The sequence below is a fragment of the Pseudonocardia sp. EV170527-09 genome (assembly GCF_008369905.1).
Classification (GTDB): Bacteria; Actinomycetota; Actinomycetes; order Mycobacteriales; family Pseudonocardiaceae; genus Pseudonocardia.
Genome location: NZ_VRMC01000022.1, coordinates 1 through 56,801, shown reverse-complemented (window position 1 = coordinate 56,801; position 56,801 = coordinate 1). Strand labels below are relative to the sequence as shown.

Genomic DNA, 56,801 nt, shown 5'->3' with positions numbered 1-56,801 from the left:
CAAGCGCATGCGCCGGCTGTCCGGGCACGTGCAGGAGCTCGTCGACGGCTACGTCGACGCGATGGTCGCCGACCACGACGCGTCCGCCGACGGCGTGGTCGACCTGCACGCCCATCTCGCCTTCCCGCTGCCGGTCGCGGTGATCTGCTCGCTGCTCGGCGTCCCCGAGTCCGACGGCGAGTACTTCCGCGGGCTGTCCGACCGGATGGCGACCTACTCCGGCGACGACGCCCACGCCGCCCGCGAAGAGTTCGGCCGCTACATGGCCGGGCTCGCCGAGGGCAAGCGCGCCGAACCCGGCGAGGACGTCATCAGCGACCTCGTCGCGGCCCAGGCCGCCGACCCGACCTTCGGCTACGACCAGATGATCCGGCTCTGCGTCGGGCTGCTGTTCGCCGGGCACGAGACCACCGTGAACCGGATCGGGCTGGGCACGCTGTTCCTCATGGGCAACCGGCACGAGTGGGACAAGCTCGCCGCCGACCCCGAGGGCCGGGTCGACGCCGTCATCGAGGAGGTCATGCGCCTCGGCGCGCCCGGTGACCTGGGGCTGCTGCGCTACGCGCACGAGGACGTGGAGATCGCCGGGGTCACCATCGCGCGCGGCGACGCGGTGATCCTCTCGGTCAACGCCGCCAACCGCGACGTCGACGTCTTCGACCACGCCGAGACCTTCGACCCCGACCGCGCCGAGCGCGGGCACGTCGGTTTCGGGCACGGTCCGCACTTCTGCATCGGCGCGAGCCTGGCCCGCACCGAGCTGCGCGCGGTGTTCGCCACGCTCGCCCGCCGGCTGCCGGACCTGGACCTCGCCGTCGGCATGGACGAGCTCGACGTGCGCACCGACCACATCACCGGCGGGGTCCGCAGCCTGCCGGTCCGCTGGTGAGGGAGGAGCCCGCGATGAAGGTCGAGGTCGACCAGCACGCCTGCGTCGGGTCGGGGCAGTGCCTGCTCACCGCCCCGGACGTGTTCGACCAGCGCGACTCCGACGCCGTCGTCGAGCTGCTCACCGACACCCCGCCGGACGGTCAGGAGCAGGCCGTGCGCAACGCCGCGCACGGTTGCCCGGCGGCGGCGATCACCGTCGTCGAGGGCTGAGCCCCCGGCGACCGACGAGTTCGGGACACCTCCGCGGTCGACCCTGGTGTCACCCCACCGACGACCGTGGAGGCACCTCCCGTGCGCACCCTCGCGATCACCCAGAACGTCACCCTCGACGGCGCCGTGGAGTTCCTCGGCGACTGGTTCGACCCCACCGCCGACGGCCAGGACGAGGTTCTCGCCGAGCTGCACCGCCAGGACGCCGCCTCCGACGCGACGCTGCTCGGGCGCCGCACGTTCTGCGACTTCCGCGGTTTCTGGCCCGCCCGGACCGACGACGCCACCGGCATCACCGACTACCTGAACCAGGTCGACAAGTACGTGGTGTCCTCGACGCTGACCGATCCGGAGTGGGAGAACTCGACCGTTCTGTCCGGGGACCCGGTCACCGAGGTCGCGGCACTGAAGGAGCGGCCGGGCGCCGACATCGTCTGCACCGGCAGCATCACGCTGTGCCACACGCTGATCGCGGCCGGGCTCGTCGACGAGATCCGGCTGTTCCACCACCCCGTCGTCCAGGGTGCGGGCCGGCGGCTGTTCCCGGACGGCTGGTCCACCGAGCACCTGCCGCTGCTCGACTCGCGGACGTTCGGCGCGGTCACCTACACCGCGCACGCGCTGGGCTGAGCGATCCGTCCCGCCCACTGCTCCGTGGTCGTGCGATGGAAGGTCAGCGTGTCCGGCAGGCCGTGCACCGGCCCGGCCCGACGGCGGGGCTCACGACGTCGTCTCCTCCTGCGCGGCGGCCCGCTCGACCCGGTGCCGTACGTACCGCGAGACCAGCAGCCCGCCGACCACCGCGACGATCAGCCCGATCCAGGAGAACCGCTTCAGCCACGTCTCAGCGACGATCCCGAGCAGGTAGATCAGGGCGACCGTGCCGCCCGCCCACAGCACCGCGCCCGTCGCGTTCGCGGCGAGGAACTTCGGGTAGTGCATCTTCATCGTCCCGGCCAGCGGGCCCGCGAGGATGCGCAGGATCGCCACGAAGCGGCCGAACAACACCGCCCAGACCCCGTGCCGGTCGAAGATCCGCCGGGCCACGGTCATGTGCGCCGGACCCAGGTGCTTGGGGAACCGGCGGCCGAGCCGGTCGAGCAGACCGGTGCCGTAGCGACGGCCCACCGTGTAGCCGATCGAGTCGCCGACGATCGCCCCCGCCGTCGCCGACGCCGCGACGGCCACCGGGTCGATGGGCGAGCCGGGGCGGGCGGCCAGCAGGGCCGCGCCGACCAGCACGATCTCACCGGGCAGTGGCACCCCGATGCTCTCGACACCGACCACACCCGCGCACAGGAAGTAGATCGCGAGCGGGGGGATCGCCAGGAGGAACGTGTCGACGTGCACCACCCCATCATGCACACGTATCGGTGGTGCGGTGAGGGCCCGGTGCGGGCATCATGCGCGGACGTGAGCACACCGCTGGAGCAGGTCTTCCGGGCCGCCCACGAGGACCTGCCCCGCGAGGCACCGGGATCGGAGGAGACGACGGCGCTGCTGCTGCGCCTGGCCGGGGACCTGCCGGAGCGTCCGCGGATCGTCGACATCGGCTGCGGGACCGGTCCGGCGACGCTGCCGCTGGCGGCGGCGACCGGTGGCGAGGTCGTGGCCGTCGACCTGTACGAACCCTTCCTCCAGCGGCTGCGCGGCCGCGCCGCGACGTCCGGGCTGGGGGAGCGGGTGCGCCCGCTCGTCGCGGCGATGGACGACCTGCCGCTGCCCGACGGCGAGACCGACCTCGTCTGGTCCGAGGGTGCCGCCTACATCATGGGATTCGACGCGGCGCTCGCCGGCTGGCGGCGGCTGCTCGCCCCGGGCGGGGTGCTGGTCCTCACCGAAGCCGAGTGGACGACGGCCGAGCCCTCGCCGGGGCGGCGGGAGTTCTGGGACGCGGGCTACCCGGGGATGCGGACGACCGGGGAGAACGTCGCCGCCGCGCAGCGCGCCGGGTACACGGTCCAGGCGGTCTATCTGCTCCCCGACTCCGACTGGGACGCCTACTACCGCCCGCTGGCCCGCCGGATCGCCACCCTGCGGGAGGACGGCGTCGACCCGGCGGCGCTGGACGAGGTGGGCGGCGAGATCGCCGTACGGGAGCGGTTCGGCACCGAGTACGGCTACACCGGCTACGTCCTGCGGCCGCGCTGACCCGGTGTCCGCGCCCCCGCGAGCCCGCCGATCCGGTCGGCCCCCGCACGCAGCAGCGCGGTCAGGTCCGGGTCGGTGACCGGCAGCCGCCCGGTCGGGCCGAGCGCGGCGAGACAGGCGACGACGCCGCCCGCCGCGTCGCGCACCGCGACCGCGACCGACGAGCGGCCGGAGCGCAGTTCGTCGACCTCGGTGGCGACCCCCGTGCGTGCCACCGTCCGCAGCTCCGCGGCCAGCGCGACCCCGGCGGTCACGGTGTGCCGGGTCAGCGCCCGCGGCCGGTCGGGGACGAGCTCCGGCTGCGCGGCCAGCATGATCTTCCCCATGGCCGAGGCGTGCGGGTGGGCGAGCAGCGTCCGCTCCCCGGGCAGCTCGTGGTCCGGATCGCGGTCGACCAGCCGCAGCGTGCCCGCGGGCCAGTCGGCGACGAACAACCCGAACCGGACCCGGCCGCGGATCCCGGCGACGACCTCGGCCAGCTGCGGCGGTCCCTCGGCCGCGCCGGCCAGCTCCCGGGTGCGGCGCCCCAGCGCGAACCCGGACAGGTCGCTGATCCGGACCAGGTAGCCGTCGGCGACGAGCACGTTGAGCAGCCGGTACGCCGTCGCGGACGGGATGCCCGTCGTGCGCGACAGCTCCTGCGCCGTCGCGCCCGGCCCGATCCTCGCCACCGCCTCCAGCAGCTCCAGGGCCCGGCTCGCGGCGCCCGGCTCGCTCACGGCGGGTCCCCGGCGCGCGGGCTCCGCCGGACCAGCCGCGGCGTCCCCGAGGCGTCCGGGACGAAGTCACCGGCCCCGGGCAGGACGTCGTCGCTGCCGGGCTGGTCGAACACCCCGATCCTCGCGAGCCGGTCCGGGTGACGGCGCAGGAACCTCCACCACACCGGCCCCACCGCGCAGCAGACCGCGAGGGCCACCGCGGCGCCGGTCCCCTCGGAGGTGTCGAGCAGACCGGGCAGCCGCAGCACCAGCAGGGTCCCGCCGAGCACCGCGACCGTGCACCCCAGCACGAGCACCGGGCGGGTGTGTTCCCGGATGCGCAGCAGGAACGCGACGGCCGCGACCGCGACCAGCACGTACATGAGCGTCACGAGCGCCCGCACCAGGTGGCGCACCGCGTCCGTCCCGGCCGGGGCCAGGTCGGCGAGCAGCCCGCCGAGCAGGACCACGGCCACGATCCCGACGACGGCACGGTGCGGTGTGCGCCACCGCCGGTGCACCGTCGCGAGGGCACGCGGCAGCAGCCGCTCCACCCCGAGGGAGAACGCGACCCGTGACGCCGCGTGCGCCGAGGCCGCGGCCGAGGCCAGGTAGGAGCAGGCCAGACCGGCGTGCAACGCCACCACCAGCGCGGTCGGGGCGCCCGACGCCCCGGGGTCGGACAGGATCGCGACCAGGGTCGTGGCACGGCCGGTCCAGCTCGCCCAGGCCGCGAACGACAGCAGCGCCCCGCACAGCAGCGGGGTCCAGAGGACCACCCGGGTCACCGTGACCAGCGGACGTCGCGTCTCCGGGCCGAAGAAGGTCGCCGACTCGAAGCCGGCGAGCATGAACATCGCCATCAGCGCGACGGCGAGCAGGTCCGGCACCGGCCCGGCCGGGACCGGGGCGGCGAGGTGCGGAGCGGGGACCACCAGCACCGCGACGACGAGCAGCAGCGAGCCGATCTCCACCCCGAGCAGGGTGAGGGCGGCGACCCGCGGCCCCCGCACGAGCACCGTCGCGATCCCCACCGCGACCACGAGGTGCAGCAGCACCTGCGCGCCGGCCCCGCTCACGTCGACCCCGGCCGCCCCGGCGAGCGCGGTCAGGGCCCGGCCGCCGGCGTAGAGCGTGATCGCGGCGCTGCCCAGGTACTTCACCCCGATCACGACGGCGGTCACGAGCGCGGCCCGGGCACCGAGCCCCTGGTAGACGAAGCTGTAGACACCGCCCGCGGCGGCCTGGCGTCGGGTGAACTGCCCGAGGCAGAGCGCCACCATCGTCACCGCGACCGTGGCGCCGACGATGACGAGCAGCCCGGACAGCGGGTCGGCGAGCCGGCCCACGACCAGGGGCAGCATCGCCATCGACGCGGCGGGCGCGGTCGTCGCCACCGACTGCGCGACCAGCTCGGTCGCGCCCATCCGGCGCCGCCCGAGCGGTGCCATCGGCGACTCCGCCCGCAGCTGGGTGTGGCCGGGGGAGAAGGACCGCGCGATGGCCCTGTCGAGGTCGGACACGGACGGCGACGCTAGGACCGCGCTGTTGCCCGGGTGTTGCGCTCGCGCGTCGGACGTCGAACCCGCGATGGGAACCCGCCGCCGGTCTTCCCGGTCCGGTTGCCGTGAACGCAGCGCCGGCGACCCGCGACCGTCGCCGCCGGTTCCGAGTATCACCGCTGTGACCGTGACCCGCAGAACGTTCATCAGGGCGCTGGGGCTGGCCGGTGGGGCCGGCGCCGCGTACGAGGCCATGGCGACCATCGGGCTCGCCCCGCGCGCCGGCGACGACCCGGCCTGGACGCCACCGTCGCGCGACGCCGCCGCTGCCGGCCGCCGTGTCCTCGTCCTCGGCGCGGGGCCCGCCGGGCTGGCCGCGGCCCACGAGCTCGGCAAGGTCGGCTACGACGTGTCCGTCGTCGAGGCCCGCACCCGGCCCGGTGGGCGGGTCTGGTCGGTGCGCGCGGGCACCGAGGAGACCGATCTGAACGGCGAGACGCAACGCTGCACGTTCGCGCCCGGGCACTTCTTCAACCTGGGCGCGACCCGGATCCCGCAGGGCCACGTCACGCTGGACTACTGCCGCGAGCTCGGGGTGGAGATCCAGCCGTTCGGTAACCAGAACGCCAACACCGTCGTCAACTACACCGACGCGGGGGTGCTGGCCGGAACCTCGGTCACCTACCGCGCGGCGAAGGCCGACACCTTCGGCTACGTCTCCGAGCTGCTCCACAAGGCCACCGCGCGCGGCGCGCTCGACGACGTCCTGAGCGCCGCGGACAAGGAGGCGCTCTCGGAGTTCCTCGTCTCGCTGGGCGACCTGTCCTCCGACGGCCGCTACCTCGGCTCCCCGCGGCGCGGCTACGCCCGCGAGCCCGGCGCGGGGACCGACGCGGGCACCCCCACGGTTCCGTACCCGATGTCCTCGGTGATCCGCAGCGGACTCGGTCGGAACTTCGCCTTCGACTACGAGTACGACCAGGCCACGATGATGTTCACCCCGGTCGGCGGGATGGACCGGATCCATTACGCGCTCGCCGAACGGATCGGCGCGGATCGGATCCGCTACGGCACGGCCGTCACCGGGCTGCACAACACCCCGGACGGGGTGACCGTCGACGTCGTCCCGGTCGCGGGCGGCCCGGTCGAACGGCTGGTGGCCGACGAGGTCGTCTGCACCCTGCCGCCGCACCTGGTGACCCGGCTCGACACCAACCTGCCCGCCGCCGTGCTGGCCGCGCAGCGCGCGGCGAAGCCCAGCTCCTCGGGCAAGCTCGGCATCGAGTACACCCGCCGCTGGTGGGAGACCGACGAGCGGATCTACGGCGGCGCCAGCAACACCGACCGCGACATCGCCCAGATCATGTTCCCCTACGACCACTTCCACGCCGACCGGGGCGTCGTCGTCGGCTACTACAGCTCCGGCAAGCGGCAGCGGGCCTTCGAGTCCCTGACCCACCGCCAGCGGCTCGCGAAGGCCCTGGACGAGGGCGCCGCGATCCACGGCGAGAAGTACCGCTCCGACATCGCGTCGTCGTTCTCCGGCTCGTGGGCGGTGACCCGCTGGTCGGAGTCGGCCTGGGCGAGCTGGGAGGCCACGAGCCCGGAGTACCGGCTGCTCACCCAGCCCGCCGGCCGCATCTGGTTCGCCGGTGACCACCTCTCGCACGCCATCGCCTGGCAGCACGGCGCGTTCACCTCCGCCCGCTCGACGGTCTCGGCGCTGCACGCCCGGGTCGCCGGCGGCGCCTGACCCCACCCCCGTTCCCCCCGAGGAGACACGATGCGTCGTCCCGTTCCCGCCCTGATCGCCCTGGCCGTCACCGCCGCGCTGGCCACCGGCTGCGCCGGCGCCGCGCCCGACCCCGCCGAGCCCGGCCCGCCCGCCCTGCCCGTGCTGGAGGCAGGCGAGGCCAACCCGATGATCGCCGAGGGGGTGAGCCTGGTGAGCGGGGCGTCGCTGTACAAGTCCAGCGGCCTCGGCCCGGCCGCGGCGAACCCCGCGGCCGCGGACAGCACCCCGCAGGCCTACGTCGACGCCGGTCAGTTCCCCGGCGGCACCCTCCCCCCCCCCGGGGTCACGATCACCGAGGCCCAGGGCATGAACGTGCTGGCCAGGATCAAGGAGAACCTCGAGGCCCGGGGCCTGCGCCTCGACGACGTCACCTCGATGCGGGTGTTCCTCGACAACGCGCCCGGCACGACCCGCGCCGACTACGCCGGCTGGAACCGCGCCTACCGCCAGTACTTCGCCAACACCGACCTGACCACCGGGGAGACGGTGCTGGTCCCGACCGGGACGGCCGCGCCCGCCGCGCCGCTGGTGCGCAACCCCGCCCGGCCCAGCCGGTTCGCGCTGGAGGTGGCGAGCCTGCCGGTCCCCGGCTGGCTGGTGGAGGTCGAGGTCGACGCCGTCTACCCGGCCGGGGTGACCCCGCGCTGACCCGGCCGGGCCCGGCCGCGGCGGTACGGTCGCCGGTCGTGACCCCCGTCGTGCCATCTGCTCCGCGCCCCCGCACCGACGACGACCTGCCCGCCTGCGTCACCGTGCTGCGCGCCGTGCACGACACCGACCGGTACCCGTCGACCTGGCCGGCCGACCCGGTGGCGTTCCTGTCCCCGCCCGGGCTGGTCACCGCGCTGGTCGTCACGTCGGATGAGCGGGTCGCGGGGCACGCCGCCCTGCTGACCGACGACCACGAACCCCGCGCGCTGCGGCTGACCCGGGTGTTCGTCGACCCGGCCGTCCGCCGGGCCGGCCACGCCCGTGCCCTGCTGGACGGGATCACCGCCGAACTCGCGGCCCGCGGCCGCGACGGGGTGCTCGACGTCGTCGAGTCCGTCCCGGCCGAACGCCTCTACCGGTCCGTGGGCTGGCTCCGCACCGGTACGGCACCCGCCGGGTGGCGGTTCCCGGACGGCCGCGAACCGGTGGCCGCGCTCTACCGGTTGCCGGTCACGCAGCGCCGAAAGGGTGACGACGCAGCGCGATAGTCGGCCGTCGGTGACGCCGAGCTGCGCCGATCGGGCTACGGTGCCCCTCGTGATCGCTGTCCCCACCCCGACGGTGGCCGGTCTGCTGCTCCGCGCGGTGCCCCAGCCCGTGCGCCGGGACGCGCACGCCGCGATGCACGTCCTCGCCCCGTAGGGTGCGGTGTCCGCCCAGCTCGTCCAGGACTCCGGCGGCGGCGTCGCCGACCACGACGTGCACGTCGACGGCGATCCGGTCCACATCCCGTTCCGGGTGTCGTTCCCCTGGCCGCCGGCCGCGGTCCTCGGCCGGCTGAGCCCGCGCCGCCGCGCCGTCGTCGCCGCGTGGATGTCGCGCAGCGAGAACGCCGGGCACCGCCAGCGCGCCGTGCGCGAGCTGCTCGGCGTGCCCGAGGCGTGGGTGGTGCCGTTCGTGGTGGCGCCGTGCGGGGAGTACGTCCACGAGATCGGCACCGACGTCGACCGGTTCGTCCGCACCGAGCTGGACCGCGATCCCGGCCTCCGGGACGCCTACGCCCGGTTCGTGCGCGAGAACCCCCGTTTCTTCGGCACCACCCTGCACCGCGCGGTGACCTTCCGCCAGCTGGACCACCGGTGGCCGCACCGGGACGACCCGGAGCGCAGCTACCCGCAGCTGGCGGCGCTCGACGCGCTGTCCGCCCTGGCCCGTCGGGGCGGGCGGGACCACCCGGGGGACCCGGCGCCGCCGAGTGTGGCCGCGGCGTCGTCCTGAGCGCTCAGGCGGCCGGCGACGACGCGGTGACCTCCGCGCTGCCGCGGTCCAGCACCACCTCGCCGTCGACGGTGGTCCGGAACGCGACCGTGCCGCCGCCGGTGTCCCACACCGAGACGGTGAGCGACTGTCCGGGCACGACCGGCCGGGTGAACCGGGCGTCCATCGCGACGAGGCGGCGGGCGTCGCCGCCGCAGACGGTCGCGACCAGCGCGCGCGGGGTGAACCCGTAGGTGCACATGCCGTGCAGGATCGGCTGGTCGAACCCGCCCTTGGCGGCGAACGCCGGGTCGCTGTGCAGCGGGTTGCGGTCCCCGGTGAGCCGGTACAGCAGCGCCTGGCCCGGCGTGGTCCGGTAGGTCACCTCGTGGTCGGGCGCGCGGTCGGGCACCGGGCTCGGCACGCTGTCCCTGCGGGTGCCGCCGAAGCCGCCCTCCCCACCGAGGAACAACGTCTTCGCGCTGGTCAGCACCAGTTCCCCGGTGCTCGCGTCGACGGCATCGGCCTCGGTGCGCACCAGCGCCCCGGACCCCTTGTCCAGCACCTCGGTGACCCTCGCGGTCACCCGGACCCGCCCTTCCACCGGCAGCGGCGCGACCACCCGGAACGCCTGCTCGGCGTGCACGACACGAGCGGCGTCCACCTCGCCCAGGTCGACCTTCGCGCCCGCGGTGACGATCTCCGCGAACGACGGCAGCACCGCCGTCCGCACGCCTGCGGTGTTCTCCGTGGTCAGCGACAGCTCGGCGGTGGGGTCCTCACCCCACCCCCCGCGCCGACGGCGATCGCGTACAGGAGCACGTCGTCCCGTGCCCACGCGAAGCTGACCGGCTCGCACTGCGTGCCCTCGAGATCGGGCGCCAGGGGCATGGGGAGTCTCCTTCGACGTTCCACCGTGAGGCGGAAACCTATCCCGCCCGGTGCCCGCCGCCCAAGTCCCCGGTGCCCGGCTGACACACTGTCGAGGTCAATCGTGGTCGTGAAGGGAACAGTGTGGTGACGGCATCACCGGAGGCGGTCGAGCTGGCGAAGGTGGCCGCGGCCGCCGCGGCCGACAAGAAGGCCGTCGACATCGTTGCGCTCGACGTGTCCGACCAGCTCGCGCTGACCGACTGCTTCGTGCTGGCGTCGGCGGCCAACGAGCGTCAGGTCCAGGCCATCGTCGACGAGGTCGAGGAGAAGCTGCGCGAGCGCGGCAGCAAGCCGACCCGGCGCGAGGGCGACAACGACAACGGCTGGGTGCTGCTGGACTTCAGCGACATCGTCGTGCACGTCATGCACACCGAGCAGCGCGGCTTCTACGGCCTGGACCGGCTCTGGAAGGACTGCCCGGCGATCGAGGTGCCCGACCCCCAGGGCGACCCGGACGGCACTGCATGACGCTGCGCCGGGTCACCCTGCTGCGGCACGGGCAGACCGAGTACAACTCCGTCGGCCGGATGCAGGGACATCTCGACACCCGGCTGACCGATGTCGGCCGCAAGCAGGCCGCGGCCGTCGCGCCGCGGCTCGCGCAGGAGCGGTTCGACCGGATCATCACCTCGGACCTGACCCGCGCCCACGACACCGCGACCGCCGTGGCCGAGGCCGTCGGGCTGCCGCTGTCGGTGGACAAGCGGCTGCGGGAGACCCACCTCGGGGACTGGCAGGGGCGCACGATCGACGAGATCGGCGTCGACGACCCGGGCGCGATCGCCGAGTGGCGGTCCGACCCGCGGTTCACCCCGCCCGGCGGCGAGTCCCGGGTCGACGTCGTCGTCCGGTCGCTCCCGGTCGTCGAGGAGCTGGACCTCGAGTACGCCGCCGACCCGGAGGACCGCTCGGTGCTGCTCGTCGCGCACGGCGGCATGATCGCCGGGATGGTGTGCGGGCTGCTCGACCTCCCGCAGTCGTCCTGGCCGGTGATCGGCGGGCTGGGCAACACGCGCTGGGCCGTCGTCGCCCGTCGTGACGACCACCCCCGCTGGCGCCTGTCGGGGTACAACATCGGTGCCTGACCTGCTGGTCGTCGGCGACTCGCTGGCCTTCCACGGACCCGAGCGACCCTGCCCGGCCGACGAGCCGCGGCTGTGGCCCAACGTCGCCGCCGCCCGCCTCGGGGGCCGCGCCGAGATCGTCGCCCGGGCCGGGTGGACCGCCCGGCACGCCTGGTCGGCGATCAGCGGGGACCCACGGGTGTGGGCGGCACTGCCGCGGGTCGGCGCGGTCGTGCTCGGGGTGTCCGGGATGGACTCCCTCCCGTCCCCGCTGCCGACGGCGCTGCGCGAGCTGATCCCGGTGCTGTGACCCGCCCCGCTGCGGCACACCGTCCGCACCGCCTACCGGCGTGCCCAGCCGCGGATCGCCCCGGTGCTGGCGCGGCTGCCCGGCGGGGGACCGGCGACGCTGCCGCCCCGTCTCACGGCCGCCTACCTGGAACGCTGCCGGGCCGGGGTGCACGCGCTGCGGCCCGGGCTGCCGGTGGTGGCGCTGGCCCCGTCGGTGCACCGCGCCGCCGACTACGGCCTGGCCCACCCGCACCGCGCCGCCACCGACGCCGCGGTCCGCCGCTGGGCGGCCGGCGCCCCGGCCGTGACCGTGCTCGACGTGCCCGCGCTGGTCGGCGAACACGTCCTCGGCGGACACGACAACCCCGACGGCCTGCACTGGGGCTGGGCGGGACACTCCGCCGTCGGGGAGGCGCTGGCCGGGCTCCTGGAGCCCACGGTGGCCCGGCCGTGACCCTGCTCGGCATCGACCTCGGCACCACCTCGGTCAAGGCGGCGGTCTTCGACGACGACGGCGTCCGTGTCGCCGCGGCCCGCGCCACGCACCCGACCGCGCGTCCCGCGCCCGGGCACGCCGAGCAGCACCCGGACGACTGGTGGTCCGGGCTGACCGAGGTGCTCGGCGCGCTCGGCCCGGCACTGGTCGGGGTGACCGCCGTCGGGCTGTGCGCCCAGGTCGACACCCACCTGTTCGTCGACGGGGCCGGCACGCCGGTGCACCCGGCGATCACCTGGCAGGACGGTCGGTGCGGCGCGGTCGCGGCGACGCTCACCGAGCGGCTGTCGTCCGCGGACCGGGCCCGGCGCCGCGGCGGGATCGGCACCGTCGACGCCTCGCACGCGGCCGCCCGCGCCGCCTGGCTCGCCGAACACCGGTCCGACGCGTGGGTCCGCGCGCGCAGGGTGCTCGCGCCCAAGGACTGGCTGCTCGAACGCCTCACCGGCACCGCCGTGGCCGATCCGCTCTCCTCGACCGGACTTCTCGACCCCGACGGCCGGTACCCGGAGTGGCTCGACCTGCTCGTCCCCGGGTTGCGCTCGATGCCGGCGCCCCTGGCCGACCCGGCGTCGGTCGCGGGGGAGACCACCGGCGCGGGCGGGCTCCCGGCCGGGCTGCCCGTCGCCGTCGGGACGATGGACGCCTGGGCGGCGCTGCTCGGCGGCGGGATCGCCGCCCCCGGCGACGCGATCGACATCGCGGGCACCTCGGAGGTCCTGGCCCTCGCCGCGACGCCCGGCGGTGGCGCCCCGGGGATCGTCACGTTCCCGTCGTGGCGCGGGCTGCACGTGCACGCAGGACCCACCCAGGCCGGCGGCGACGCGCTGACCTGGGCGTCCGCGGTGCTGGGCGTCGCGCCGGCCGAGCTGCTGGCCCGGGCCGCCGGCGCCGAACCGGGGCGGGTGCTGTTCCTGCCCCAGCTCGCCGGGGAACGGGCCCCGCTGTGGGACCCCGATCTGCGCGGGCACTGGCTCGGCGCGAGCTTCGCCACCGGGTCCGCCGAGCTGGGCCGCGCCGTGCTGGAGGGGGTCGCGCACGCCGCCCGGCACGTCCTGGGCCCGCTGGAGTCGGCCGCCGGCTGCCGGCCCGAGAGCATCGCTGCCTGTGGCGGTGGCGCGGCGAGCGACCTCTGGTGCCAGATCAAGGCCGACGTGCTGGACCGGCCGCTGCGCCGCACCGCCGAACGCGACGCCGGGGTGCTCGGCGCGGCGATGCTCGCCGCGCTCGCGACCGGCCGGGCCGCCTCGGTCGGTGAGCTCGCCGGACGGATGGTGCGGGTCGACCGCGAGTTCACCCCCGACCCGCGCAACCCGCGGCCGCCTCGACGACGCGCACGGCCGCTACCTCGCTGCGCAGCGGGCACTGGCACCGCTGTTCCGTCCGCCCGGTGGATAGGGTCCGGCCGTGTCCCCCTCGCCGGTCGCCGTGGTCACCGACTCCACCGCACACCTGCCGCCCGGCGTCGCGGAACGGCGCGGCATCCACGTCGTCCCGCTGGAGGTCCGGCTCGGCGAGCGCACCGCCCGCGACGGTGTCGACGTCTCCGCCGCCGAGCTGATCGCCGCGCTCGCCGACCGCACCCTGCTCGTGCAGACCTCGCGCCCGACCCCGGCCGCGTTCGCCGAGCGCTTCACCGCCCTGCTCGACGACGGCGTCCCCGCCGTCGTGGCCGTGCACCTGTCCCGCGCGCTGTCCGGCACCTGGGACGCGGCCCGGCTCGCCGCGCAGGAGGTCGCCCCGGACCGGATCCGGGTCGTCGACTCCGGTGCCATCGCGATGGGCCTCGGCTTCGCCGTGCTCGCCGCCGCCGGCGCCGCCGGCGCCGGCGCCACCGCCGACGACGTCGAGGCCGTGGCGGGTGCCGTCGCCGCACGGGCACGGGTCCTGTTCGCGGTGCAGGACCTGGAGCGGCTGCGTCGCGGCGGCCGGATCGGCGCCGCGTCCGCGCTGATGGGCACGGCCCTGTCGGTCAAGCCGATCCTGCACCTGCGCGACGGCCGGATCGCGCCGCTGGAGAAGGTGCGGACGGCCTCGCGCGCGACCGAACGGCTCGTCGCGCTCGCCGTCGCCGAGGCGGGTCCGGGGGCACACCTCGCCGTGCACCACCTCGGCGCCGAGGACCGGGCCGAGGACATCGCCGACCGGCTGCGTGAACAGCTGCCCGACGCCACGGAGGTGCACGTCTCCGAGGTCGGCGCCGTGATCGGGGCGCACGCGGGCCCGGGGCTGGTGGGGGTCGTGGTGGTGCCGGCGGGCCCCGCCGGTGTGTAGCACGGACCGCCGACGATCCGGCCGCGTCGTGGCCCACGGCAGCGCATCGGTCTCCAATCGATCGATCCGTCCACAGGCCCGGCATCGGCCGGTCGGAACGGGGGTGGCGCACCTAGCGTCGGGTGCGTGACCAGGACCGACGCCTCCCTCGACCCGGCCCGGCGGCTCGCCGGGATCGGGACGCGCGGGCGGGTGGACGCGGTCGCGGACCGGCTCGATCCCCCGACCGTCCCGTTGCCCGCGCTGCCGGTGGTTCCCGGCGCGTCCGGGCCACGTCCCGGACCACCGCCCGCCCACGGGCCGGGCGCCGTCGGGCCGTTCCCGCTCCACGCCCACCGCACTTCCGGGCCCGGGACGATGCCGTCCGCGTCCCGGCCCGGCGCCTGGCCCGGTGCGACGCCCCTCCGGCCCGACCCCGCCACCCTGCACGGCGCGACACCGGGCCGGCCCGATTCCGCCGCCCCGCACGGCCCGGCGCCGGTGTGGTCCGCCGATCCCTCCGCCGCGCACCGCGGAGCGACCGGCCCCGGCGCGCCGGAGGAGCCGGCACCGGTGTGGTCCGCCGACCCCGATGCCGGCCACCCCCTGGCCCTGCTGGGCCGGGACGATCCCGCACCGTCCGAGGAGCTCGGCGACGACGTCCCGCACGGCGGGCGGCCGTCGTGGCTGCGCCGCCGAGCCCAGCGGTGGCTGCCGCCGTCGCTGGCCGGGGCGCGGGTGGACCCGGGCCGCCCCGGTGCGCTCGCGCTGGTGGCGGTGGTGCTCGCCGGGGCGCTCGTCGCCGGGGTGGGTGTGTGGCTCGACCGTCCCACCGTGCAGCCCGTCGGCGGCCTGCCCGAGGTGACGGCGGTGCCCGGCGGGGCGGCGACGGGGGAGACGGACCGGTCCGCGGGCCCCGGCGGGCCGGCGCCCGTCGCGGCGGCACCGGTCACCGCGGGACCGCTCGTCGTGAGCGTCGTCGGGCGGGTCGCCCGGCCCGGCCTCGTCCGGGTCCCCGACGGCGCACGCGTCGCCGACGCCCTCGACGCCGCGGGCGGCGCGCTGCCCGAGGTCGACCTCGGCGCGCTGAACCTGGCCCGCCGCCTCGGCGACGGGGAACAGATCGCGGTCGGCGTCCCACCGGCGCCTGACGCCGCCCCGGTCCTGCCCGCCCCGGGCTCCGAGCCGGCGTCGGGCGCCGAACCGGGCGCGGCCGCCGCACCCGCCGCCCCCGGCGGGAAGATCGACCTGAACACCGCCTCCATCTCGGATCTCGACGCCCTGCCCGGCGTCGGCCCGGTCACCGCGAAGAAGATCATCGACTGGCGCAGCGCCAACGGGCGCTTCAGCCGGGTCGAGCAGCTGCGCGAGATCGACGGCATCGGCGAGCGCCGTTTCGCCCAGCTCCAGGAACTGGTGCGGGTGTGACCCGCGCCGGAGCCCGGCGGCCCGAACCGGTGCCCGGGGAGCGCGACGACGAGGGCACGGAGCAGCAGGAACGTCCCGCCCCACCCGACCTGCGCCTCGTCCCGGCCGCGCTCGCCACCTGGGCCGCCGTCCTCGCCGGGCTGCTCGGCGGCACCGCGGGTGGGATCACCGCCGCCGTCCTCGCGGCGCTCGCCCTGACGGTCACGCTGCTCCGTGCCCGGACCAGCGCCCGCGCCGCGGCGCCGTCCTCGATCGTGCTCGCCGCGGCCGGGTGCGCGCTCGTCGCGGCCGTCCTGGGCGCCGTCCACGCGGCCGCGCTGGCATCACACCCGCTGCACGGGCCCGCCGACCGCGGCGCCGCCGCCGAGGTCCGCGTCCGGCTCACCGACGACCCCCGGATCCTGCGCAGCACGACCGGTGGTGGCGACGAGTCCGGCGCCGCCCGGGCAATGGCGCTGGTCCCCACCGAGCTCGTCACGGCCACCGTCGGCGGCGGTCGCGCGACCACCGGCGGGAAGCTCCTGCTCCTGGCCCCGGCGGCGGAGTGGACCGGGCTGCTCCCCGGCCAGGAGGTCTCCGCCGCCGGGCTGCTCATGCCCGCACAACGTCCCGACCTCACCGTTGCCGTGCTGAAGGTCCGCGGCGCACCGCAGGACGTGACCGCGCCGCCGTGGTGGCAGACCGGGGCCGGGGCCCTGCGCGACGGCCTGCGCGACGCGGCGGTCTCCGCACTGCCCGAGGCGCCGGCAGGGCTGCTGCCCGGGCTCGCGATCGGGGACACCCGCGCCCAGCTCGCCGAGACCGAGCAGGACTTCCGGACCGCCGGGCTCGCGCACCTCACGGCCGTCTCCGGCGCCAACGTCGCGATCGTGACCGGGGCGGTGCTGCTCATGCTGCGCCTGTTCCGGACCGACCCGCGGATCGCGGCCGCGGTGGCGATGGTCGCCCTGGTCGGGTTCGTCGTGCTGGCCCGGCCGTCGCCGTCGGTGCTGCGGGCGGCGGTGATGGGCGGGGTCGTGCTCGTCGCGTTCGCCGCCGGCCGGGCCCGGTCCGCGGTGCCCGCGCTGGCGGTGGCCGTGCTCGGCCTGCTGCTGGCCGTCCCCGCCCTGGCCGTCGACGCGGGTTTCGTGCTGTCCGTCGTCGCCACCGGTGCGCTGGTGCTGCTCGGACCGGGGTGGACGGCGGCGCTGCGACGGCGTGGGCTGCCGTCCGGGCCGGCCGAGGCGCTGGTCGTCCCGGTCGCCGCGGCGCTGGCCACCGCACCGGTGATCGCCGGGCTCAACGGGGGAGTCGGGCTGGTCACCGTGGTGGCGAACCTGCTCGCGGCGCCCGCGGTCGCCCCCGCGACGGTGCTGGGCGTGCTCGGTGCGGTGCTGTCCGCGGTGAGCCCGGCCGCAGCGTGGTGCTGCGCCTGGCTGGCGGGGCCGTTCGTGTGGTGGCTGGTCGTGGTCGGGGACCGGGCCGCCGCGGTGCCCGGTGCCACCGTGCCGTGGCCCGCGGGCGCGGGCGGCGCGCTGCTGCTCACCGGGGTGCTCGTCGTGCTGCTGGCGATGGGCCGGGTGCCGCGCCTGCGGGCGCTGTTGCTGGCGCTGCTGATCGGGCTCCTCGTCGTCCTCGTCCCGACCCGGTTCGCCCCGCCCGGCTGGCCGCCCACCGGGTGGCGGATGGTGGCCTGCGACGTGGGTCAGGGCGACGCGCTCGTCCTCGCCACCGGCACCCCGGGGCACGCCGTCCTGGTCGACACCGGGCCGACCGACGACGCCGTCGACACCTGCCTGGACCGGCTCGGGGTCCGGGTCCTGGAGCTCGTGGTGATCACCCACTTCCACGCCGACCACGACGGCGGCCTCGCCGGCGCACTGCGCGGTCGGGCCGCGGGAGGGATCGCCGTCGGGCCGGTGCGGGAACCGGCGTCGGGGCTGCGCGAGATCACCCGGCACGCCGAGCGGGCCGGGGCTCCGGTAGTGGGGCTCGTGCGCGGGATGGAGCTGGGGTGGCCGGAGCTGCGCCTGCAGGTCCTCGGCCCGGTCCACCCGCCCCTGACGGTCGACGGCGGCGACGGGACGGCGGTGAACGACATCTCGCTGCTGCTGCGCGCCACCACCCCGGCCGCGACGATCCTGCTGACCGGCGACGCCGAACTGGCCGCCCAGGACGACCTGCTCCACTCCGGGGCCGACCTGCGGGCCGACGTCCTGAAGATGCCCCACCACGGGTCCCGCAAGGTGGTCCCGGACCTGATCACCGCCGTCGCGCCGCGTGCGGCGGTGATCAGCGTCGGCAACGGCAACAGCTACCGGCACCCCAACCCGGAGCTGGTGGACCGACTGGCCGGGGCAGGGATCGTCGTCGCACGCACCGACCGGTCCGGTGACCTGGCCCTGACCGGTGACGACCCGGCCGGGCTGACGGTGGTCGCGCGTGGCGACCCCCGTCCGGCTCCCGGCCGGCGGGGCCGGTCAGCCCCGGTTCGCCAGCGCCTCGCGGACCGCGGAGGACGTCGACGGCACGGTCGCCGTCGGGCCGACCTCGCCGGAGACGGCGTCGAGGGTCTTGAGCCCGTCACCGGTGATCATCAGGACGGTCTCGGCGTCGGGGTCGAGCGCCCCGGCCTCGAGCAGCTTCTTGGTGGTCGCGATGGTGACCCCGCCCGCGGTCTCGGCGAACACGCCCTCGGTGCGGGCCAGGAGCCGGATGCCGGCGACGACCTCCTCGTCGGACACGTGCCCGACCGAGCCGCCGGTGCGGCGCACCGAGTCGAGGACGTACGGGCCGTCGGCCGGGTTGCCGATCGCCAGCGAGCGCGCGATGGTGTCCGGCTTCTGCGGCTGGATCACGTCGTGACCGGCCTCGAAGGCCCGCGCGACCGGCGAGCAGCCGGTGGCCTGGGCGCCGAACACGGTGTAGGGGGTGGGCTCGACCAGACCCAGGGTGCCGAGCTCGGTGAACCCCTTGTCGATCTTGGTGAGCTGGGAGCCGGATGCGACCGGGACGACCACCTGCTGCGGGAGCCGCCAGCCGAGCTGCTCGGCGACCTCGTAGCCCAGGGTCTTCGAGCCCTCGGCGTAGTACGGGCGGACGTTGACGTTCACGAACGCCCAGTCCTCGTGCTCGGCGGCCAGCTCGGTGGCGAGCCGGTTGACGTCGTCGTAGTTGCCGTCGACGGCGAGCAGGGTGCCGCCGTAGACGGCGGTGGTGACGATCTTCGCCTGCTCCAGCGAGGACGGGACCAGCACGACCGAGTCCCAGCCGGCGCGGGCGGCCGCGGCGGCCACGGCGTTGGCCAGGTTGCCCGTGGAGGGGCAGCACAGCACCGAGAAGCCGAGCTCACGGGCGGCGGCGAGCGCGACGGCGACGACGCGGTCCTTGAACGAGTGCGTCGGGTTGCCCGTGTCGTCCTTGATCCAGATCTTGCGGACCCCGAGCGCGCGGGCCAGGTTGTCGGCCTCGATCAGCCGGGTCAGGCCGGGCTCGGTGTTCGCGTGCTGCTCGACGGTCGAGGGGACCGGCAGCAGGTCCTTGTAGCGCCAGATCGACTTCGGACCGGCCTCGATGGAGGCGCGGGTGACCTTCGGGAAGTCGTAGGCCACCTCGAGGGGGCCGAAACAGCGCGGACACGCGAACTCCGCGGCGAGCGGGGTCTCGTGGCGGCACTCGCGGCACGCGAGAGCGCGCGCGGAGCCCAGGTCGTAGGCAGAGGTGGTTTCGGGCGCAGCAGTGAGAGTCACGAGATCTCCTCATCTGTCCCGCCGGAGGTGGCGGGCCGGAATTGGCACCGTGTTCGTCGACGTCCTCGCCGCGCGGAATGCGCAGGTCTGGGCGGATCGTCGTGCGACGCCGGTTGCCGGGGCTTCAACGGGCCGTTCCCTCTGCCCCTCTGGATGAGCCATATGTGGTTGTGGTGCTCCGGACGCCGAGCGCCGGAATCGACGACGACGGTACGCGAACGGGGCACCGCACCGCCAGACGAGGTCGTCGTGCCGGGACGCGGCTCACCCGTTGTCGGGGGTGTGGGCCACCATGGGGGTGTGAGCAGCACGAGCGAACCGGGCCCGCTGCAGCTGGTCGTCGGGGACGAGGAGTTCCTGGCCGAGCGGGCGGTGTCCGACCTGGTCCGGCGCGCCCGGCAGCGCGATCCGGAGACCGAGCTGCGCCGCTTCCGCACCTCCGAGGTGGCACCCGGCGAGCTCGCCGGGCACCTCAGCCCCTCGCTCTTCGCGGAGGGCAGGGTGATCGTGCTCACTCATGGCCAGGATGCGAACAAGGACATGACCGCCGCCCTCGCCGACTACGTGAAGGACCCGGCCGACAGGATCGTTCTGGTGGTCCAGCACGCCGGGGGGGCGAAGGGCAAGGCGGTCCTGGACCTGATGCGCAAGGCCGGGGCGCACACCGTCACCTGCAACCGCATCACCCGCGCCGACGAGCGGTCGGACTTCGTGCGCGACGAGGTGCGCCGCCACGGCGGCACCATCACCCCCGGTGCGCTCGCGGTACTGGTCGAGGCGGTCGGGTCGGACCTGCGGGAGCTGGCGGCCGCGGCCGGGCAGCTCGTCGCGGACACCGGCGGCGCCGTGGACGAGGCCGGGGTGCGGCGCTACCACCGCGGCCGGGCGGAGTCCTCCGGCTTCGCGGTGGCCGACGCGGCGGTCGCGGGGGACCGGCGGGCGGCGATGGAGGCGCTGCGGTGGGCGCTGGTGCTCGGTGTCCCGCACGTCCTGATCGCCGACGCGCTCGCGGACTCGGTGCGCACCCTGGCCAAGGTCGGCTCGGCCGGGCGGGGAGACCCGAACCGGCTGGCCGGTGAGCTGGGCATGCCTCCGTGGAAGATCCGCAAGGCGCAACAGACGGTCCGGCAGTGGCGTCCGGAGCAGCTCGCCGTCGCCATCGCGGCGACCGCCCGGGTGAACGCCGACGTCAAGGGCGTCGCCGCGGACGCGGGGTACGCGTTGGAGAGAGCCGTGCTGGCGGTCGTGTCCGCCCGCACCCCGCGCTGAGCCCCGCGCCCGCAGCACGCGCACGGGCCCCGGCCCGGGAACGCGATCGGTCGAGGGACGTGTCCGGTGCGGGGACACGAGCGGTCCGGGGCCACGAAAGGTCCGGGGACACGAGCGGTCGGGGGACACGAACGGTCCGGGAAACACGACGACGGCGCCGCCCCGATGGGGCGGCGCCGTCGTGGGGGAACCGGGGGTGGCTCAGGCCTGGACGTCGTTGAGACGCTTGGCCAGCGCCGACTTGCGGTTCGCCGCCTGGTTCTTGTGGATGACGCCCTTGCCGGCCGCCTTGTCGAGGGCCTTGGCCGCCTTGCGCTGCAGCTCCACGACGTTGTCGGCGCCGGAGTCGGCGGCCTCGCGGAAGTGGCGGATCGCGGTCTTGACCGACGACTTCACCGACTTGTTGCGCTGCCGGCGCTTCTCGTTGGTCTTGACACGCTTGATCTGCGACTTGATGTTGGCCACGTCTGCCTCTGGTCTTCCTGCCTGCTGGTCGGCTGGTCTTGTGTACGTCCGGGTCCGCTCCGGCGGCACCGAACAGCATCACTGGAGAGAGGGTCCAGGCCGTTTCGGGCGAGCACGCCGAGCGCTCGACGCACAAGGTTACCAGCGGCGTCCTCGCCCCCTGTTCCGGGTCACCAGACGCGGTAGGGCAGGAACTTCCCGTTCAGCGTGATCACGGCTCGGTCGCCCTTCGGGTCGGCGACGCGCTGCAGGTCCAGCTCGAAGTCGATCGCGGACACGATGCCGTCGCCGAACTCCTCGCGGACCAGCTCGGAGATCGTCGTGCCGTACACCTGCACCATCTCCGAGAGGCGGTAGACCAGCGGGTCGGTGAGGTCCACCGCGGCCGCGCCGCGCTCCGGCGGGAGGGTGAGGGCGTCGACGACGTCGTCGTCCAGGTCCAGCAGGGAGCCTGCGGCCTCGGCCTGCTCGCGGGTCAGCGTCTGCTGCCCGAGCAGGGCCGAGGTGGACCACTCCAGCGAGCGGCCCAGTGCCTCGGCGATCTTGTCCCAGGTCAGGCCCAGCTTCTTCTTCCGGGCGAGCACGACACGCGCCGCGCTCAGCCGGTCGAGCGGGGGGACGGGGGTGACCGACACGGTGACTCCTCCGGGTTGGGGACTCGGCTCCTGGCCGTTCGATCTTGCGCGATCGGCCGCGTCGGGGCAACGCGGGGACGCCCGGCGTGAACAGCGTGTGACGACCTGCGGTGCCACCACGGCGGCCGCCCGGCCCGACATGGGACGATGGGTCCCAGTGCCCCGAGCCCCGAGTGCCCTGAGCACCCGAAGTGCCCGAAGCCCCACGCATGAGCGAAAGCCGAGTACAGCCGAGTGACGACGTACGCCGACCGCACGTTCACCCCGCCGGAGCGCATCCGGAACTTCTGCATCATCGCCCACATCGACCACGGGAAGTCGACCCTGGCCGACCGGATGCTGCAGGTCACGGGGGTACTGAGCGATCGTGACGCCCGGGCCCAGTACCTGGACCGGATGGACATCGAGCGCGAGCGCGGCATCACGATCAAGGCGCAGAACGTGCGGCTGCCGTGGACGGCGAAGAACGCCGACGGCGTCGAGACCGAGCACGTGCTGCACCTGATCGACACCCCGGGCCACGTCGACTTCACCTACGAGGTGTCCCGGGCGCTCGAGGCGTGCGAGGGCGCGATCCTGCTGGTCGACGCCGCGCAGGGGATCGAGGCGCAGACCCTGGCCAACCTGTACCTGGCCATGGAGAAGGACCTGCACATCATCCCGGTCCTCAACAAGATCGACCTGCCCGCCGCGGACCCGGAGCGCTACGCCGCGGAGATCGCGCACATCACCGGCTGCGAGCCGGAGGACGTGCTGCGGTGCAGCGCGAAGACCGGTGAGGGTGTGGAGGCGGTGCTGGACGCCGTCATCGCCCAGGTCCCCGCCCCGGTCGGCGACGCCGACGCGCCCGCCCGGACGATGATCTTCGACTCGGTCTACGACACCTACCGCGGCGTCATCACCTACATCCGCGTCGTCGACGGGAAGCTGTCGCCCCGCGAGAAGATCAAGATGATGTCCACCGGCGCCGAGCACGAGCTGCTCGAGATCGGCATCGTCTCCCCGGAGCCCAAGCCGTCCGACGGCCTCGGCGTCGGCGAGGTCGGCTACCTCATCACCGGGGTGAAGGACGTCCGCCAGTCCAAGGTCGGCGACACCGTCACCTCCAAGCGCAACGGGGCCACCGACCCGTTGACCGGCTACCGCGAGCCGCAGCCGATGGTCTACTCCGGGCTCTACCCGATCGACGGGTCGCAGTACCCCGACCTGCGCGAGGCGCTGGACAAGCTGCAGCTCAACGACGCCGCCCTCACCTACGAGCCGGAGACCTCGGCCGCGCTCGGCTTCGGCTTCCGCTGCGGCTTCCTCGGCCTGCTGCACCTGGAGATCACCCGCGAGCGGCTCGAGCGCGAGTTCGACCTCGACCTGATCTCGACCGCGCCCAACGTTGTCTACCAGGTCACCACCGACGACGGCGAGGAGATCGAGGTGACGAACCCCAGCGACTGGCCGGTGGGCAAGGTCGCCGAGGTCCGCGAGCCGATCACCAAGATCACCATCCTGGCGCCGTCGGAGTTCGTCGGCACCATCATGGAGCTGTGCCAGAGCCGGCGCGGCCAGCTCGGCGGGATGGACTACCTGTCCGAGACCCGCGTCGAGCTGCGCTACACGATGCCGCTCGGTGAGATCATCTTCGACTTCTTCGACAACCTGAAGTCGCGCACCCGCGGCTACGCCAGCCTCGACTACGAGGAGGCCGGCGAGCAGGTCGCCGACCTGGTCAAGGTCGACATCCTGCTGCAGGGCGAGGCCGTCGACGCGTTCTCCGCGATCGTGCACAAGGAGTCGGCGTACTCCTACGGCACCTCGATGGCGACCAAGCTCCGCGAGCTCATCCCGCGCCAGCAGTTCGAGGTGCCGATCCAGGCCGCCGTCGGCGCCCGGATCATCGCCCGCGAGACGATCCGCGCGATCCGCAAGGACGTCCTCGCCAAGTGCTACGGCGGCGACATCTCCCGCAAGCGCAAGCTGCTGGAGAAGCAGAAGGAGGGCAAGAAGCGGATGAAGACGATCGGCCGCGTCGACGTCCCGCAGGAGGCCTTCGTCGCCGCGCTGTCCACCGGGGGCGGTACGGCCACCGAGAAGCCCAAGAAGTAGCCCCGGACGCGAAGCGGGCCCGACTCCCAGCGGGGGAGTCGGGCCCGACGTGTACGTGGTGGGGGGCGGGGAGCGCGGGGGCCGGTTACATGGCCAGGCCTGCCCGGGGGCCGGGGATCGGCCCGTCGCACGGCGCGGGCCGGGCGGCGGGGGCACGGCGCGGCGACAGGATGCGCTGCACCCGCTGGCAGACGGACTCGACGACCGTCCGTCCCTCGGCAGACAGGTGCACCAGCACACGGCGCCGGTCGAGCGGGTCGGCCGACCGGTAGGCCAGCTTCTTCTCGACGAGGCGGTCCACGATCCGGGTGGCCGTGGGGGCGGGCAGCGACGTGTGTCCCGCGACCTCGCCCATGCTGCGGCCGGTGCCGCGGGCGAGCATCAACAGGACGCGCCAGCCGTCACGGCTGACGTCCGTCGAGGACGGGTTGGTGGACAGGGCTGTGGCCACGGCGTGGTCGACCCGGTCCAGGAACTCGACGATACCCGCGGCTCCAGGCGTCGGGGCAGCCATGGTGGCAGTCCCCGACGCCCGTCGACTGAAAGGCTCGGTCACGATGACGCACTGTACTTGCCGAACGGGCGAAATCCGACCCTGTCCTGGGCAAACGTCCCCCGAGCGCCGGGCGGTCGTCACGCAGCGATGACCGACAGGGCGACGACCAGGCATTTCGTAGACCGCTTGACGTGACCCAACGACATCACGAATGCATCACACCCGGATCTCGTAACGGATCAGCGGGTCAGGACGATCTTCCCCGCCGTCCGCCCCGCGGACATCGCCTCGAACGCCTCCTTCGCGGAGTCCATCGGCAGTTCGGTCCCGATCTCCGGCGTGATCCCGGCCGTCGCGACGAAGTTCATGAGATCCACGAGCTCCTGCCGCGTCCCCATGGTCGAGCCGACCACCTCGAGCTGGAGGAAGAACAGCCGCTGGAGGTCCGCGGGCGGGTTCGGGCCCGAGGTGGAGCCGCAGATGACGATGCGGCCACCGGGGCGCAGCGCCCGCATGGAGTGCTTCCAGGTGGCCTCGCCGACCGACTCCATGACGGCGTCGACCTTGCCCGGCAGCTTCGCGCCGGACTCGAAGGTGGCGTGCGCGCCGAGCCGCTCGGCCAGCGCGCGCTTCTCCTCGTCGCGGCCGGTGACCCACACCTGGAGGCCCGCGGCGCGGCCCAGCTGGATCAGCGCCGTCGAGACGCCGCCGGAGGCACCCTGGACGAGCACGGTCTGGCCGGGCTGCAGGCCCGACTTGGTGAACAGCATCCGGTAGGCGGTCAGCCAGGCGGTGCCGAGCACGGCGCCCTGGCCGGGGGTGAGGCCCTTCGGGGCGGGGACCGCGTTGCGTGCCGGGACGATCACCGTGTCGGCCATCGTTCCCTGGTGGCGCTCGGTGAGCAGGGTGCGCTTCGGGTCGAGGGTCTCGTCGCCGCGCCAGTCTGGGTCCCCGATGATCGGGTAGAGGACGACCTCGGTGCCGTCGTCGAGGGTCCCGGCGCCGTCGCAGCCGAGGATCATCGGGAACTGGTCGGGCTTGATGCCGACCCCGCGCAGCGTCCACAGGTCGTGCATGTTGAGGCTGGCGGCGGAGACGGTGACGGACACCCAGCCGTCGGGGACCTCCGGGTCGGGCCGCTCGCCCACGACGAGGGAGTCGAGGGGAGCGTCGGCGTTGGGCTCCTGCGCGTAGACAGCGAACATGGCCCCGAACCTAATGCCTGGGCGCGGGGACTACCGTGTGGAGTGTGCGCACGATCATCGACGGCTGGGACGCGTTCGAGCTGTGGCTCACCGGCCTGCCGTTCGTGGTGCAGGTCGTCTTCGTGACGGTGGTGGTCCTGCCCGCGTGCGCGCTGGTCGCGATCGGGGCCGCCCGCGCCACCCGGCGCTTCGACACGCCCCGCGGGCGCCGCGACGGCGGGGCCTGAACACTCAGACCGGCTGGGCCGCCAGCGCGGTCAGGGCCTCCGAGCAGCCCGCGTCGACGCGCAGGTCGGCGAGCTCGTCGCCCCGGGTCGCCCCGCGGTTGACGATCACGACCGGCACCTCCGCCCGGTGGGCGGCCCGGACGAACCGCAGCCCCGACATGACGCTCAGCGAGGACCCGGCGACGAGCAGTGCACCGTCCTCGGGGGTCAGCGTGGCGACCATCGCGTAGCACCGCGCCACCCGGTCCTTCGGCACGTTCTCCCCGAAGAACACGACGTGCGGCTTGAGGACCCCGCCGCAGGACGCGCACGGCGCGATCCGGAACCCGTCGGTGATCTCCACCGCGGCGTCGCCGTCCGGGGCGGTCTCGACCTGCGCGCTGTGCGCCTCGGTGAAGCCGGGGTTCAGTGCGGTGAGCCGGGCCGCCAGTGCGTCGCGGGCGGTGATCCGCCGGCAGTCCAGGCAGACGACCTCGTCGATGCGCCCGTGCAGGTCGACGACGCCGCGGCTGCCGGCCACCGTGTGCAGGCCGTCGACGTTCTGCGTGACCAGCCCGTCGACGACGCCCGCCGCCCCCAGCGCGGCCAGCGCGCGGTGCCCGGGGTTGGGGTCGGCGCGGCGCATCCGGGCCCAGCCGACGTGGCTGCGCGCCCAGTACCGCCGCTGCGCGGCCTCCCCGGAGACGAACTCGGAGTAGGTCATCGGGTTGCGCGGGCGCGAGCCCGGGCCGCGGTAGTCCGGGATGCCGGAGTCGGTGGACAGCCCGGCCCCGGTGAGGACGACCAGGCGCCGCCCGGCGAGCAGATCCAGCGCCGCACCCGGGTCGGTGGTGACGACGGGGACGCTCATGCCTTCCAGGGTAGGCCCGTCCGGCGGCACCTCGCGCTCCGATGGACCGCCCCCGCCCCCGCCGCCCCTCCGCTCCACCTCTCGCTCCGCCGAGCCCCCCCGCCTGCCGCACGCCTCTCGCCCCGCCGCGCGTCCTCGGCCCCGCCGGGGCGCTGAACCTGCCCGCCGAGTGGTACGCGGTGCACCCGTCGGGGCCGGTCCCGGGTCCGTGGTGTGCCACTCGGCGCACCCCGGCGACCGGGTCGGTTCGCGATCGCACACCGGGGACGCCGAACGTCCCCGCCCGGCGCGGTGTCCCCGGATCCTGCGTCGGTGGACGTGCCGGGGTGGCCCCTGATCTTCCGCGGCTCGGCCGCTGTCCGAGCCGGTCTCGTGACGGCGCGACGGCTGCAGGGGCCGGCGTTCGTCCGGGTGCTGCCCGACACCTGGGCCGCCCGGCACCTCGTCCCGCTCGGGCACGCCGACCGGTGCCGGGCGGTGTCCCGCTGGTCCGGCGGTCGCGGGGTGATCGCGGGATGGGCCGCGGCGGAGCTGTCCGGTGCCCCGTGCGCGCCGGCCGGGGCGCCGGTCGAGGTGGTGCTCCCGGTCCGGGCCCGGGCCCCGGCCGGGGTGCGCGTGCGCCGCGACCGGCTGCATCCCGGTGAGATCGGGTGGTGCGACGGGGTCCGGGTCACCACGCCCTTGCGCACCGCGTTCGACCTCGCCCGTGGGGAGGACGAGACCGACGCCGTCGTCGCGGTGGACGCGCTGGCGTTCCGGCACGGGTTCTCCCCGGACCTGCTGCTGCACTTCGCGGTCCGCTACCGGGGCCTGCGCGGGGTGTCCAGGATTCCCGGCGTCCTCGGGCTCGCCGACCGGCGCGCCGCGTCCCCACCCGAGACCCGGCTGCGGTTGCTCCTGGTGCGGGCCGGGCTGCCGAGACCGCAGGCCCAGCACCCGGTGCTCGACGACGTCCGGCGCCGCGCGGTGTGGCTCGACCTCGCCTACCCCGCGGTCCGCGTCGGCATCGAGTACGAGGGCGCCGACCACACCGGCCCCGACCGGGTCCTGCGCGACGCCGCTCGGGTGACCCGCCTCGTCGACGTCGGGTGGCGGATCTACCGCTACACCCGGTTCGACATGCGCGACGAGCCCGGGCGCATCGTCGCGGAGATCGGTCGGGCTCTGGACCACGCGCCGAGTGGTACGCCGTGAACCCGCCCCAGGGGGTCCGAGGTACCTGATGTGCTACTCGCCGGGCCCGGGGCGGGGCCAGGCGGGGCGAGCGAGGCCGGGGCCGGCCAGGGCCGCGGGGCACGGGGCTCAGTCCTGCGGCACCCAGGACGGCGTCCGCTTCTCCCCGAAGGCCCGGATGCCCTCCTGCCCCTCCTCGGAGGCGAAGTAGGACGCGGACAGCGTGTTCATCGCGGCGAAGTCGTCGCTCATCGTCGTCGGGCGCTCGCGCCGCAGCATCGCCTTCGTCCCGGCCAGGGCACCGGGTGCACCGAGGCGCAGCATCCCGGTGTAGCGGGCCACCTCGTCGTCGAGGGCCTCGGCCGGGACGGCGCTGTTGATCAGCCCGACGGCCACCGCGCGCCGCGCGTCGAAGGTCTCCCCGGTGAGGAAGAGCTCGTGCGCGGCGCGGGCGGACAGCCGGGGCAGGACGGTCACCGAGATGACCGCGGGCACCACCCCGATCCGGACCTCGGAGAACGCGAAGGTGACCGACTCGGCGGCGACGGCGATGTCGCACGCCGCCACGATCCCGACCCCGCCGGCGCGGGCCGGCCCCGACAGGCGGGCGACGACCGGCTTCGGGGAGTCCCACAACGTGGTCAGGATCCGCGGCACCTCGGTGACACCCTGCTGCTCGGCGCCCGCGCCCCGCGACTCCCGCAGGTCCATGCCCGCGCAGAACACCGTGCCGGTGTGGGTCAGCACGATCACCCGCACCGCGTCGTCGGCGATCGCCGCGTCGAGGTGCGCGATCAGCTCCCGGCGCAGCTGCGCCGAGAGTGCGTTGCGGTTGCGCGGGGAGTCCAGGGTGATGGTCGCGATTCCGGCCTCGACGGCCAGGTGGACGAGTGCGGGGGAGTCGACGGTGTCTGCCACCCCCGCAGACTAGGACCTCAGGCCTTCGTCCAGGTGCTGGTGATCGACACCCCGGCCAGGGCGAACAGCTGCGACACCGGGCAGCGTCGCTCGGTCTCACTGGCGAGCTGCGCGACCTGCTCGTCGGTGCCGTCGGTGGTGATGACGGCGTCGATCCGCAGGTTCTGGAAGGTGGTCTCGCCGTCGCGGTGGGTGCCGGTGGTCATCGTCGTCGGGTTGAAGTCGGCGGCGACGTCGAAGCGCACGTGCTCGATCGTGATGCCGAGCTCCTTCGCGACGATCGAGCTGGTGACCTGGTTGCACGACGACAGCGAGGCGAGGGTGTAGGCGAGCGGGCTGGGGTGCTCGTCCTTGCCGCCGAAGGCGGGGTAGGCGTCGGTCTCGATGACGTAATCGGCGCCGTCGACCGCGACGGTCTGTGCGACGCCGGTGCCCTGACCGCTGACGGCGAAGGTGACGAGGGGCATGGGTGAACTCCCAGGGGTGCGATACGTGTGCGCGGGCGGCGGATCAGGGGCGGCGGTTCAGAGGCGCGGACAGAGCGCCCCGGCCGTCCGGGCGAGGTCGATGTGCAGCCTCCGCACGAGCGCGATCACGACGCCAGTGAACCGCACCGAACGGTTGTGCGCGACGTGACGGAGCCGACCGAACCGGCGACGCCCGTGGTCCGATGTGTGCGGTGGCGCCCGCCGCCGGGAGAGGGCTACGCTCGTAAACGGAGATTGCTCCGTTTACGGGAGGACAGCTGTGAGGATCGGACTGCACATCGCGGACTTCACCTACCCGGCCGGCCCGGCCGGGCTGGCCGACGACCTGTCCCGGATCGCCGCCGCGGCCGAGGAACAGGGCTTCGCGCGGGTGAGCGTCATGGACCACCTCTGGCAGATCCGGCCGGTCGGACCGGTCGAGACCGACATGCTCGAGGCCTACACCGTGCTCGGCTACCTGGCGGCCCGCACCGAGAAGGTCGACCTGCTGGCCTGGGTGACCGCGGTGACCTACCGCGACCCGGGTCTGCTGGTGAAGGCCGTGACCACTCTGGACGTGCTGTCGAAGGGCCGCGCGATGCTGGGCATCGGCGCCGCCTGGAACGACGAGGAGGCCACGGGGCTCGGACTGTTCTTCCCGTCGACGGCGGAGCGGTTCGAGCGGCTGGAGGAGACGCTGCGCATCGCCCGGCAGATGTGGAGCGACGACGACGGCCCCTTCGAGGGCACCCACTACCGGCTCGGCGCCACGCTGAACACGCCGCAGCCGCTGCGCAGGCCGCACCCGCCGATCCTGATCGGCGGTGGTGGGGAGAGGAAGACGCTGCGCCTGGTCGCGCAGTACGCCGACGCGTGCAACCTGTTCGGTGGCCCCGAGCTGGAGCGCAAGCTGGACGTGCTGCGCACCCGCTGCGAGGAGATGGGGCGCGACTACGACGAGATCGAGAAGACGGTCATGACGCGGCTCGACCCGGCCGATCCGAAGGCGGCGGTCGAGGAGCTGCGCGGCTATGCGGCACTCGGCGTGCAGCACGTGCACACCATGGTGCCGGACGTGGCGGCGATCGAACCGTTGCGGGTGTTCGGGTCGGAGATCATCCCGGCGGCCGCCGAGCTCTGACCCGTTCGGTCAGCCGCCGGGTTGGCGGGGCATCGTCCGGAGGATCGCGACCTGCTGGTCCAGCTCGGCCGTGATCAGCTCGGCGTGCAGGCCGGCGGAGGCGCCGTCGTGTGCGGCGAGCGCGCGGTGGCGGCGCACCAGATCGTCGATCGAGTCCAACAGCCGGTCCACGGTCGAGCGGCCGGCCTGGGGTGCCGGGGTCTCCACGGGTGGGGGAGCCTCGGGCAGGGGGTGGATCAACTCTGCGGTCATGCGACGTTCTCCGTTGAACGTGTCGGGGTCGGGGCGTGTCATGCGCAGTCGTTCCTGGTCTCTCGAACTCCGTTGTACCCGCTTCAACGCGCTTTTACTGCGCGTAGAACACCGGTGCGACACAGGACACGGTGACCGGGTGCGCCGGCGCGGTGACCGGTCGTGATCATCGCCTGTCAGGGGCCGGTCGGCGCGGTCGGCGGGCGAACGGAGGGTGGTCGTCGCGCCGGTCATGGAAACGCCGGGTGACGAGCCGGTGACGGTTCGTTGCGACACCTGTACCCGAAAGGGTGACGCAACCTAGCGTCCGGCCCATGATCATTCGACCGGATGCGCGGTCCGGGCTGCGTGCCCTGATCGTCGGGGCGCTCGTCGCCGTACTGGCCGTCCTCGGCCTCGCCCTGCCCGCCGCGGCCGTCGCTGCACCCGCCCCGGCCGTGCCGGCCGCCGTCGCCGCTCCCGCCGCCCCGGCCGCCGTGCCGGGGGAGGAGGAGTCCGGGCTGCCGGTGCGGGCGCTGTCGTCGCTGCCGCCGGAGGCCACCGACACCTACCGGCTGATCCGCTCCGGCGGGCCGTACCCGTACCGCCAGGACGGGACGACCTTCCAGAACCGGGAGGGGATCCTGCCCGCGAAGTCCTCGGGCTACTACAAGGAGTTCACCGTGACGACCCCCGGGTCGAGCACCCGCGGTGCCCGGCGGATCGTCACCGGATCGGGCGGGGAGTACTACTACACGGCCGACCACTACGCCTCGTTCGTCGTGGTAGACGTCTCGAGGTGAGCACCCTTCCCCGTGAGAGCGCCGGAACCGCCCCCGCCGTCGACGCGGCCCGGGGGCGGGCCGGTGGCTCCGGTCTCGTCGCCGTCGTCGAGGGGGCCGCGGACCGCACCGCGGTCCTGTCCGCCCTCGGCCGGGCGCTGAGCTTCCCCGAGTACTACGGCCACAACCTCGACGCGCTGGCGGACTGCCTGGGTGACCTGTCCTGGCTGCCCCCCGGGCCGGTCGAGCTCGTCGTCGCCGACGGGCCGCTCGCCGCGGCCGATCCCGGGACCCACGCGGCCGTCCTGGAGATCCTCGCCGAGGCCGTCGAGACGACGGCGGGCACCGACCGGCCGTTGCGGGTCACCCTGGCGGGTCCGGCGACCTGACCGCGACGCCCCGGAATCCCAGGGGTGCGGCACGACGTTGACCCCGGGGAACGGTCCGTGACGGGTGGCCGTGGACGGGGAGGCGACCTACCGTGGACGTCATGGGTCTCCGGCTGGTGAGGCGCAGGCACGTCGACCTGTGCCGCCTGCGGTGGGCGCCGTGAGGGGTCGTCCCCCTCCGCCCGCCGACCCAGGAGCGCCCCCATGTCCCGTAGTCCGCACGCCCCGTCCGTCGTGATCGTCGGCGCCGGCCCCCGCGGGGCCGGCGTGCTCGAGCGGATGGTCGCGAGTGCCCCCGAGCTGCTGCCCGACGCCCTCGCGGGACCCGGCGTCGACGTCCACCTCGTCGACCCGTTCCCGGCCGGGGCGGGCCGCATCTGGCGGCACGCGCAGTCCCCGCTGCTCGCGATGAACTCGATGGCCGCTGACGTCACGATGTGGACCGATGACTCGGTCGTCTGCGACGGCCCGGTGGCGCCCGGCCCGTCGTTCTGGGACTGGGCACGGGACCTGCGCGAGCACGGTGACCCGGTTGACGAGCTCGGTCCGGAGCTCGCCGACGAGCTGGCGCAGGTCACGGCGTCGACGTTCCCGTCGCGGCGGCTGCAGAGCCACTACCTCGCCGCGGTGCTGCGCGAGGTCGTCGCGCGGGCGCCGGCCGGGATGCGGGTGCACGTGCACCGCAGCACCGCCGAAGCCCTCGACGAGGCCGACGGCCGGCAGGTCGTGACCCTCGCCGATGGCACCGTCCTGCGCGGCGACGCCGTCGTCCTGGCCTCCGGGCACCTCGACGCCACCCCCACCGACGACGAGATCGCGCTCGCCGCCCGCGCCGCCGAGCTCGGCCTGCGCTACCTGCCCCCGGAGCAGACCTCGGACTCCGACCTCTCGGTCATCGCCCCGGGCGAGACCGTGCTGGCCCGTGGGCTGGGGCTGGCGTTCGTCGACCTCGTGGTGCTGTTGTTCGAGGGCCGCGGCGGGCGCTTCGTGGCCGACCCGGACGACACCGACGCGGACCGGCTGCGCTACGAGCCGTGCGGGCGGGAGCCGGTGCTCGTCGGCGGGTCCCCGCGCGGTGCGACCTACCACTCCAAGCCCGAGTACCAGCTGCAGGCCGGGCGTCCGCCGCTGCTGCGGTTCCTCGGTCCCGAGGTCACCGACGCCCTGATCGCCTCCGGCGGCCCGGTCGACGTCGCCACCCAGGTGTGGCCGCTGATGGCGAAGGAGATCGGCTGGGGCTGGTACCACGAGCTGTTCGTCGGCCACCCCGACCGTGTCCGCGCCGGGTGGGACGAGTTCGCCGAGCGCTTCGCCGCCGTCGCGCACGGCTCGCCCGAGGAGACGGCGCTGATCGCCGAGCTGGTGCCCGACCCGCTCGACCGCCTCGACCTCACCGCGCTGGACCGGCCGCTCGACGGCGTGCACGCCCCGGACCTGGAGACGCTGCAACCGCTGGTGCGCGAGCGCATCGCCGAGGACCTGCGCCAGCACGTCGACGAGCGGCACACCCCGCACCTGGGCGCGTTCGTCGCGATGCTGTCGGTCTACACCGAGACCACCCGCCTCGCCGGGGCCGGGGTGCTCTCACCGCGCTCGCGGGCGCGGGACCTGCCGTGGTGGCAGTCGTTCTTCAACTCCGTCGCCTCCGGCCCGCCGGGGTTCCGGGTCCGCCAGATGCTCGCGCTCTCCCGCGCCGGGTACCTGCGGTTCCTCGGGGCGGGGATGACCGTCGACGTCGACGCCGACGGGTTCCACGCCACCAGCACCACCCTCGCCGGGGCGGAGCCGGTCACCACCCGGGTGCTGGTCGACGCCCGGCTGCCCGACCCGAGCCTCTCGCGCACCGTGGACGGGCTGCTGGGCGGGCTGCTCGCCCGTGGTGAGGCCGTCGAAGAGGTGCTGTACGACGACGACGGCGCCCCGCTGCGCAACACCGGACTGCTGTCGGTCCGCCCGGCCGACGGCGCACTGCACACCGCGGACGGCGGGGTGCACGAGCGACGGTTCGCGGTCGGGCCGCACACCACGGTCAAGGTCGCCGGGGCGTTCACCCGGCCCGGGATGAACGCGCAGAGCCTGCGCTACAACGACGCCGTCGCCCGGGCCGTGCTGGGGGCCCTGCCCGGCGCCGCGGCCCGCGCCGTGCCGGCGGCCTGAGCCGTCCCGCCCGGTTTGTGCCCCGGGCGGGCACCCGGCCCCAGACCGTCAGACCGGAGAACAGCAGGACCGCCAGCCCGAGGTCGACGGGCAGGTCGACCCCGGTCGCCGCGGCGAACACCCCGATCGGGCGCCATCCGGCCTCCCGGCCCGTAGAGGAGGTCAACCGGTGGAGACCGGCTGCTCCTGGTCGACCGGCGTCGCCGCGTCCTCGGTCCGGCTGCGGCGCAGCCGGGTGACCGCCGCACCGATCGCCAGCGCCCACAGCACGAGGATGACGGCGTAGACGGCCGCGGTCACCGCCCCGCTCGCGTCGGCGGCCCGCAGCAGCGTCCGGGCGTTGGTGAGGATGATGACGCCGCCGACCGCCGAGCCCAGGACCGGCGCCGGGATGCGGGTGACGAGCCAGGCGGCCAGCGGCGCGGCCAGCACCCCGCCGATCAGCAGCCCGCCGATGGTGGAGGGGTCGAGCACCTCGTGGCCGAGCCCGACGAGGAACCCGGCGCTCGCGGCGAGCGCCACCAGGAACTCCGAGGCGCTGACCGAACCGACGACGGTGCGCGGTGCGGTACGTCCGGCGCCGAGCAGGGCCGGGGTGGAGACCGGGCCCCACCCGCCGCCGCCGGACGCGTCGACGAAGCCGGCGACCAGGCCGAGCGGGGACAGGAAACGGGCGCCGTGCGGGGAGGTGCGGGCGGTGGCGACCTTCGGCGGCCGCACGCTGAAGCGCAGCAGGACGTAGACGCCGAGGGCGAGCAGGATCCCCGACATGAACGGGGCGGCGTTCTCGGTGGACAGGGCCGACAGCAGCGTCGCTCCCAGGAACGCGCCGATCGCACCCGGCACGCCCAGCTTGAGCACGAGCTTCCAGTCGACGTTGCCGAAGCGCCAGTGCGAGGCGCCGGAGGCGAGCGTGGTGCCGACCTCGGCCAGGTGCACCGAGGCGCTCGCGGTGGCCGGGTTGATCCCGGCGAAGACCAGCAGCGAGGTCGAGGTGATGCCGTAGGCCATGCCGAGCGCGCCGTCGACCAGCTGGGCTGCGAGGCCGACGAGGGCGAAGACGATGAGTGTGGGCACGGACGATCCTTCCCGGACTGCCGGTGGACGCGGTCCCGGGCCCCGGCGCGTCCCGGTGGGGGACGCGGGTGCGGGGCGGCCGCGGTTACGGTGACCGGTGGTGTGGTGGGGTGGCGCTCGGCGCCGTGGGACGGGTCAGCGAGCGCGACAGAACTCGTCGAACGCGTCGAGCCGGCGCGACGGCCAGAACCGCTCGAGGTGCGCGACGAGGTGCCAGGACACCGCCGGATCCGCCTGCGAGCGCCCGGGTGACAGGACCCGGTCGGCGGGCGTGGCGGTCGTGGTCACCGATCCATGGTGGAACGCGAGCGGGGCGTCGACAAGCCGACGTCCGCAGGTCGGGACCGCGGTGAAGGTGTCCGGACAACTGCTGTGACCAGCTGATGTCCGGGTGGATGCGGGGACGACCCGCTGTCGTGGGCCACGGCTGTGACCCGACACACCGGGGCCGGTCCGGACACCGTCCGCCGTCGCGGGGCCAGGGACGACCGCGGCCCCGCACCCGGAGCGGGTGCGGGGCCGTCGGGCGTGGTCACCGTCAGCCGGCGGCCGGCACCGCCGCGAGCGGGTCGCCCACCAGCCCGGCGGCGAGTGTGTTGCCCGTCGGCGGGTCGATCAGCAGGAACCCGCCGGTGGTGCGGACGCGGGCGTAGGCGTCGACCGGCAGCGGGTCGGCGACGCGCAGCGACACCCGTCCGATGTCGTTGATCTCCAGCTTCTCCGGGGCGGGGGCGTAGGACACCGTCTCGGTGTCCAGCCGCGACCCCAGTGTCCCGACGATCACCTGGGTGGTGCGGGTGCCGTGCTTGAGCAGCAGCCGCGCGCCGGGCAGCAGCGGCTTCTCGGCCAGCCAGCACAGCGTCGCGTCGATCTCGGAGGTGACCTCCGGGACGTCGGACGCGGCCGCGATCAGGGCGCCGCGGGGGGCGTCGATGTCGTCGGCGAGCAGCACCGTCACGCTGAGTCCGGCCCCGGCGGCGGCCAGCGGGCCGTCGGCGGTCCGGACCTCGGAGATGGTGGTGCGGTGCCCCTCGGGCAGGACGACGACCTCGTCGCCCGGACGGACGGTGCCCGAGGCGACCTGGCCCGCGTAGCCGCGGTAGTCGTGGAGCTCGTCCGTGCGGGGCCGGATCACGTACTGGACCGGCATCCGGAACGGGGCCGTGGTGTCCGGGCCCTCGACCGGGACCGACTCCAGGTGCTCCAGCAGCGTCGGCCCGGTGTACCAGGGCGTCCGTTCGCTGCGGAACGCCACGTTGTCCCCGACCAGCGCGGACACCGGGATGACCTGCACCGCGGCGTCGTCGAAGCCCAGCGAGCGGGTGAGCTCGGTGAACTCGCGCTCGATGTCGGCGATCTTGGCCTCGTCGTACTCGATGAGGTCGATCTTGTTGATCGCCAGGACCAGACGTGGGACGCGCAGCAGCGACAGCACCGCTGCGTGCCGGCGGGTCTGGGAGACCACGCCGTTGCGGGCGTCGACCAGCAGCACCGCCAGCTCGGCGGTGGAGGCGCCGGTGACCGTGTTGCGGGTGTACTGCACGTGACCCGGGGTGTCGGCGAGCACGAACTCCCGCGTCGGCGTGCCGAAGTAGCGGTAGGCGACGTCGATGGTGATGCCCTGCTCGCGCTCGGCACGCAGGCCGTCGACGAGCAGCGACAGGTCCGGGGTGGACATCCCCTTGTCGACCGAGGCGCGCTCGACGGCCTCGATCTGGTCGGCCAGCACCGACTTGGTGTCGTAGAGCAGGCGCCCGACCAGGGTGGACTTGCCGTCGTCGACGGAGCCGGCGGTCGCGAAGCGCAGCAGGGACCGGGAGGTGGTGTCGGCAGTGCCCGTCATCAGAAGTAGCCCTCCTTCTTCCGGTCCTCCATCGCGGCCTCGGACAGCCGGTCGTCGGCCCGGGTCGCGCCACGCTCGGTGAGTCGCGACGCGGTGACCTCGGCGATGACCTCGTCGAGGGTGGTGGCGGTGGACTCGACGGCGCCGGTGCACGAGCCGTCGCCCACCGTGCGGTAGCGGATCGACCTGCGCTCCAGCTTCTCGCCGTCGCGCGCTCCGCCCCAGGGGCCCTCGGCGAGCCACATGCCGTCGCGCTGGAACACCTCGCGCTCGTGCGCGTAGTAGATCGACGGCAGCTCGATGCCCTCGCGCCGGATGTAGCGCCAGACGTCGAGCTCGGTCCAGTTGGAGATGGGGAACACCCGGACGTGCTCGCCGGGGGCGTGCCGTCCGTTGTAGAGGTTCCACAGCTCCGGGCGCTGCTTGCGCGGGTCCCAGCGGCCGAACGCGTCGCGCAGGCTCATGATCCGCTCCTTGGCCCTGGCGCGCTCCTCGTCGCGTCGGCCACCGCCGAACACGGCGTCGTAGCGGTGCTCGGCGATCGCGTCGAGCAGCGGCTGGGTCTGCAGCGGGTTGCGGGTGCCGTCGGCGCGCTCGACGAGCCGGCCGTCGGCGAGGTAGTCCTCGACGCGGGCGACGTCCAGGCGCAGCCCGTGCTGCGCGGCGACCCGGTCCCGGAACTCGATGACCTCGGGGTAGTTGTGCCCGGTGTCGACGTGCAGCAGACCGAACGGCACCTTGGCCGGCGCGAACGCCTTGATCGCCAGGTGCACCAGCAGTGTCGAGTCCTTGCCACCGGAGAACAGGATCACCGGGCGGTCGAACTCGCCGGCGACCTCGCGGAACACGTGGATCGCCTCGGACTCCAGGGCGTCGAGCGCGTCCAGGGCCGGGGTCGTGACGGCGGGGGTCACGGCGGTCTCCTCCAGGGCGGTCATGCGTGCAGCCCGCACTCGGTCTTGGCGCGACCGGCCCAGCGACCGGAGCGGGGGTCCTCGCCGGGCTTCGGCTTCGCCGTGCAGGGGGCGCAGCCGATGCTCGGGTAGCCGGCGTCGACCAGCGGGTTCACCAGGATCCCGTGCTCGGCGATGTAGGCGTCCATGTCCTCGTCGGACCAGGCGGCGATCGGGTTGACCTTCACCAGGCCGAACTTCTCGTCGTAGGTGACCAGCGGGGTGTTCGCCCGGGTCGGGGCCTCCACCCGGCGGACGCCGGTGACCCAGGCGTCGTAGCCGGACAGGGTCCGCTCCAGCGGGACGACCTTGCGCAGCGCACAGCAGCGGTCCGGCTCGCGGGCGAACAGGTCCTTGCCGTACTCGGCGTCCTGCTCGGCGACCGACTGGTCCGCCTGCGCGTTCACGATGCGCAGCTGCGGGTAGACGGCGTCGACCGCGTCGCGGGTGCCGATGGTCTCCGCGAAGTGGTAGCCGGTCTCCAGGAACAGCACGTCGACGTCCGGCTTCGCCCGCTGGGCGAGGTCGACCAGGACGGCGTCCTGCATGTTGGAGGCGACGATCAGCCGGTCGCCGAAGGTCTCCGCGGCCCAGGCGAGCACCTGCTCGGCGGTCGCGTCGGGACCGAGGTCGGCGGCACCGCGCTCGGCGGTGGCCCGCAGGTCGGTCTCCAGGGCAACACTCATGATTCCGCTCCCGAGGTCTCGGGGACGCCGATCCCCACGAAGGTCACGACGAAGGTGCGCAGGCAGCCGGCGCACCACCAGGCGGCGCCGGGGACCTTGTCCGACCGTTCGGCCGGACGCAGGTCCTCCTCGCCGCAGTACGGGCAGTAGAACGTCGCGGCACGCTCGCTCATTTCAGGTCCGCCTCGTCGGCCCGCAGGACCCACTGGGCGAAGCGCTCGTCGCCGTCGCGCTGCTCGGCGAAGCGGCGCACGATCCGCTCGACGTAGTCGCCCAGCTCGGCGCTGGTGACCTTGAGCCCGCGCAGCTTGCGACCGAACCCGGAGTCCAGCCCGAGGCCGCCGCCCAGGTGCACCTGGAAGCCCTCGACCTGGTTGCCGTCGGCGTCGGTGACGATCTGGCCCTTCAGGCCGATGTCGGCGACCTGGGTGCGGGCACAGGCGTTCGGGCAGCCGTTGAGGTGCAGCGTGATCGGCACGTCGGGGACGACGTCGGCGAGGCGCTTCTCCAGGTCCTCGACCAGCCGGATCGCCCGTTCCTTGGTCTCGACGATCGCGAGCTTGCAGAACTCGATGCCGGTGCAGGCCATCGTCGACCGACGCCAGGTCGACGGCCGGGCCGGCAGGCCGAGCCGGTTCAGGTCCTCGACCAGCCCGTCGAGCTTGTCGTCGGCGACGTCCAGTACGACGATCTTCTGGTACGGGGTGAACCGGATGCGGTCCGACCCGGCGCGCTCGGCGGCGTCGGCGACGGCGAGCAGTGTCGTGCCCGACACCCGGCCCGAGGGCGGGGCGACGCCGACGTAGTTGCGGCCGTCCTTCTGCTTGTGGACGCCGACGTGGTCGATCGGGCGCTCGGGGACCGCCGGGGCGGGACCGTCGACCAGCTTCCGGCCCAGGTACTCGTCCTCCAGGACCTGGCGGAACTTCTCCGGGCCCCAGTCGGCGACGAGGAACTTGATGCGGGCGCGGTGGCGGAGGCGACGGTAGCCGTAGTCGCGGAAGACCTGGATGACGCCGTGCCACACGTCGGGCACCTCGTCCAGCGGGACCCAGGCGCCGAGGCGCTCCGCGATCCGCGGGTTGGTCGACAGGCCACCGCCGACCCACAGGTCGAAGCCGGGGCCGTGCTCGGGGTGCTCCACGCCGACGAAGGAGATGTCGTTGATCTCGTGCGCGACGTCCTGCTGCCAGGAGATCGCGGACTTGAACTTGCGCGGCAGGTTCGACAGCTCGCGGTCGCCGATGAAGCGGCGCACGATCTCGTCGATCGCCGGGGTCGGGTCGACCACCTCGTCGGCGGAGACACCGGCGACGGGGGAGCCCATGACCACGCGCGGGCAGTCGCCGCAGGCCTCGGTGGTCTGCATGCCCAGCGGCTCGATCAGGTTCCAGATCGCCGGGACGTCCTCGACGCGGATCCAGTGGTACTGGATGTTCTCCCGGTCGGTGACGTCGGCGGTGTCGCGGCCGTAGCGCTGCGAGACCTCACCGAGCGCGCGCAGCTGCTCGACCGAGACCGAGCCGCCGTCGAGGCGCACGCGCATCATGAAGTACTCGTCGTCGAGCTCCTCCGGCTCCAGCGCCGCGGTGCGGCCGCCGTCGATCCCGGGCCTGCGCTGGGTGTAGAGCCCCATCCAGCGGAACCGGCCGCGCAGGTCGGCGGGGTCGATCGAGTCGAAGCCGCGCTTGGCGTAGACGTTCTCGATCCGCGCGCGCACGTTGAGCGGGTTGTCGTCGCGCTTGCTGCGCTCGTTGGGGTTCAGCGGTTCGCGGTGGCCGAGCTTCCACTGCCCCTGGCCCTTCGGGCGGCGGGGTGCGGTCTTCGAGGGCGCCATGTGGTGGGTGCTCCGATGTGGGTTCGGGCGCACTCCGGCCCGGGACGGGGCGCGGAGCGGCCCGGGCGGTTCAGAAGGGGCCGTCGGGTCAGTGCCGACGACAGAGCGCGCTACGGGTCCGGTTCAGGTCCACGTGGCGACGCGCCACGAGGCGGAGACGGAGTGCGGGCACGGATACAGGGTGCCACGGTGTCCGGACTCGCCACAAAGTGATGTTCGCATCCTGGGAGAGGTGGGCGGATAGGTCCGGACGTTCGCCGTCCGGACGGCCGTTCCGGCCGGAAACGCCACGGTGCGAGTGCCGGTTCGGCCATTCTCGGCCCATGACGACGCCCGACGCCACCTCCTGGCAGCACGACCCGACCTCGTCGACGGACGTGGTGCACCTGCGGCCGCAACCGGTGCGCGCCGCGGTCGGGGTCGTGCTCTCGGCAGTGGCGATGCTCGCCGCGATCGCCTTCCTGCGGGCGGCGGCCACCGGCTGGTCGGTGATCGACGACGGCCGCCCCGGCAACACCGTCGTGACCCGGCTGATCGGCCTGGTGCTCGGCCTGATCGCGCTGGTGACGGCGGTCGCCTTCTTCGGCACGGCCGCGCGGATCCGGCTCGCCCGCCGCGTCGTCGTCGGCCCGGACGCCGTCGAGCTGGTCGCCCCGGTCGAGCCGGACCGTCCGGTGCGGCTGCCCCGCGGCGTCCTCCGCCGGGTCACCGTGCACACCGCGATGCGGTCCACGCCCCGGCTGCTCCCGGTCCCGGCGTTCCTGCGCCTGGAGCTGTCGGTGCCGCCGGTCGGTGACGCCGTGTACGAGCTGCTGGAGACCGGTCCGGGGATCGTGGAGTACCCGCTCGACGGGTTCGACGTCCCGGCGGTGGCCCGCGCCCTCGGCGTCCCGGTCGAGGTCCGGGTGCCGACCCGTCCGACCCGGTAGTGGCACACTCGCCGGACGTGACCTCCGTGCCGCCGGCCTTCGGGCTCTACGTCCACGTGCCGTTCTGCGCGACCCGCTGCGGCTACTGCGACTTCAACACCTACACCGCCTCCGAGCTGGCGGGTGACGCCGCGTCCCCGGACGGCTGGCTCGCCGCCGCCCGCACCGAGATCGCGCTCGCCGCCGCGGCGGTGGGGGACCGCACCGTGGAGACGGTGTTCGTCGGCGGCGGCACCCCGTCGCTGATCGGCGCGGACCGCCTGGTCGCGATGCTCGACTGCGTCCGCGAGCACCTCCCGCTCGCCGAGGACGCCGAGGTCACCACCGAGTCCAACCCCGAGTCGGTCTCGCCGGAGTTCTTCGACCGGCTGCGGGCCGGCGGGTTCACCCGCATCTCGCTGGGCATGCAGTCCGCCGCCCCGCACGTGCTCGCCGTGCTCGACCGCACGCACACCCCCGGGCGCGCCGTCGCCGCCGCCCGGGAGGCCCGTGCCGCCGGGTTCGCCCACGTCAACCTGGACCTCATCTACGCCACCCCCGGCGAGAGCGACGACGACCTGCGCGCCTCCGCCGACGCCGTCCTCGACGCCGGTGTCGACCACGTCTCGGCCTACGCGCTCATCGTCGAGGACGGGACCGCGCTGGCCCGCCGGGTCCGCCGCGGCGAGCTGCCCGCCCCCGACGACGACGTCGCCGCCACCCGCTACGAGCTGCTCGACGCCCGGCTGCGCGACGCCGGACTCGCCTGGTACGAGGTCTCGAACTGGTCGCTGCCCGGGGCCGAGTGCCGGCACAACCTGGGCTACTGGCGCGACGGCGACTGGTGGGGGATCGGCCCCGGCGCCCACTCCCATCTGGCGGGGACGCGCTGGTGGAACGTCAAGCACCCGGCGCGCTGGGCCGGCGCGCTCGCCGCGGGGGAGACGCCCGAGGGCGGCCGCGAGGAGCTCACCGCCGACGAGCGGCACACCGAGCGGGTCATGCTGCGGCTGCGCCTGGCCGAGGGCATGGCCCTGACCCTGCTGCACGACGGCGGTCGCGCGGCCGCCGCCCGCGCCGTCGCCGAGGGGCTGCTGGACCCGGTGGCGCACGCGGCGGGCCGCGCCGTGCTGACCGACCGTGGGCGGCTGCTGGCCGACCGGGTCGTCACCGACCTGCTGATCGCCGACGAGGAACCCGCCGCGACCGGTCCCGCCACCGCGAGCGGTACGGCCGCGGCGGGGGTCCGGTGAGCCCGCGCCGCCGGGCGCTGCTGGTCGTCGTCGCGCTGCTGGTCGCGGTGGGTGTGGTGGCCGCGGTCGTCGTCGCCCTCCCCGACGCGTCCCGCGGCGCACGCGGGCCCGTCGCCCAGGACCGGCCGGGACCGGTCCTGCTCGTCCCCGGCTACGGCGGCGACCGCACCGGACTGGAGGTCCTCGCCGGGGCCCTGCGCGCCCAGGGCCGCGACGCCCGCGTCCTGGCCCTCGACGGCGACGGCACCGGCGACCTCGACCGGCAGGTGGACGTGCTGGACCGCGCGGTCACCGTCGCCACCGACGCCGGGGCGCCGTCGGTCGACGTCGTCGACTACTCCGCGGGCGGGGTCGTCGCCGGGCTGTGGGCGGTCCGCGACGACGGCCCGGCCCGGGCCAGGCGGATCGTGTCGATCGGCTCCCCGCTGGCCGGGACGACCGTCGCCGGGTCCGCCGCCGCGCTCGCCCCGGAGGCGTGCCCGCAGGCCTGCCGCCAGCTCGTCCCGGGCTCGGCGCTGCTGGGGGAGCTCGCCGGTGCCGGAGCGGCGGTGCCGTGGCTGTCGGTGTGGACCGACCGCGACCGGGTCGTCACCCCGCCCACCTCGGCCCGCCTCGACGGCGCGGTCAACGTGGAGCTGCAGCAGCTGTGCCCGGGCTCGACCGTCGGCCACGGCGCCCTGCCCGCCGACGACGCCGTGATCGGCCTGGTCGTCCGCGCACTGTCCACCGCACCGATCGAGGCGGCCCCGGCCGACTGCGGCACCCTGCGCGCCGCGGGCTGAGGCGACCGGGCGCTCAGCTCGCGATGTCCCGCTCAGCTCGCGATGTCCTTGGTCGCCAGATTCGCCCACGCCGCCCCGACGGCGACCGCCACCCAGCCGGCCTGCACCCACGCCCCGGTGCGGGCGGCGTCGTAGAGGACCGGGTCGCGGTAGAGGTCGATCCAGGCCAGCCAGTGTGCCGTCGGCAGGAAGTCGACGAACGCGGCCGAGGCGTCGAGGGCCTGCAGCGACGCGCTGGTCACCACGACCGCGAGCACCGCCAGCGCCGCCGCCAGCGGCGAGTCGGTCAGGGTGGAGAAGAAGATCCCCAGAGCGCCCAGGGTGAGCATGCGCAGCGCCAGGTAGGCCACGGTCAGCCCGGTCCGGGTCGCCAGGTCCACCGGCTCGATCACCGTCCCGGACAGCGACGCGACCGAGCCGGGCCCGGCGTCGACCGGGGGCAGGGTGAGTCCCCCGGTGGCGGTGGTGGTGCCGGTGCCGAACACCGCGATCCCCACCACGTACGACGTCAGCACCACCAGGGTCACCGCGGTGACCACGAAGAACGCCACCGACACCAGCTTCGCCACCAGCAGCCGCAGCCGTCCGACCGGCCGGATCAGCAGGTAGCGCAGCGTCCCCGCGGCGGCCTCCCCGGCGATGGTGTCCCCGGCGACCACCGCCACGGTGATCGGCAGCAGGACCGGCAGCACCAGCGCCAGCGCGAACGCCGGGAAGATCTGCCCGTTCGTCGCGACCGCGGACAGGAACGCCGGTCCCTGCCCCGGCGGCGGGAGGATCCCGGTGGCCGACACGACCACCGCGACCAGTGCCGGCAGCGCGCACAGCAGCAGCCAGCACAGCCACACCCGGGTGCGGCGCAGCAGCAGCGCCAGCTCGACGAGGATCACCGCGCCACCTCCCGCCCGGCCGTCGCCACCCGGTCCGAGCCGTCACCGGTGCGTTCCAGCACCACCTGTTCCAGGGTGCGGCGCTCGGCTTCCAGCGACGCCACCGGCACCCCCGCCCGCACCAGGTGCGCGTTCAGGTCGGCGGGGTCGACGGCCCGTACCACGAGCCGGTCGCCGTCGGCGGACTCCAGCGCCCGGCCGAGCACCCGCGCCGCGGCCGCCGGGGCCGGGGTGCGGACCACGACCCGGCCGGTCGGTGCGCGGAGCTCGTCGAGGTCCTGGACGAGCACCAGGTGCCCGGCGTCCATCACCCCGACCCGGGTGCACAGCGTCTCCACCTCGGTGAGCAGGTGGCTGGACAGCACCACGGTCGTGCCCCGGTCGTTCAGCGCGGTCAGCAGGGCACGCATCTCCCCGATGCCGCGCGGGTCCAGGCCGTTGGTCGGCTCGTCGAGGAGCAGCAGCTCCGGGGCACGCAGCAGCGCCGAGGCGATGCCCAGGCGCTGGCGCATCCCCAGCGAGTACGCCCGCACCGGGCGGCGGTCGACCCCGCCCAGGCCGACCTGGTCCAACGCGTCCTGCACCCGTCGTCGCCGGTCGGCGGGCCGGTGCAGCGGGCCGCCCACCGAGCCCGCCGCGTCGAGCAGGGTCAGGTTCGCCCGCCCCGACAGCCCCGGCCAGGCGGCGGGGGACTCGACCAGCGCCCCGACCCGCGGCAGCACCGTGGCCGCGGCCCGCGGCATCGGCGAGCCCAGCACCTCGATCGACCCCGAGGTGGCGTGCACCAGTCCGAGCAGCATCCGCACCAGCGTCGTCTTGCCCGAGCCGTTCGGGCCCAGCAGCCCGAACCGCGACCCGGCGGGCACCGCCAGGTCGACACCGTCGACGGCGGTGACCCGGCCGAACCGCTTGGTCAGGGCGTGCGTCGCCACCACCGGGTCGTTCACCGGCCCGCACCCATCAGCTCGACGGCGGCGGACTCCAGCACACCGGGCCGCACCGTCCCGGCCAGCAGCACCCCGCGCCGTCGCCGACGGGCGACGACCAGGCTGAGCAGCGGCGTCGCCACCCGGGCGGCCGAGCCGCCGGGCAGGCCCGGCACGTCCACCCCGCCCGCGGCGGCCGAGCCGCGCACGATCCCGTCGACGACCTCCGGCCCGGCCGGGACCAGCACGAACCGGCCGACCCCCGTTCCGTAGACGCCGACCCCGGGCAGCAGCTCGGTGGCCGGGACGTCCCCGGACACCGGCAGCTCCACCCGGTCCCGGCCGGCGAGCCGGTCCGGTGGCGGGACCGCGCCGACCCCGTTCAGCGACCCGGTCAGGTCGTCCGGGCGGGTCCGCACCCGCTCCGCCGACGACGGCGGCGCCGGGACGAGGCCGGAGCCGGGCGGCGGGACGGTCTCCACCGCCTCGAACGCCGTCTCCAGGAGCGGGCCCACGCCGTCCCGGGCGGCGATCTCGACCGCGACCGGGAGGGCGCCGTCTCCGGCGGGGACCGACCACACGTCGATCCGGCCGGCCAGACTGTCCGGGTCGGCCGGGGTCACCCGCAGCCCGGCCGCGGCCAGCCCGGCCACCCGGCGCGGCGGCAGCGCCGTCACCGGGTCGTCCGGTGTGGCGCCGAGCAGCCGGCGGGCCAGGTCGGCCGGGGCGAGGTCCGAGGCCCGCGGGAACCGCACCGGGGCGAGTGGCTCGACCGTGGTGAGCCGGTTCGCGCCGTAGTCCCAGACCTGTTCGACCTGCCCGTCGCGGTAGGTGTCGACCTCGCCGACCGGGGTCAGTTCGTCGACCCGCCAGCGGCCGTCGTCGGCGACCTGGACGCGGATCCGGGTGGTCGTGGACAGCAGCCGGGCCGCGGACCCGATCGGCGCGACGGTGGGCAGCCCGAGCCGGCCGGTCGCCGTCGCCAGCCCGGAGTGGGGGACGACACCCGCCAGGATCCGGGCCCGCAGCGCGACCGGGTCCGGCGCCCCGGCGACGTCGCCGACGGGGAGCCAGCGGTCGCTCGTACCGGCCGCGACCAGGGCGAGGGCACCGGCGCCGACGATCAGGGAGCGCCGGCCGAAGCGGCGTGCGGACATCACCCCACCCACCGTGCCACGCCGTGTGCCCCGGCCGCGCGACCGCGGCGGAGCTTAGGATGGACGGGGCACACCGGGGGAGGTGCGATGAGATGAACGCCGACGAACGGCGCTTCGCCGTACTACGGGCCATCGTGGCCGACTACGTGTCGACGCAGGAGCCCGTGGGCTCCAAAGCCATCGTCGACCGGCACAACCTCGGGGTGTCGAGCGCGACGGTCCGCAACGACATGGCCGTCCTCGAGGAGGACGGGCTGATCGCCCAGCCGCACACCAGCGCCGGCCGGATCCCGACCGACAAGGGCTACCGTCAGTTCGTCGACCGGATCTCGCAGGTCAAGCCGCTGTCGTCGGCCGAGAAGCGGGCCGTGCAGACGTTCCTGGACGGTGCGGTCGACCTGGACGACGTGCTGCGCCGCTCGGTGCGGCTGCTCGCGCAGCTGACCCGCCAGGTCGCCGTCGTGCAGTACCCGACGCTGACCCGCTCCACGGTCCGCCACCTGGAGGTCGTGCAGCTGACCCCGGCCCGGCTGATGCTGGTGCTGATCACCGACTCCGGGCGCGTCGACCAGCGCGTCGTGGACCTGGGGGACGTGCTCGCCGACGACGACGTCGCCCGGCTGCGCGAGATGCTCGGCAACGCACTCAACGGTCGCAAGCTCGCCGAGGCCTCCGCGGCCGTCGCCGAGCTGCCCGACACCGCGCCGGAGGATCTGCGCACCCCGCTGCTGCACCTCGCGACGGTGCTCATCGAGACCCTCGTCGAGCACCCCGAGGAGCGGATGGTGCTGGGCGGCACGGCGAACCTGACCCGCAGCCACGCCGACTTCCCCGGCTCGCTGCGCCAGGTCCTGGAGGCGCTGGAGGAGCAGGTCGTGGTCATGCGGCTGCTCGCGGCGTCGCAGGAGTCCGGGCTGGTCACCGTCCGGATCGGTGAGGAGAACGAGGCCGAGGACCTGCGCACAGCGTCCGTGGTCACGGTGGGGTACGGCTCGGGGACCCCGCTGGGCGGGATGGGCGTCGTCGGGCCCACCCGGATGGACTACCCGGGCACGATCTCGGCGGTGCATGCGGTCGCCCGGTACGTGGGTGAGATCCTGACCGGTCGGTAGGCCCTTTCATCGTCGTTGTAGGTACTTCTCAGAGGAAAAGAGCCAGGTGGCACGCGACTACTACGGGATCCTGGGCGTCGAGCGCGGCGCCGACGCCTCGGAGATCAAGCGGGCGTACCGCAAGCTCGCCCGTGAGCTGCACCCGGACGTCAACCCCGATCCCGGCGCCCAGGAGCGGTTCCGGGAGGTGAGCGCCGCCTACGAGGTGCTGACCGACCCGGAGAAGCGCCGGGTCGTCGACCTCGGTGGCGACCCCCTCGACGCCCGCGGCGGGGGTGGCGGCGGCGGTGACCCGTTCGCCGGGTTCGGCGGCTTCAGCGACATCATGGACGCGTTCTTCGGCGGCACCGCGGCCGGTGGACGCGGGCGTGGTCCGCGCAGCCGTGTCCAGCCCGGGGCCGACGCGCTGATCCGGATGGAGCTGACGCTGGAGGAGTGCGCCGCCGGTGTGCAGCGCGACCTCGCCGTCGACACCGCGGTCCTGTGCACCCAGTGCCAGGGCTCCGGCTGCGCCGACGGCACCCGTCCCACCGCCTGCGACACCTGCGGCGGCTCCGGGGAGATCCAGAGCGTGCAGCGCTCGTTCCTCGGGCAGGTCGTCACCGCGCGGCCCTGCCCGACCTGCCGCGGGTTCGGCGAGGTCATCCCCGACCCGTGCCGCCAGTGCGCGGGAGACGGCCGGGTCCGGTCGCGGCGCACCGTCTCGGTCAAGATCCCGGCCGGCGTCGCCGAGGGCATGCGGGTGCGCCTGTCCGGGCAGGGTGAGGTCGGCTCCGGTGGCGGCCCCGCCGGTGACCTCTACGTCGAGGTGGAGGAGGCGCCGCACGAGCTGTTCACCCGCGACGGCGCCGACCTGCACTGCACGCTCCCGCTGCCGATGACCGCGGCCGCGCTCGGCACCACACTGCCGCTGCCGCTGCTCGACGGCACGATCGCCGAGATCGACGTCGAGCCGGGCACCCAGCACGGCACGGTCCGCACGCTGCGCGGCAAGGGCATGCCCCGGCTGCGCTCCACCGGGCGCATCGACGGCCACGGCGACCTCCTCGTGCACGTGGAGGTGGTGGTGCCGACCCGGCTGGACAAGGAGCAGACCGACCTGCTGCGCAAGCTCGCCGAGCTGCGCGGCGAGGCACAGCCGGACCTGATCGGTGGCTCGCGCAACGGTCACGGCCTGTTCTCCAAGCTGCGCGACAGCTGGACCGGACGCTGACCCGGTGACGACGGCGCCGCTGTTCCTGGTCGACGACGTCGCGTCCCTCCCGGGCCCGGGCTCCGACACGGTGCTCGACGGTCCGGAGGGGCGGCACGCCGCGACCGTGCGGCGGCTGCGCCCCGGCGAGGCGCTGGTGCTCTCCGACGGCCGGGGCGGGCTGGCCCGCGCCGAGGTCGTCGACGTCGCCGGGCGGGACGCGCTGACCGTGCGGCTCCACGAGGTGACCCGGGTGCCCGCACCCGAGGTCCGCGTCGTCGTCGCGCAGGCGCTGGTCAAGGGCGACCGCGGCGAGCTCGCCGTGGAGACCGCCACCGAGGCCGGTGCCGACGGGTTCGTCCCCTGGAAGGCGGCGCGCTGCGTCACCCGCTGGGACGACGGCCCGCGCGGGGCGAAGGCCCTCGAACGCTGGCGGTCCACCGTGCGGGAGGCGGCCAAGCAGGCCCGGCGGCCGTGGCAGCCCGGGGTCGCCGACCCGGTGACCACCGCGCAGCTCGCCGCCCGGGTCGCTGCCGCCGACACCGCGCTGGTGCTGCACGAGTCCGCGGGCGACGACCTCGCCTCGGTCGCGCTGCCCGCCACGGGGGAGGTGCTGCTCGCCGTCGGACCGGAGGGCGGCGTCGACGACACCGAGCTCGACCGTCTCGCCGACGCCGGCGCCGTCCCGGTCCGGATGGGGCCGGAGGTGCTGCGGGCCTCCACCGCGGCCTGCGTCGCGCTCGGCGCGCTCGCCGTGCGCACCGGCCGCTGGGCCCGCTGACCCCGCCGGGGCCGTCTCTTTCCGGCGATTCCGTCGTCGTGGGCCGGGTTCGGATGCCATCATCCGCCGCGTGAGTGACCATGCTCCCCGGATCGGACGTCGCGCGCTGCTGGCCGGCCTCGCCGCCTCACCGCTGCTCGGCGCCTGCGGCAACGACGCCCCCGCGGCCCCGCGCCGGCCCCCGCGTGACGAGGCCGTGCCGCGGACCGAGCGGATGGCCTACGGCGGCCAGCCCCAGCAGTTCGGCGAGCTGACCTTCCCGGCCACCCGGGACCTGCCCCGCGGCACCGTGCTCGTCGTGCACGGCGGGTTCTGGCGGGCCGGCACCGACCTCACGGTCATGCAGCCGGTGGTCGACGCGCTGGTCGCGGCGAACTTCGCGGTCTGGAACATCGAGTACCGCACGGTGAACGCCGGCGGCGGCTGGCCCTCCACCTTCGACGACGTCGCGATGGCCGCCGACCACCTCGCCACCCTGCGCTCCACCCGGCTCGACCTGCGCCGGCTCGTCGTGCTCGGGCACTCGGCGGGCGGGCACCTCGCGGGCTGGCTCGCGATGCGCGCGAAGCTCGCCCCCGGTGACCCGGGCGCCGCGCCCGCGGTGCGACCGGCCGGGGTGGTCTCGCTGGCCGGGGTGCTCGACCTGGCCGGCGGGATGCTGCTCGGCGACGGCGCCGTCGCCGACCTCGTCGCGGCGACCCCGGCCGCCGACCCGGCCCGGTTCCGCGCGACCAGTCCGCTGGAGGCCGTCCCGCTCGGGGTGCCGTCGGTGTGCGTCCACGGCACCGCCGACGAGGTCGTCCCGCTCTCCCAGAGCGAGGACTTCGTCGCCGCCGCGACGGCCGCCGGGGACCGCTCGGAGCTCGTGCGGGTCGAGGGCGCGAACCACCTGCAGCTCATCGACGTGCGCCATCCGGGCTGGGCGGCCGCGCTGGCGGCGGTGGAACGCCTGAGCGCGCCCGCCTGACCCGCTGCCGAATCCGCGGGTGCCGTCGGTGGTCCGACCGGTACGATCGGCGCAGTCCGGCGACCCGACGTACGAGGCAGGCGAACACACTCTTGACCGGCACCGAACCCGGCCCCACCCCTCGGACCGACGAGCGGTCCGACGCAGCACCGGGCGGGACCGTCCGGTCGAGGATGGCCGTGCCGGACACCGCCCTCCTCGCCCTGCTCGGCTCGCGCGACGAGAGCCTGCGCGCCGCCGAGGAGGAGCTGACCGCCGACGTCCACGTCCGCGGCAACGAGCTGACCCTGTCCGGGGAACCCGGCGACGTCGCCTTCGCCGAGCGGGTCTTCACCGAGCTGATCACCCTGGCCGAGCGCGGCCAGCTGGTCGGCGCGGACACCGTGCGCCGCACGGTGCAGATGCTCTCGGCGGAGAACACCGCCGACGAGCGGCTGGGCGAGTCCCCGGCTGAGGTGCTGAGCCTGGACATCCTGTCCCGGCGCGGGAAGACCATCCGGCCCAAGACGCTCAACCAGAAGCGCTACGTCGACGCCATCGACGCGTTCACGATCGTCTTCGGCATCGGCCCGGCCGGTACCGGCAAGACCTACCTGGCGATGGCCAAGGCCGTGCAGGCGTTGCAGGCCAAGCAGGTCAACCGGATCATCCTGACCCGGCCCGCGGTCGAGGCGGGGGAGCGGCTGGGCTATCTGCCCGGCACGCTGTTCGAGAAGATCGACCCGTACCTGCGCCCGCTCTACGACGCGCTGCACGACATGATCGACCCGGAGTCGATCCCGAAGCTGATGGCTGCCGGGACGATCGAGGTCGCGCCGCTGGCGTACATGCGGGGAAGGACGCTCAACGACGCGTTCATCATCCTCGACGAGGCGCAGAACACCACGCCCGAGCAGATGAAGATGTTCCTCACCCGGCTCGGCTTCGGCTCGCGGATCGTGGTGACCGGCGACATCACCCAGGTCGACCTGCCGGGCAACGCCCGGTCCGGGCTGGCGGTCGTGCAGGACATCCTCGACGGCGTCGACGACGTGCACTTCTCCCGGCTCGAGAGCGCCGACGTGGTCCGGCACCGCCTGGTGTCCGACATCGTCGACGCCTACGCCCGGTTCGACGCCGTCGAGCACCGCGCGGCCGCCGTCGGCAACGGCGCACCCCGCAACGGCCCCGCGCGGCGTCCCGACCGGCGGCGGTGACCGGGGACGGTGGCCAGGGGCGGGTGGCGCCCGGGACCGCCGGCGCGGCCGTCTAGGCTGCCCCGTACATCCGTATCGGCGAGCAGGGGCAGGGCAGCGGCGACGTGAGCATCGAGGTCGTCAACGAGTCCGGGGTCGCGGTCGACGAGGCGCAGATCGTGTCGGTCGCCCGGTACGCGCTGGACGCGATGAAGGTGAGCCCGTCCGCCGAGCTGGCGATCACCGCCGTCGGGCTGGACGCGATGGAGGAGTTGCACGTCCGCTGGATGGACGAGCCGGGCCCCACCGACGTCATGGCCTTCCCGATGGACGCCCTCGCCGAGGACACCCGGCGGCCCGACGCACCGGACCTGGGCCCCGCCCTGCTCGGTGACGTCGTGCTCTGCCCGGCCTTCGCCCGGGACCAGGCGCGCAAGGCCGGGCACACCCTGGCCGACGAGCTGCACCTGCTGACCGTGCACGGCATCCTGCACCTGCTCGGCTACGACCACCTCGAGCCCGAGGACGAGCGCGAGATGTTCGCGCTGCAGAACCGGCTGCTCGTCCGCTGGCGGTCCGGCCGGGCCCGCGAGCGCGCCCGGGACGCCCAGAAGCGCAGCGACGACCGGCTGCTCGGTGCCGCCGGTTTCGAGGACGAGTCCGGCCGGTGACCGGACGACCCACGCCCCCGTTCTCCGAGGAGCAGAAGTGACCCCCGTCTGGCTGATCGTCGCGACGGTCCTGCTCGTCCTGCTGGCCGGGGTGTTCGCGGCCGCGGACTCGGCCCTGATGTCGATCTCCCGTGCCCGGGTGGACGCCGTCGTGCGGTCCGGGCGGGCCGGTGCGCGGGCGCTGTCGGCCGTCGTCGCCGACCGGCCGCGGCACGTCAACCTGCTGATGCTGCTGCGCGTCGCCTGCGAGACGGTCGCGGTGATCCTGCTGGCGATCGCGCTGGCCCCGCTGTTCTCCGCGCCCTGGATCGGGCTGCTGCTCGCCGCGGTGCTCATGGTGCTGGCCAGCTACGTGCTGGTCGGGGTCGGGCCGCGCACCCTGGGCCGCCAGCACCCGTACCGGATCGGGCTGCTGCTCGCCGCCCCGATCCGCGCCCTGGGCACGGTGCTCTCGCCGCTGGCGAAGCTGCTCATCCTGCTGGGCAACGCGATCACCCCGGGGCCCGGTTTCCGCGACGGCCCGTTCTCCACCGAGGTCGAGCTGCGCGAGCTCGTCGACATGGCCAGCAACCGCGGCGTCGTCGACGAGGGCGAGCGCAAGATGATCCACTCGGTGTTCGAGCTGGGGGAGACCCCGGTCCGCGACATCATGGTGCCGCGGCCGGACCTGATCTGGACCGAGCGCGACACCCTGGTGGAGAAGGTGCTGCGGCTGGCGCTCAAGAGCGGCTACTCGCGCATCCCGGTGCTCGGCGAGGGCATCGACGACGTCATCGGCATCGCCTACCTCAAGGACCTGGTGCGGGCCCGCGAGGAGGCCCGACGCGGCGAGCGCGAGGTCGCCCTGCTCGACATCCTGCGCCCCGCGGCCTTCGTGCCGGACTCCAAGCGCAGCGACGACCTCATGCGCGAGATGCAGCGCACCCGCAACCACATGGCCGTCGTCGTCGACGAGTACGGCGGTACCGCCGGGGTGGTGACGATCGAGGACATCCTGGAGGAGATCGTCGGCGAGATCACCGACGAGTACGACTCCGAGGAGGTGCCCGAGGTCGCCGAGGCCTCCGACGGCGCCTTCCGGGTCGCGGCCCGGCTGCCCGTCGAGGACCTCGAGGAGCTGTTCGCCGGACGGTTCCGCGGCACCCCGCGCGAGGACGAGCTGCACGAGGCGCTGGAGAACGCCGACGTCGACACCGTCGGCGGGCTGCTCGCCCAGCGCCTGGGCAAGGTGCCGCTGCCCGGGGCCACCGCGGAGCTGGACGGCCTGCTGCGACTGCAGGGCGAGGGCGGCAAGGACGCCCGCGGTCGGGTCCGCATCACCTCGGTGCTGGTCAGTCCGCTGGAGCCGGCCGAGACCGAGGACACCGGCCACGACGGGCCGCGCCAGGACACCTCGGAGTCCGACGTGCCGGACCACGTCGCGGGCGACCCCACCGAGCACGCCGGCGCCGACCGGCACTGAACGGCACTGACCTGGCCGTCCCCGGGCACGGGGAACGACCGACGGACGTGACCGTCCCGCCACGGGCGGGACGCGAGGAGGACCTGATGGCTGCCCGCACGACCATCCCCGCGGAGCGTGCCCGGTGACCGGGCTGCCCGCGACACCGCGCTACGACCTCGTCGTCGTCGGGGGCGGGATCGTCGGCCTGGCCACCGCGTACGCCGCCACCCGCAACGGGCTGAGCGTCGCCGTCGTCGAGCGTGAGCAGCGCCTGGCGAACCACCAGACCGGCAACAACTCCAACGTCGTGCACTCCGGGCTCTACTACGCGCCCGGCGGCTACAAGGCCCGCCTGGCCGTCGCCGGCTGCGCCGAGACCATCGCGTTCTGCCGCGAGCACGACCTGCCGCACCAGGTGTGCGGCAAGCTCGTCGTCGCGACCGAGCCCGAGGAGCTGCCCCGGCTCGACGAGCTGGCCCGCCGCGGCGACGCCAACGGCGTGGAGAACCACCGCCTCGACGAGCACGGCATCCGCACCTACGAGCCCGACGTCCGCGGCCTCGCCGCGCTCTGGGTGCCCTCGACCGGCATCACCGACTACCGGCTGGTCGCGGAGAAGCTGGGCGAGCTGGTGGAGAAGAACGGCGGTGAGGTCCACCTCGGCCGCACCGTCACCGGGTTCGCCCGCCGCCCGTCCGACGTCGTCGTGCGCACCACCCGCGGTGACCTGCTCGGCACCCGCGCCGTGGTCTGCGGCGGACTGCGCTGCGACGAGCTCGCCCGCCTCGCCGGGGCCGACCCCGGTGTGCGGATCATCCCGTTCCGCGGCGAGTACTCCGGCTTCTCCGAGCGGGCCGCCTCGCTGGTCCGCGGCCTGATCTACCCGGTCCCCGACCCGGCGTTCCCGTTCCTCGGGGTGCACGCCACCCGCGGCATCGACGGCACCGTCCACGCCGGCCCGAACGCCGTGCTCGCGCTGGCCCGCGAGGGCTACGACTGGCGCACGGTCAAGCCGAAGGAGCTGCTGGGGACGCTGACCTACCCGGGCATGGTCAAGGTGGCGCGCACGCACTGGCGCTACGGCATCGGCGAGGTCCGCCGCTCGTTGTCGACGCGCGCGATGGTCCGCCAGATCCAGCGGATGCTGCCCGAGGTCACCGCGTCCGACCTGCACCCGGCCGGCGCCGGGGTGCGGGCCCAGGCCGTGAAGGCCGACGGCACCCTGGTCGACGACTTCCTGTTCCTCGACCAGGCCGGTCCGGACGGCGCGGGCCACCCCGGCTCGATCCTGCACGTGCTGAACGCACCGTCCCCGGCGGCGACGGCGGCGCTGCCGATCGGCCGCGAGATCCTCGACCGGCTCGGTGCGGCATGACCGGCGCACAGCCCGAGGGCTTCCGGTCCGGGTTCGCCTGCTTCGTCGGCAGACCCAACGCCGGCAAGTCCACCCTGACCAACGCGCTGGTCGGGGAGAAGATCGCGATCACCTCCTCGCGTCCGCAGACCACCCGGCACGCGATCCGCGGGATCGTGCACCGACCGGACGCCCAGATCGTCCTGGTCGACACCCCGGGGCTGCACCGCCCCCGGACCCTGCTCGGGTCGCGGCTCAACGACCTGGTGCGCGAGACGTGGTCCGAGGTCGACGTCGTCGGGTTCTGCGTGCCCGCGAACGAGAAGGTCGGCAAGGGCGACCGGTTCATCGCCGAGGAGCTGAGCCGGATCGCCGCGCACACCCCGGTGGTCGCCGTCGTCACCAAGACCGACACGGCACGCCCCGAGCAGGTCGCCGAGCGGCTCACCGAGGTGGCGGCGCTGATGGACTTCGCCGAGGTCGTGCCGACCTCGGCGAAGTCGGGCTTCCAGGTCTCGCTGCTGTCGGACCTGCTGGTCGGGCTGCTGCCGGAGGGTCCGCAGCTCTACCCGGACGGCGACCTCACCGACGAGCCGACCGACGTGCTCGTCGCCGAGCTCGTGCGGGAGGCGGCACTGGAGGGCGTGCGCGACGAGCTGCCGCACTCGATCGCCGTCGTCGTCGAGGAGACGATCGAGAAGAAGGACCTGCTGGAGATCTACGCGATCATCTACGTCGAGCGGTCCAGCCAGAAGGGCATCGTGATCGGCAAGGGCGGTGCCCGGCTCAAGCAGGTCGGCAGCGACGCCCGTCGCCAGATCGAGAAGCTGCTGGGCACCCGGGTGCACCTGGACCTGCACGTGAAGATCGCCGAGGACTGGCAGCGGGACCCGAAGCAGCTGCGCAAGCTGGGGTTCTGAGGAGAACCTAGACTGGGTGGATGGCCCAGCTCTACCGCGACACCGGGATCGTGCTCCGGGTGCAGAAGCTGGGCGAGGCGGACCGGATCATCACGATGCTGACCCGTCAGCACGGCAAGATCCGGGTGGTCGCCAAGGGCGTGCGCCGCACCCGGTCGCGGTGGGGCGCCCGGCTGGAGCCGTTCAACCACGTCGACGTCCAGTGCTACACCGGGCGCACGCTCGACGTGGTCACCCAGGCCCAGACCGTCGACGCGTTCGCGCCGGCGATCGTCGCGGACTGGTCGGCCTACTCCTGCGGCTGCGCGATCCTGGAGACCGCGGACCGGCTGGTGTCCGAGGAGGGCGAGCCGAGCCTGCGGGTCTACCTGCTGCTGCTCGGCGCCACCCGGGCGCTGGCCGACGGCGCCCGCGAACCGGCCCTGGTGCTCGACGCGTTCCTGCTCCGGGCCATGAGCCATGCGGGGTGGGCGCCGTCGCTGTCGGACTGTGCGCGCTGTGCGACGCCCGGCCCGCACCGGTCGTTCACCGTCGCCGGGGGCGGCATGGTGTGCCCGCGCTGCCGTCCGCCGGGCTCGGTCACCCCGGCCCCCGAGACGGTGGCGCTGCTCATGGCGCTGCTGCACGGCGACTGGGACACCGCCGACGCCTCGGGCACCCCGACCCGGCGGGAGGCCAGCGGCCTGGTCGCGGCGCACCTGCAGTGGCACCTGGAGCGCCAGCTGCGCTCGCTGCCCCTGGTCGACCGCCGCGCCCGGGTCCGGCCCGCCGCCGTCGTCGCGCCGGGTGCGCCGGGGACCGCCCCGGAACCGCCGGACGACGGTGCGGCGACACCTCCGGACGTGCTGTCCGACTAGTTGTGATGTCCAGGGAGGTTGGTCAGCCTGGTGACTGGTGGCTGGCCGCCGATGGCGGAGTGAGCGCGGTGGTGATTGTAGAAGTGCATCCAGCCGGGTAGGGCGTCGTTGCGTTGGCGGGTCGACTCATAGAGTCGGGCGTAGGCCCAGCCGTCGGCCAGGGTCC

At 74.6% G+C, this 56,801-nt stretch carries 58 protein-coding genes, 3 pseudogenes and 1 riboswitch (1 of these 62 running past the window's edge); of the genes and pseudogenes, 36 read left to right on the top strand and 25 right to left on the bottom strand.

Annotated elements, in window-relative coordinates; translation table 11 throughout:
- The 3 genes from FVA95_RS09345 to FVA95_RS09335 form a co-directional block, all read left to right on the top strand.
- Positions 1–889, top strand: the 3' portion of a protein-coding gene (locus tag FVA95_RS09345) for a cytochrome P450 (protein ID WP_149663843.1). 323 nt of this gene lie to the left of the window's left edge; only the last 889 of its 1,212 coding nucleotides appear in the window; its start codon lies beyond the left edge, outside the window; its stop codon occupies positions 887–889.
- Between the two features lie 14 nt (positions 890–903).
- A complete protein-coding gene (locus FVA95_RS09340) occupies positions 904–1,101 on the top strand; it encodes a ferredoxin (RefSeq protein WP_020627093.1) in 198 nt (65 codons plus the stop codon).
- Positions 1,102–1,182: 81 nt separating this feature from the next.
- A complete protein-coding gene (locus tag FVA95_RS09335; protein WP_149663842.1) occupies positions 1,183–1,731 on the top strand; it encodes a dihydrofolate reductase family protein in 549 nt (182 codons plus the stop codon).
- Positions 1,732–1,821: 90 nt separating this feature from the next.
- On the opposite strand, the gene FVA95_RS09330 is transcribed toward FVA95_RS09335, so the two are convergent.
- The gene (locus tag FVA95_RS09330) at positions 1,822–2,451 is read right to left on the bottom strand and encodes a DedA family protein (protein WP_149663841.1); all 630 of its coding nucleotides are present in this window, start codon (positions 2,449–2,451) and stop codon (positions 1,822–1,824) included.
- A 63-nt stretch (positions 2,452–2,514) separates the two neighbouring features.
- Here FVA95_RS09330 and FVA95_RS09325 point away from each other — a divergent pair, with 63 nt between their 5' ends.
- Positions 2,515–3,252 (top strand): class I SAM-dependent methyltransferase, encoded by a 738-nt coding sequence (locus FVA95_RS09325; protein ID WP_149663840.1) that lies wholly within the window; start codon positions 2,515–2,517, stop codon positions 3,250–3,252.
- Here the strand turns inward: FVA95_RS09325 and FVA95_RS09320 are convergent.
- Complete coding sequence (locus FVA95_RS09320) at positions 3,231–3,971, bottom strand: IclR family transcriptional regulator (RefSeq protein WP_149663839.1); 741 nt, start codon at positions 3,969–3,971, stop codon at positions 3,231–3,233. The two genes, FVA95_RS09325 and FVA95_RS09320, sit on opposite strands and share 22 nt — an antisense overlap.
- On the bottom strand, positions 3,968–5,473 hold the full coding sequence (locus FVA95_RS09315; protein WP_149663838.1) for an APC family permease: 1,506 nt from the start codon (positions 5,471–5,473) through the stop codon (positions 3,968–3,970). The genes FVA95_RS09320 and FVA95_RS09315 overlap by 4 nt, the downstream gene beginning before the upstream one ends.
- A 166-nt stretch (positions 5,474–5,639) precedes the next feature.
- Between FVA95_RS09315 and FVA95_RS09310 the strand changes: the two genes are divergently transcribed.
- The 4 genes from FVA95_RS09310 (at position 5,640) to FVA95_RS30805 (ending at position 9,176) form a co-directional block, all read left to right on the top strand.
- On the top strand, positions 5,640–7,205 hold the full coding sequence (locus tag FVA95_RS09310) for an FAD-dependent oxidoreductase (protein ID WP_205015808.1): 1,566 nt from the start codon (positions 5,640–5,642) through the stop codon (positions 7,203–7,205).
- 30 nt (positions 7,206–7,235) lie between these two features.
- A complete protein-coding gene (locus FVA95_RS09305) occupies positions 7,236–7,895 on the top strand; it encodes a Rid family hydrolase (protein WP_149663837.1) in 660 nt (219 codons plus the stop codon).
- Between the two features lie 38 nt (positions 7,896–7,933).
- Positions 7,934–8,446 carry a GNAT family N-acetyltransferase gene (locus tag FVA95_RS09300; RefSeq protein WP_161992245.1) on the top strand — a complete coding sequence of 171 codons (513 nt, stop codon included), beginning with the start codon at positions 7,934–7,936 and terminating at the stop codon, positions 8,444–8,446.
- A 160-nt stretch (positions 8,447–8,606) separates the two neighbouring features.
- Complete coding sequence (locus FVA95_RS30805; RefSeq protein WP_161992244.1) at positions 8,607–9,176, top strand: hypothetical protein; 570 nt, start codon at positions 8,607–8,609, stop codon at positions 9,174–9,176.
- Positions 9,177–9,180: 4 nt separating this feature from the next.
- On the opposite strand, the gene FVA95_RS09290 is transcribed toward FVA95_RS30805, so the two are convergent.
- Positions 9,181–9,888 (bottom strand): MaoC family dehydratase, encoded by a 708-nt coding sequence (locus FVA95_RS09290; RefSeq protein WP_240051379.1) that lies wholly within the window; start codon positions 9,886–9,888, stop codon positions 9,181–9,183.
- A 284-nt stretch (positions 9,889–10,172) separates the two neighbouring features.
- On the opposite strand from FVA95_RS09290, the gene rsfS reads away from it, so the two are divergent.
- The 7 genes and pseudogenes from rsfS to FVA95_RS33865 all read left to right on the top strand — a co-directional run.
- Complete coding sequence (rsfS, locus tag FVA95_RS09285; protein WP_020625811.1) at positions 10,173–10,556, top strand: ribosome silencing factor; 384 nt, start codon at positions 10,173–10,175, stop codon at positions 10,554–10,556.
- The gene (locus tag FVA95_RS09280) at positions 10,553–11,173 is read left to right on the top strand and encodes a histidine phosphatase family protein (RefSeq protein WP_149663835.1); all 621 of its coding nucleotides are present in this window, start codon (positions 10,553–10,555) and stop codon (positions 11,171–11,173) included. Before rsfS ends, FVA95_RS09280 begins: the two co-directional genes overlap by 4 nt.
- A pseudogene (octT, locus tag FVA95_RS32785) lies at positions 11,166–11,897 on the top strand (diglucosylglycerate octanoyltransferase). The gene FVA95_RS09280 and the pseudogene octT overlap by 8 nt, the downstream one beginning before the upstream one ends.
- A pseudogene (locus FVA95_RS33875) lies at positions 11,894–13,159 on the top strand (FGGY-family carbohydrate kinase); the annotation flags it as partial. The pseudogenes octT and FVA95_RS33875, both read left to right, overlap by 4 nt.
- 187 nt (positions 13,160–13,346) lie before the next feature.
- Positions 13,347–14,213, top strand: a complete 867-nt coding sequence (locus tag FVA95_RS30795) for a DegV family protein (protein ID WP_161992243.1) — start codon at positions 13,347–13,349, stop codon at positions 14,211–14,213.
- 126 nt (positions 14,214–14,339) lie between these two features.
- Positions 14,340–15,620: a helix-hairpin-helix domain-containing protein gene (locus FVA95_RS33870; RefSeq protein ID WP_368667309.1), complete on the top strand. Its 1,281-nt coding sequence runs from the start codon at positions 14,340–14,342 to the stop codon at positions 15,618–15,620.
- A 449-nt stretch (positions 15,621–16,069) separates the two neighbouring features.
- Positions 16,070–17,836 (top strand): annotated as a pseudogene (locus FVA95_RS33865) (ComEC/Rec2 family competence protein); the annotation flags it as partial.
- 243 nt (positions 17,837–18,079) lie between these two features.
- Here FVA95_RS33865 and thrC read toward each other — a convergent pair.
- The gene (thrC, locus tag FVA95_RS09250; RefSeq protein ID WP_149663831.1) at positions 18,080–19,348 is read right to left on the bottom strand and encodes a threonine synthase; all 1,269 of its coding nucleotides are present in this window, start codon (positions 19,346–19,348) and stop codon (positions 18,080–18,082) included.
- Positions 19,349–19,354: 6 nt separating this feature from the next.
- Positions 19,355–19,508, bottom strand: a riboswitch (SAM riboswitch).
- Positions 19,509–19,648: 140 nt separating this feature from the next.
- Here thrC and holA point away from each other — a divergent pair.
- Positions 19,649–20,617: a DNA polymerase III subunit delta gene (holA, locus tag FVA95_RS09245; protein WP_161992242.1), complete on the top strand. Its 969-nt coding sequence runs from the start codon at positions 19,649–19,651 to the stop codon at positions 20,615–20,617.
- Positions 20,618–20,818: 201 nt separating this feature from the next.
- On the opposite strand, the gene rpsT is transcribed toward holA, so the two are convergent.
- Both rpsT and cynS read right to left on the bottom strand, forming a co-directional pair.
- Positions 20,819–21,082 (bottom strand): 30S ribosomal protein S20, encoded by a 264-nt coding sequence (rpsT, locus tag FVA95_RS09240; RefSeq protein ID WP_020626283.1) that lies wholly within the window; start codon positions 21,080–21,082, stop codon positions 20,819–20,821.
- 170 nt (positions 21,083–21,252) lie between these two features.
- Positions 21,253–21,717, bottom strand: a complete 465-nt coding sequence (cynS, locus tag FVA95_RS09235; RefSeq protein WP_020626282.1) for a cyanase — start codon at positions 21,715–21,717, stop codon at positions 21,253–21,255.
- Positions 21,718–21,951: 234 nt separating this feature from the next.
- Here cynS and lepA point away from each other — a divergent pair, with 234 nt between their 5' ends.
- Positions 21,952–23,814 carry a translation elongation factor 4 gene (gene lepA / locus FVA95_RS09230; RefSeq protein ID WP_149663829.1) on the top strand — a complete coding sequence of 621 codons (1,863 nt, stop codon included), beginning with the start codon at positions 21,952–21,954 and terminating at the stop codon, positions 23,812–23,814.
- An 85-nt stretch (positions 23,815–23,899) separates the two neighbouring features.
- Here lepA and FVA95_RS09225 read toward each other — a convergent pair whose 3' ends face one another.
- Positions 23,900–24,328 (bottom strand): MarR family winged helix-turn-helix transcriptional regulator, encoded by a 429-nt coding sequence (locus FVA95_RS09225; RefSeq protein ID WP_161992241.1) that lies wholly within the window; start codon positions 24,326–24,328, stop codon positions 23,900–23,902.
- Positions 24,329–24,549: 221 nt separating this feature from the next.
- Positions 24,550–25,515, bottom strand: coding sequence for a zinc-binding dehydrogenase (locus tag FVA95_RS09220; protein ID WP_149663827.1), 966 nt, complete (start codon positions 25,513–25,515; stop codon positions 24,550–24,552).
- A 44-nt stretch (positions 25,516–25,559) separates the two neighbouring features.
- On the opposite strand from FVA95_RS09220, the gene FVA95_RS09215 reads away from it, so the two are divergent.
- On the top strand, positions 25,560–25,742 hold the full coding sequence (locus tag FVA95_RS09215) for a hypothetical protein (protein ID WP_149663826.1): 183 nt from the start codon (positions 25,560–25,562) through the stop codon (positions 25,740–25,742).
- Positions 25,743–25,746: 4 nt separating this feature from the next.
- Here the strand turns inward: FVA95_RS09215 and FVA95_RS09210 are convergent, their stop codons facing one another.
- Positions 25,747–26,592, bottom strand: coding sequence for an NAD-dependent protein deacetylase (locus tag FVA95_RS09210; protein ID WP_149663825.1), 846 nt, complete (start codon positions 26,590–26,592; stop codon positions 25,747–25,749).
- Between the two features lie 312 nt (positions 26,593–26,904).
- On the opposite strand from FVA95_RS09210, the gene FVA95_RS09205 reads away from it, so the two are divergent.
- Positions 26,905–27,786, top strand: a complete 882-nt coding sequence (locus FVA95_RS09205) for a hypothetical protein (RefSeq protein WP_149663824.1) — start codon at positions 26,905–26,907, stop codon at positions 27,784–27,786.
- A 108-nt stretch (positions 27,787–27,894) separates the two neighbouring features.
- Here the strand turns inward: FVA95_RS09205 and FVA95_RS09200 are convergent, their stop codons facing one another.
- From FVA95_RS09200 to FVA95_RS33860, 3 genes are read right to left on the bottom strand one after another with little or no spacing between them, the layout of a single operon-like run.
- Positions 27,895–28,683 (bottom strand): enoyl-CoA hydratase-related protein, encoded by a 789-nt coding sequence (locus tag FVA95_RS09200; RefSeq protein WP_149663823.1) that lies wholly within the window; start codon positions 28,681–28,683, stop codon positions 27,895–27,897.
- Between the two features lie 17 nt (positions 28,684–28,700).
- Entirely contained in the window at positions 28,701–29,150 is a 450-nt protein-coding gene (locus tag FVA95_RS09195) for an OsmC family protein (protein WP_075311368.1), read from the bottom strand.
- Between the two features lie 57 nt (positions 29,151–29,207).
- Complete coding sequence (locus FVA95_RS33860) at positions 29,208–29,279, bottom strand: putative leader peptide (protein ID WP_368667310.1); 72 nt, start codon at positions 29,277–29,279, stop codon at positions 29,208–29,210.
- A 151-nt stretch (positions 29,280–29,430) separates the two neighbouring features.
- Between FVA95_RS33860 and FVA95_RS09190 the strand changes: the two genes are divergently transcribed.
- Entirely contained in the window at positions 29,431–30,291 is an 861-nt protein-coding gene (locus FVA95_RS09190) for an LLM class F420-dependent oxidoreductase (protein WP_149663822.1), read from the top strand.
- A gap of 9 nt (positions 30,292–30,300) precedes the next feature.
- On the opposite strand, the gene FVA95_RS09185 is transcribed toward FVA95_RS09190, so the two are convergent.
- A complete protein-coding gene (locus FVA95_RS09185) occupies positions 30,301–30,543 on the bottom strand; it encodes a hypothetical protein (RefSeq protein WP_149663821.1) in 243 nt (80 codons plus the stop codon).
- Between the two features lie 314 nt (positions 30,544–30,857).
- Here FVA95_RS09185 and FVA95_RS09180 point away from each other — a divergent pair, with 314 nt between their 5' ends.
- The 3 genes from FVA95_RS09180 (at position 30,858) to FVA95_RS09170 (ending at position 33,850) form a co-directional block, all read left to right on the top strand.
- The gene (locus FVA95_RS09180; protein ID WP_149663820.1) at positions 30,858–31,325 is read left to right on the top strand and encodes a ribonuclease domain-containing protein; all 468 of its coding nucleotides are present in this window, start codon (positions 30,858–30,860) and stop codon (positions 31,323–31,325) included.
- On the top strand, positions 31,322–31,693 hold the full coding sequence (locus FVA95_RS09175; protein ID WP_075311374.1) for a barstar family protein: 372 nt from the start codon (positions 31,322–31,324) through the stop codon (positions 31,691–31,693). The genes FVA95_RS09180 and FVA95_RS09175 overlap by 4 nt, the downstream gene beginning before the upstream one ends.
- Before the next feature lie 204 nt (positions 31,694–31,897).
- Complete coding sequence (locus FVA95_RS09170; protein ID WP_149663819.1) at positions 31,898–33,850, top strand: FAD/NAD(P)-binding protein; 1,953 nt, start codon at positions 31,898–31,900, stop codon at positions 33,848–33,850.
- A 162-nt stretch (positions 33,851–34,012) separates the two neighbouring features.
- Here the strand turns inward: FVA95_RS09170 and FVA95_RS09165 are convergent, their stop codons facing one another.
- The 7 genes from FVA95_RS09165 to FVA95_RS09140 form a co-directional block, all read right to left on the bottom strand.
- Complete coding sequence (locus FVA95_RS09165; protein WP_149663818.1) at positions 34,013–34,927, bottom strand: sulfite exporter TauE/SafE family protein; 915 nt, start codon at positions 34,925–34,927, stop codon at positions 34,013–34,015.
- Between the two features lie 135 nt (positions 34,928–35,062).
- On the bottom strand, positions 35,063–35,215 hold the full coding sequence (locus FVA95_RS31365) for a hypothetical protein (RefSeq protein ID WP_020624367.1): 153 nt from the start codon (positions 35,213–35,215) through the stop codon (positions 35,063–35,065).
- Between the two features lie 250 nt (positions 35,216–35,465).
- Complete coding sequence (locus FVA95_RS09160; protein WP_149663817.1) at positions 35,466–36,770, bottom strand: sulfate adenylyltransferase subunit 1; 1,305 nt, start codon at positions 36,768–36,770, stop codon at positions 35,466–35,468.
- Positions 36,770–37,708: a sulfate adenylyltransferase subunit CysD gene (gene cysD, locus FVA95_RS09155; RefSeq protein ID WP_020624365.1), complete on the bottom strand. Its 939-nt coding sequence runs from the start codon at positions 37,706–37,708 to the stop codon at positions 36,770–36,772. Before cysD ends, FVA95_RS09160 begins: the two co-directional genes overlap by 1 nt.
- A complete protein-coding gene (locus tag FVA95_RS09150) occupies positions 37,705–38,409 on the bottom strand; it encodes a phosphoadenylyl-sulfate reductase (protein WP_149663816.1) in 705 nt (234 codons plus the stop codon). Before FVA95_RS09150 ends, cysD begins: the two co-directional genes overlap by 4 nt.
- Positions 38,406–38,582 (bottom strand): hypothetical protein, encoded by a 177-nt coding sequence (locus FVA95_RS09145; RefSeq protein ID WP_020624363.1) that lies wholly within the window; start codon positions 38,580–38,582, stop codon positions 38,406–38,408. The genes FVA95_RS09150 and FVA95_RS09145 overlap by 4 nt, the downstream gene beginning before the upstream one ends.
- Positions 38,579–40,246 carry a nitrite/sulfite reductase gene (locus FVA95_RS09140; RefSeq protein WP_149663815.1) on the bottom strand — a complete coding sequence of 556 codons (1,668 nt, stop codon included), beginning with the start codon at positions 40,244–40,246 and terminating at the stop codon, positions 38,579–38,581. The genes FVA95_RS09145 and FVA95_RS09140 overlap by 4 nt, the downstream gene beginning before the upstream one ends.
- 323 nt (positions 40,247–40,569) lie before the next feature.
- Between FVA95_RS09140 and FVA95_RS09135 the strand changes: the two genes are divergently transcribed.
- Genes FVA95_RS09135 through FVA95_RS09125 form a run of 3 tightly spaced genes read left to right on the top strand, consistent with a single transcriptional unit; the run spans position 40,570 to position 43,189 of the window.
- Positions 40,570–41,175 (top strand): hypothetical protein, encoded by a 606-nt coding sequence (locus FVA95_RS09135; RefSeq protein ID WP_149663814.1) that lies wholly within the window; start codon positions 40,570–40,572, stop codon positions 41,173–41,175.
- Positions 41,175–42,407, top strand: a complete 1,233-nt coding sequence (gene hemW / locus FVA95_RS09130) for a radical SAM family heme chaperone HemW (RefSeq protein WP_149663813.1) — start codon at positions 41,175–41,177, stop codon at positions 42,405–42,407. Before FVA95_RS09135 ends, hemW begins: the two co-directional genes overlap by 1 nt.
- On the top strand, positions 42,404–43,189 hold the full coding sequence (locus FVA95_RS09125) for a lipase (protein ID WP_240051377.1): 786 nt from the start codon (positions 42,404–42,406) through the stop codon (positions 43,187–43,189). Before hemW ends, FVA95_RS09125 begins: the two co-directional genes overlap by 4 nt.
- A gap of 32 nt (positions 43,190–43,221) precedes the next feature.
- Here FVA95_RS09125 and FVA95_RS09120 read toward each other — a convergent pair whose 3' ends face one another.
- The 3 genes from FVA95_RS09120 to FVA95_RS09110 are packed head-to-tail and all read right to left on the bottom strand — an operon-like array spanning position 43,222 to position 46,162.
- Positions 43,222–44,079, bottom strand: coding sequence for an ABC transporter permease (locus FVA95_RS09120; RefSeq protein ID WP_149663812.1), 858 nt, complete (start codon positions 44,077–44,079; stop codon positions 43,222–43,224).
- The gene (locus FVA95_RS09115) at positions 44,076–45,014 is read right to left on the bottom strand and encodes an ABC transporter ATP-binding protein (protein WP_149663858.1); all 939 of its coding nucleotides are present in this window, start codon (positions 45,012–45,014) and stop codon (positions 44,076–44,078) included. The genes FVA95_RS09120 and FVA95_RS09115 overlap by 4 nt, the downstream gene beginning before the upstream one ends.
- Before the next feature lie 8 nt (positions 45,015–45,022).
- Positions 45,023–46,162, bottom strand: coding sequence for a hypothetical protein (locus FVA95_RS09110; protein WP_149663811.1), 1,140 nt, complete (start codon positions 46,160–46,162; stop codon positions 45,023–45,025).
- Between the two features lie 92 nt (positions 46,163–46,254).
- Between FVA95_RS09110 and hrcA the strand changes: the two genes are divergently transcribed.
- From hrcA to recO, 10 genes are all read left to right on the top strand, one after another.
- Positions 46,255–47,274 (top strand): heat-inducible transcriptional repressor HrcA, encoded by a 1,020-nt coding sequence (gene hrcA / locus FVA95_RS09105; RefSeq protein ID WP_075311390.1) that lies wholly within the window; start codon positions 46,255–46,257, stop codon positions 47,272–47,274.
- A gap of 46 nt (positions 47,275–47,320) precedes the next feature.
- The gene (gene dnaJ / locus FVA95_RS09100; RefSeq protein WP_020624625.1) at positions 47,321–48,487 is read left to right on the top strand and encodes a molecular chaperone DnaJ; all 1,167 of its coding nucleotides are present in this window, start codon (positions 47,321–47,323) and stop codon (positions 48,485–48,487) included.
- Between the two features lie 4 nt (positions 48,488–48,491).
- Positions 48,492–49,247: a 16S rRNA (uracil(1498)-N(3))-methyltransferase gene (locus FVA95_RS09095; protein ID WP_149663810.1), complete on the top strand. Its 756-nt coding sequence runs from the start codon at positions 48,492–48,494 to the stop codon at positions 49,245–49,247.
- A 70-nt stretch (positions 49,248–49,317) separates the two neighbouring features.
- Complete coding sequence (locus FVA95_RS09090) at positions 49,318–50,214, top strand: S9 family peptidase (RefSeq protein ID WP_240051375.1); 897 nt, start codon at positions 49,318–49,320, stop codon at positions 50,212–50,214.
- Between the two features lie 92 nt (positions 50,215–50,306).
- Positions 50,307–51,410, top strand: a complete 1,104-nt coding sequence (locus FVA95_RS09085) for a PhoH family protein (RefSeq protein WP_149663809.1) — start codon at positions 50,307–50,309, stop codon at positions 51,408–51,410.
- Between the two features lie 104 nt (positions 51,411–51,514).
- Positions 51,515–52,060: an rRNA maturation RNase YbeY gene (ybeY, locus tag FVA95_RS09080; RefSeq protein WP_149663808.1), complete on the top strand. Its 546-nt coding sequence runs from the start codon at positions 51,515–51,517 to the stop codon at positions 52,058–52,060.
- Positions 52,061–52,097: 37 nt separating this feature from the next.
- Positions 52,098–53,522: a hemolysin family protein gene (locus tag FVA95_RS09075; protein WP_149663807.1), complete on the top strand. Its 1,425-nt coding sequence runs from the start codon at positions 52,098–52,100 to the stop codon at positions 53,520–53,522.
- A 124-nt stretch (positions 53,523–53,646) separates the two neighbouring features.
- Entirely contained in the window at positions 53,647–54,879 is a 1,233-nt protein-coding gene (gene lhgO, locus FVA95_RS09070) for an L-2-hydroxyglutarate oxidase (RefSeq protein WP_149663806.1), read from the top strand.
- The gene (gene era, locus FVA95_RS09065) at positions 54,876–55,778 is read left to right on the top strand and encodes a GTPase Era (RefSeq protein WP_075311401.1); all 903 of its coding nucleotides are present in this window, start codon (positions 54,876–54,878) and stop codon (positions 55,776–55,778) included. Before lhgO ends, era begins: the two co-directional genes overlap by 4 nt.
- 20 nt (positions 55,779–55,798) lie before the next feature.
- Positions 55,799–56,635, top strand: coding sequence for a DNA repair protein RecO (gene recO / locus FVA95_RS09060; protein ID WP_161992240.1), 837 nt, complete (start codon positions 55,799–55,801; stop codon positions 56,633–56,635).
- Here recO and FVA95_RS09055 read toward each other — a convergent pair.
- Positions 56,632–56,801: integrase core domain-containing protein (locus FVA95_RS09055; protein WP_149663805.1), on the bottom strand; the 170-nt coding region annotated here is incomplete at its 5' end. The genes recO and FVA95_RS09055 overlap by 4 nt on opposite strands.

Coding starts and splice junctions, on each gene's coding strand:
- cysD (WP_020624365.1), bottom strand. CDS start 37,708: ATGACCGCCCTGGAGGAGACCGCCGTGACCCCCGCCGTCACGACCCCG.
- FVA95_RS09170 (WP_149663819.1), top strand. CDS start 31,898: ATGTCCCGTAGTCCGCACGCCCCGTCCGTCGTGATCGTCGGCGCCGGC.
- FVA95_RS09150 (WP_149663816.1), bottom strand. CDS start 38,409: ATGAGTGTTGCCCTGGAGACCGACCTGCGGGCCACCGCCGAGCGCGGT.
- FVA95_RS09135 (WP_149663814.1), top strand. CDS start 40,570: ATGACGACGCCCGACGCCACCTCCTGGCAGCACGACCCGACCTCGTCG.
- FVA95_RS09140 (WP_149663815.1), bottom strand. CDS start 40,246: ATGGCGCCCTCGAAGACCGCACCCCGCCGCCCGAAGGGCCAGGGGCAG.
- FVA95_RS09220 (WP_149663827.1), bottom strand. CDS start 25,515: ATGTTCGCTGTCTACGCGCAGGAGCCCAACGCCGACGCTCCCCTCGAC.
- FVA95_RS09340 (WP_020627093.1), top strand. CDS start 904: ATGAAGGTCGAGGTCGACCAGCACGCCTGCGTCGGGTCGGGGCAGTGC.
- hrcA (WP_075311390.1), top strand. CDS start 46,255: ATGAACGCCGACGAACGGCGCTTCGCCGTACTACGGGCCATCGTGGCC.
- FVA95_RS09225 (WP_161992241.1), bottom strand. CDS start 24,328: ATGGCTGCCCCGACGCCTGGAGCCGCGGGTATCGTCGAGTTCCTGGAC.
- FVA95_RS09210 (WP_149663825.1), bottom strand. CDS start 26,592: ATGAGCGTCCCCGTCGTCACCACCGACCCGGGTGCGGCGCTGGATCTG.
- FVA95_RS09195 (WP_075311368.1), bottom strand. CDS start 29,150: ATGCCCCTCGTCACCTTCGCCGTCAGCGGTCAGGGCACCGGCGTCGCA.
- FVA95_RS09110 (WP_149663811.1), bottom strand. CDS start 46,162: ATGTCCGCACGCCGCTTCGGCCGGCGCTCCCTGATCGTCGGCGCCGGT.
- era (WP_075311401.1), top strand. CDS start 54,876: ATGACCGGCGCACAGCCCGAGGGCTTCCGGTCCGGGTTCGCCTGCTTC.
- FVA95_RS09185 (WP_149663821.1), bottom strand. CDS start 30,543: ATGACCGCAGAGTTGATCCACCCCCTGCCCGAGGCTCCCCCACCCGTG.
- recO (WP_161992240.1), top strand. CDS start 55,799: ATGGCCCAGCTCTACCGCGACACCGGGATCGTGCTCCGGGTGCAGAAG.
- FVA95_RS09180 (WP_149663820.1), top strand. CDS start 30,858: ATGATCATTCGACCGGATGCGCGGTCCGGGCTGCGTGCCCTGATCGTC.
- FVA95_RS09160 (WP_149663817.1), bottom strand. CDS start 36,770: ATGACGGGCACTGCCGACACCACCTCCCGGTCCCTGCTGCGCTTCGCG.
- FVA95_RS09305 (WP_149663837.1), top strand. CDS start 7,236: ATGCGTCGTCCCGTTCCCGCCCTGATCGCCCTGGCCGTCACCGCCGCG.
- FVA95_RS09145 (WP_020624363.1), bottom strand. CDS start 38,582: ATGAGCGAGCGTGCCGCGACGTTCTACTGCCCGTACTGCGGCGAGGAG.
- FVA95_RS09280 (WP_149663835.1), top strand. CDS start 10,553: ATGACGCTGCGCCGGGTCACCCTGCTGCGGCACGGGCAGACCGAGTAC.